The sequence below is a fragment of the Desulfobacter latus genome (assembly GCF_013389365.1).
GTDB classification, from domain to species: domain Bacteria; phylum Desulfobacterota; class Desulfobacteria; order Desulfobacterales; family Desulfobacteraceae; genus Desulfobacter; species Desulfobacter latus.
In genome coordinates this window covers 1-52,419 of sequence record NZ_JACADJ010000023.1, presented here as the reverse complement: position 1 = coordinate 52,419, position 52,419 = coordinate 1, and the positions used below count along the sequence as shown (strand labels likewise).

45 protein-coding genes are annotated in these 52,419 nt (G+C 42.1%); 10 read left to right on the top strand and 35 right to left on the bottom strand.

What is annotated here, in order from left to right; translation table 11 throughout:
* Window positions 1-365: 365 nt before the first annotated feature.
* The 3 genes from HXW94_RS08780 to HXW94_RS08770 form a co-directional block, all read right to left on the bottom strand.
* The gene (locus HXW94_RS08780) at window positions 366-1,805 is read right to left on the bottom strand and encodes a DUF1302 family protein (protein ID WP_178366520.1); all 1,440 of its coding nucleotides are present in this window, start codon (window positions 1,803-1,805) and stop codon (window positions 366-368) included.
* Between the two features lie 62 nt (window positions 1,806-1,867).
* The gene (locus HXW94_RS08775) at window positions 1,868-2,653 is read right to left on the bottom strand and encodes an outer membrane lipoprotein-sorting protein (RefSeq protein ID WP_178366519.1); all 786 of its coding nucleotides are present in this window, start codon (window positions 2,651-2,653) and stop codon (window positions 1,868-1,870) included.
* On the bottom strand, window positions 2,650-4,941 hold the full coding sequence (locus tag HXW94_RS08770) for a tetratricopeptide repeat protein (protein ID WP_178366518.1): 2,292 nt from the start codon (window positions 4,939-4,941) through the stop codon (window positions 2,650-2,652). The genes HXW94_RS08775 and HXW94_RS08770 overlap by 4 nt, the downstream gene beginning before the upstream one ends.
* 184 nt (window positions 4,942-5,125) lie before the next feature.
* Here HXW94_RS08770 and HXW94_RS08765 point away from each other — a divergent pair, with 184 nt between their 5' ends.
* The 8 genes from HXW94_RS08765 (at window position 5,126) to HXW94_RS08730 (ending at window position 16,681) form a co-directional block, all read left to right on the top strand.
* The gene (locus tag HXW94_RS08765) at window positions 5,126-5,911 is read left to right on the top strand and encodes a hypothetical protein (RefSeq protein ID WP_178366517.1); all 786 of its coding nucleotides are present in this window, start codon (window positions 5,126-5,128) and stop codon (window positions 5,909-5,911) included.
* The gene (locus HXW94_RS20120; RefSeq protein WP_218576636.1) at window positions 5,908-8,256 is read left to right on the top strand and encodes a tetratricopeptide repeat protein; all 2,349 of its coding nucleotides are present in this window, start codon (window positions 5,908-5,910) and stop codon (window positions 8,254-8,256) included. The genes HXW94_RS08765 and HXW94_RS20120 overlap by 4 nt, the downstream gene beginning before the upstream one ends.
* A gap of 355 nt (window positions 8,257-8,611) precedes the next feature.
* Window positions 8,612-9,247: an AAA family ATPase gene (locus HXW94_RS08755; RefSeq protein ID WP_178366515.1), complete on the top strand. Its 636-nt coding sequence runs from the start codon at window positions 8,612-8,614 to the stop codon at window positions 9,245-9,247.
* Window positions 9,244-10,530, top strand: coding sequence for an ATP-binding protein (locus HXW94_RS08750; RefSeq protein WP_178366514.1), 1,287 nt, complete (start codon window positions 9,244-9,246; stop codon window positions 10,528-10,530). The genes HXW94_RS08755 and HXW94_RS08750 overlap by 4 nt, the downstream gene beginning before the upstream one ends.
* A gap of 31 nt (window positions 10,531-10,561) precedes the next feature.
* Window positions 10,562-12,094 carry an ATP-binding protein gene (locus HXW94_RS08745; RefSeq protein WP_178366513.1) on the top strand — a complete coding sequence of 511 codons (1,533 nt, stop codon included), beginning with the start codon at window positions 10,562-10,564 and terminating at the stop codon, window positions 12,092-12,094.
* Window positions 12,091-13,626, top strand: coding sequence for an ATP-binding protein (locus HXW94_RS08740; RefSeq protein WP_178366522.1), 1,536 nt, complete (start codon window positions 12,091-12,093; stop codon window positions 13,624-13,626). The genes HXW94_RS08745 and HXW94_RS08740 overlap by 4 nt, the downstream gene beginning before the upstream one ends.
* Window positions 13,623-15,152: an ATP-binding protein gene (locus HXW94_RS08735; protein WP_178366512.1), complete on the top strand. Its 1,530-nt coding sequence runs from the start codon at window positions 13,623-13,625 to the stop codon at window positions 15,150-15,152. The genes HXW94_RS08740 and HXW94_RS08735 overlap by 4 nt, the downstream gene beginning before the upstream one ends.
* Complete coding sequence (locus HXW94_RS08730) at window positions 15,149-16,681, top strand: ATP-binding protein (protein WP_178366511.1); 1,533 nt, start codon at window positions 15,149-15,151, stop codon at window positions 16,679-16,681. The genes HXW94_RS08735 and HXW94_RS08730 overlap by 4 nt, the downstream gene beginning before the upstream one ends.
* A 106-nt stretch (window positions 16,682-16,787) precedes the next feature.
* Here the strand turns inward: HXW94_RS08730 and hepT are convergent, their stop codons facing one another.
* The 5 genes from hepT to HXW94_RS08705 all read right to left on the bottom strand — a co-directional run bounded on the left by hepT (window position 16,788) and on the right by HXW94_RS08705 (window position 21,631).
* A complete protein-coding gene (gene hepT / locus HXW94_RS08725; RefSeq protein WP_178366510.1) occupies window positions 16,788-17,075 on the bottom strand; it encodes a type VII toxin-antitoxin system HepT family RNase toxin in 288 nt (95 codons plus the stop codon).
* A gap of 513 nt (window positions 17,076-17,588) precedes the next feature.
* On the bottom strand, window positions 17,589-18,083 hold the full coding sequence (locus HXW94_RS08720; protein ID WP_218576634.1) for a nucleotidyl transferase AbiEii/AbiGii toxin family protein: 495 nt from the start codon (window positions 18,081-18,083) through the stop codon (window positions 17,589-17,591).
* Window positions 18,076-18,729: a type IV toxin-antitoxin system AbiEi family antitoxin domain-containing protein gene (locus tag HXW94_RS08715; protein ID WP_178366509.1), complete on the bottom strand. Its 654-nt coding sequence runs from the start codon at window positions 18,727-18,729 to the stop codon at window positions 18,076-18,078. Before HXW94_RS08715 ends, HXW94_RS08720 begins: the two co-directional genes overlap by 8 nt.
* 255 nt (window positions 18,730-18,984) lie before the next feature.
* The gene (locus HXW94_RS08710; RefSeq protein ID WP_178366508.1) at window positions 18,985-20,385 is read right to left on the bottom strand and encodes a right-handed parallel beta-helix repeat-containing protein; all 1,401 of its coding nucleotides are present in this window, start codon (window positions 20,383-20,385) and stop codon (window positions 18,985-18,987) included.
* Window positions 20,386-20,563: 178 nt separating this feature from the next.
* Complete coding sequence (locus HXW94_RS08705) at window positions 20,564-21,631, bottom strand: CapA family protein (RefSeq protein WP_178366507.1); 1,068 nt, start codon at window positions 21,629-21,631, stop codon at window positions 20,564-20,566.
* 227 nt (window positions 21,632-21,858) lie between these two features.
* Between HXW94_RS08705 and HXW94_RS08700 the strand changes: the two genes are divergently transcribed.
* On the top strand, window positions 21,859-22,788 hold the full coding sequence (locus tag HXW94_RS08700; protein ID WP_218576633.1) for an endonuclease/exonuclease/phosphatase family protein: 930 nt from the start codon (window positions 21,859-21,861) through the stop codon (window positions 22,786-22,788).
* A 169-nt stretch (window positions 22,789-22,957) separates the two neighbouring features.
* Here HXW94_RS08700 and HXW94_RS08695 read toward each other — a convergent pair whose 3' ends face one another.
* On the bottom strand, window positions 22,958-26,497 hold the full coding sequence (locus HXW94_RS08695; protein ID WP_178366505.1) for a hypothetical protein: 3,540 nt from the start codon (window positions 26,495-26,497) through the stop codon (window positions 22,958-22,960).
* Between the two features lie 101 nt (window positions 26,498-26,598).
* On the opposite strand from HXW94_RS08695, the gene HXW94_RS08690 reads away from it, so the two are divergent.
* Entirely contained in the window at window positions 26,599-27,387 is a 789-nt protein-coding gene (locus tag HXW94_RS08690) for a M55 family metallopeptidase (protein WP_178366504.1), read from the top strand.
* On the opposite strand, the gene HXW94_RS08685 is transcribed toward HXW94_RS08690, so the two are convergent.
* The 26 genes from HXW94_RS08685 to HXW94_RS08565 form a co-directional block, all read right to left on the bottom strand.
* The gene (locus HXW94_RS08685) at window positions 27,384-28,760 is read right to left on the bottom strand and encodes a phenylacetate--CoA ligase family protein (protein WP_178366503.1); all 1,377 of its coding nucleotides are present in this window, start codon (window positions 28,758-28,760) and stop codon (window positions 27,384-27,386) included. The two genes, HXW94_RS08690 and HXW94_RS08685, sit on opposite strands and share 4 nt — an antisense overlap.
* Window positions 28,761-28,866: 106 nt before the next feature.
* Window positions 28,867-29,871, bottom strand: a complete 1,005-nt coding sequence (locus HXW94_RS08680) for a polysaccharide deacetylase family protein (protein WP_178366502.1) — start codon at window positions 29,869-29,871, stop codon at window positions 28,867-28,869.
* Window positions 29,872-29,970: 99 nt separating this feature from the next.
* A complete protein-coding gene (locus HXW94_RS08675) occupies window positions 29,971-30,339 on the bottom strand; it encodes a GxxExxY protein (protein ID WP_178366501.1) in 369 nt (122 codons plus the stop codon).
* 194 nt (window positions 30,340-30,533) lie between these two features.
* Window positions 30,534-31,799, bottom strand: a complete 1,266-nt coding sequence (locus HXW94_RS08670; protein ID WP_178366500.1) for an ATP-grasp domain-containing protein — start codon at window positions 31,797-31,799, stop codon at window positions 30,534-30,536.
* A 135-nt stretch (window positions 31,800-31,934) separates the two neighbouring features.
* Window positions 31,935-32,393 carry a type II toxin-antitoxin system VapC family toxin gene (locus HXW94_RS08665; protein ID WP_178366499.1) on the bottom strand — a complete coding sequence of 153 codons (459 nt, stop codon included), beginning with the start codon at window positions 32,391-32,393 and terminating at the stop codon, window positions 31,935-31,937.
* Window positions 32,383-32,682, bottom strand: coding sequence for a type II toxin-antitoxin system Phd/YefM family antitoxin (locus HXW94_RS08660; RefSeq protein WP_178366498.1), 300 nt, complete (start codon window positions 32,680-32,682; stop codon window positions 32,383-32,385). The genes HXW94_RS08665 and HXW94_RS08660 overlap by 11 nt, the downstream gene beginning before the upstream one ends.
* A gap of 144 nt (window positions 32,683-32,826) precedes the next feature.
* A complete protein-coding gene (locus tag HXW94_RS08655; RefSeq protein WP_246293808.1) occupies window positions 32,827-33,099 on the bottom strand; it encodes a hypothetical protein in 273 nt (90 codons plus the stop codon).
* Between the two features lie 176 nt (window positions 33,100-33,275).
* Window positions 33,276-34,361, bottom strand: a complete 1,086-nt coding sequence (locus tag HXW94_RS08650; RefSeq protein WP_218576632.1) for a FemAB family XrtA/PEP-CTERM system-associated protein — start codon at window positions 34,359-34,361, stop codon at window positions 33,276-33,278.
* The gene (locus tag HXW94_RS08645; protein ID WP_178366497.1) at window positions 34,358-35,509 is read right to left on the bottom strand and encodes a glycosyltransferase; all 1,152 of its coding nucleotides are present in this window, start codon (window positions 35,507-35,509) and stop codon (window positions 34,358-34,360) included. Before HXW94_RS08645 ends, HXW94_RS08650 begins: the two co-directional genes overlap by 4 nt.
* 88 nt (window positions 35,510-35,597) lie before the next feature.
* On the bottom strand, window positions 35,598-36,725 hold the full coding sequence (locus HXW94_RS08640) for a glycosyltransferase (RefSeq protein ID WP_178366496.1): 1,128 nt from the start codon (window positions 36,723-36,725) through the stop codon (window positions 35,598-35,600).
* Window positions 36,726-36,819: 94 nt separating this feature from the next.
* The gene (locus HXW94_RS08635) at window positions 36,820-37,395 is read right to left on the bottom strand and encodes a serine O-acetyltransferase (protein WP_178366495.1); all 576 of its coding nucleotides are present in this window, start codon (window positions 37,393-37,395) and stop codon (window positions 36,820-36,822) included.
* 141 nt (window positions 37,396-37,536) lie between these two features.
* Window positions 37,537-38,475, bottom strand: a complete 939-nt coding sequence (locus tag HXW94_RS08630) for a class I SAM-dependent methyltransferase (RefSeq protein ID WP_178366494.1) — start codon at window positions 38,473-38,475, stop codon at window positions 37,537-37,539.
* A gap of 43 nt (window positions 38,476-38,518) precedes the next feature.
* Complete coding sequence (locus HXW94_RS08625) at window positions 38,519-38,767, bottom strand: tetratricopeptide repeat protein (RefSeq protein ID WP_178366493.1); 249 nt, start codon at window positions 38,765-38,767, stop codon at window positions 38,519-38,521.
* Window positions 38,768-38,984: 217 nt separating this feature from the next.
* Complete coding sequence (locus HXW94_RS20330) at window positions 38,985-39,140, bottom strand: tetratricopeptide repeat protein (RefSeq protein WP_425484216.1); 156 nt, start codon at window positions 39,138-39,140, stop codon at window positions 38,985-38,987.
* A gap of 133 nt (window positions 39,141-39,273) precedes the next feature.
* Window positions 39,274-40,596 (bottom strand): O-antigen ligase family protein, encoded by a 1,323-nt coding sequence (locus HXW94_RS08620; protein WP_178366492.1) that lies wholly within the window; start codon window positions 40,594-40,596, stop codon window positions 39,274-39,276.
* 3 nt (window positions 40,597-40,599) lie between these two features.
* On the bottom strand, window positions 40,600-41,820 hold the full coding sequence (locus tag HXW94_RS08615) for a glycosyltransferase family 4 protein (RefSeq protein ID WP_246293806.1): 1,221 nt from the start codon (window positions 41,818-41,820) through the stop codon (window positions 40,600-40,602).
* 130 nt (window positions 41,821-41,950) lie between these two features.
* Window positions 41,951-43,441 (bottom strand): hypothetical protein, encoded by a 1,491-nt coding sequence (locus HXW94_RS08610; protein ID WP_178366490.1) that lies wholly within the window; start codon window positions 43,439-43,441, stop codon window positions 41,951-41,953.
* 13 nt (window positions 43,442-43,454) lie between these two features.
* A complete protein-coding gene (locus tag HXW94_RS08605; RefSeq protein WP_178366489.1) occupies window positions 43,455-44,441 on the bottom strand; it encodes a glycosyltransferase family 2 protein in 987 nt (328 codons plus the stop codon).
* A 42-nt stretch (window positions 44,442-44,483) separates the two neighbouring features.
* Window positions 44,484-45,617 carry a polysaccharide pyruvyl transferase family protein gene (locus HXW94_RS08600; protein ID WP_178366488.1) on the bottom strand — a complete coding sequence of 378 codons (1,134 nt, stop codon included), beginning with the start codon at window positions 45,615-45,617 and terminating at the stop codon, window positions 44,484-44,486.
* Window positions 45,614-46,846 carry a Coenzyme F420 hydrogenase/dehydrogenase, beta subunit C-terminal domain gene (locus tag HXW94_RS08595; protein ID WP_178366487.1) on the bottom strand — a complete coding sequence of 411 codons (1,233 nt, stop codon included), beginning with the start codon at window positions 46,844-46,846 and terminating at the stop codon, window positions 45,614-45,616. Before HXW94_RS08595 ends, HXW94_RS08600 begins: the two co-directional genes overlap by 4 nt.
* A 66-nt stretch (window positions 46,847-46,912) precedes the next feature.
* Window positions 46,913-48,460 (bottom strand): oligosaccharide flippase family protein, encoded by a 1,548-nt coding sequence (locus tag HXW94_RS08590; protein WP_178366486.1) that lies wholly within the window; start codon window positions 48,458-48,460, stop codon window positions 46,913-46,915.
* A 21-nt stretch (window positions 48,461-48,481) separates the two neighbouring features.
* Complete coding sequence (locus HXW94_RS08585) at window positions 48,482-49,123, bottom strand: tetratricopeptide repeat protein (protein ID WP_178366485.1); 642 nt, start codon at window positions 49,121-49,123, stop codon at window positions 48,482-48,484.
* A 12-nt stretch (window positions 49,124-49,135) separates the two neighbouring features.
* Window positions 49,136-51,181: a hypothetical protein gene (locus HXW94_RS08580; protein WP_178366484.1), complete on the bottom strand. Its 2,046-nt coding sequence runs from the start codon at window positions 51,179-51,181 to the stop codon at window positions 49,136-49,138.
* Window positions 51,182-51,272: 91 nt separating this feature from the next.
* Window positions 51,273-51,494 (bottom strand): PIN domain-containing protein, encoded by a 222-nt coding sequence (locus HXW94_RS08575; RefSeq protein ID WP_178366483.1) that lies wholly within the window; start codon window positions 51,492-51,494, stop codon window positions 51,273-51,275.
* A complete protein-coding gene (locus HXW94_RS08570) occupies window positions 51,481-51,729 on the bottom strand; it encodes a UPF0175 family protein (RefSeq protein ID WP_178366482.1) in 249 nt (82 codons plus the stop codon). The genes HXW94_RS08575 and HXW94_RS08570 overlap by 14 nt, the downstream gene beginning before the upstream one ends.
* A 186-nt stretch (window positions 51,730-51,915) precedes the next feature.
* Window positions 51,916-52,239: a nucleotidyltransferase domain-containing protein gene (locus HXW94_RS08565; RefSeq protein ID WP_178366481.1), complete on the bottom strand. Its 324-nt coding sequence runs from the start codon at window positions 52,237-52,239 to the stop codon at window positions 51,916-51,918.
* Window positions 52,240-52,419: the final 180 nt, after the last annotated feature.

Below are 52,419 nucleotides of genomic sequence, written 5' to 3'. Positions count from 1 at the left end.
CAAAAATATATTAAAATATGATCCTCATTTTGAGGGATTCAATTTTATTTCTCAGTTATATGAAGAGGTCTGCAGCATAGGCTGTATTCATCAGCCTTTAAAAACAGCATAATTGGCGAAGGTATTGTGTAAAAACAGTAAAAATTATTTTTCCGGTTAAAATTTAAGTTGCTTTTCTCGCGCCAAAATATGATTTTATAAAAATCATCCAATATTTTTTTCATTATGTATCGGGTGCTAAATCAATATTTTCCTGATCTTACAGAGCGAATGAGTGGGATTGAAGACTGAAGACCCTTTTGTAAGGAAAATCCTTGAAACCGGACTTAGGATCATCAGATATTGTTGGTTTCGTCGCAAAGGCCCTAAAATAAATATATTATATTGAAATAAAAATAATCATAAGCCGCATAACGCCCAAACAAAGTATTCTCGTCCCCTAAGAAAAATCCGGTTCCCACTTTACACTCAAGGTTGGTCACATACGTGTATTTTAGATATGGGAAGAGGTAATGGGAGTTATTATTTAGAGACACATTGTAACTTACCGCCCCTTGAAGCCAGTCCGATACGAGATCCAGTTTTATTTCCCCCAGCAATGAAAAAGAGTCCTGGTCAAAATAAAGAATGTCGTCTGAATAGTCTTTGATATGTGAATACAGCGCCTGAAAATTGAAATACATGTTTCCGGCGGTGGTATGGTCCGCACCTATAACGGCTGTAATGGTGGGGTGGCGGGAAGAGGTAAGGGACGAGGTCAAGAAGGACTGGTTTTCCATCCATAAGGCTTCTCCCCGGATGCCGTATTTGTCCCAGGTGGTTTCAAATTCAAATCCAGCGGCTTTTGTCTTCCGGTACGCCACGTCAATATCCTCATCCGTAAATACTGCCGAACCAAGGGCGGAGGAAATGGCGTTTCCTGAAAAAGAGCCGTTTACACGGATATTTTTGATTGGAAAATTTTTGTAATCGGGATTATCCTCGGTCATCCAGTGGAATGTAAACCCCAAGTCTATATTTTTAATGGTTGTGTGAAGTCGGACCGCAAACTCTGCCTCGTCGTCAGGGGTACTCTCATGGACAGACAAGTCGTTGATGTACGACCTAAGTGCCGGATCAGATACAGCACCCTGAAGTTCCTTTTTTACATGGCTGAAAACAGACCAGTTGGTACCGAAATAATCCCATTTTGATTCCTCAAAAAAAGGAATAAACACCCCTTCAAGTGTGAAATATTCTGAAAACCATTTGGCATTTGCCATCCATATCGGAATTTTGCATTCTTCGTAATCCGGGATGATAAATTCACGGAAATCCTGGGGATTCAGGGTATCAACCGGGCTGACCTGGTCGGCCTTACCCCACCGGACGATTTGTTTGCCCAGGGACAGTCCGTATTTTTTGCCGGTATATTCCCATTTTGCTTCGTAAAGATCTATATCAAAATCATCTGTTTCATTTTCCTCGGCAAAATAGAGATAATCACAAAGCGCAGAAACCGTAACACTGTTTTTATATTTTCCTTTGAGCAACATTCGGTTCCTGAAACTCCGGTTGTTTTCAACAGCATCATCCTCTTTGGTTTGAAATGTGCCTCGGGCACCAATTTCACCTGATATTGAAAAATCGGACTTGCTTTCCTGTAGTCCTGTATCTTCAAAAATATCATCAGGCAGCGTATCTTCTAATAATGGAACAGTTTCTTTCGAATTTTGTAATTCAGAATAGACCGGACGAGTAAAAAACAGCCATCCAACTGAAAATAAAAAAATGATAAATAAATGATAAACAGTTTTATTTACCATCGTCTCTCTTTGAACCTGGGTATATTACCAAGAAGAGCAATCATGACAGCTATCATACCGGATCAATAGTTTTCAAGGCTTTTCCGCGAGACATCGTCTGTTTTAATATTGGTATTATATGTAATTTTATCCTGCTTGATATAGGTTTTGTGACCTTTTTGATGATCTTCCATGCTAATGATGATTTCCGTCCAGATTCCTTGAACCTGTTCCAGTTTCAGGACATGATACGTTTTGATATGCGTATTTTTTTTATCATAAAATGCTACATGCACCGGTACAAAACCATCCTTTGATATCGTGCTGATGGTTAAGCCATATTGGGATTCAACGCCTTGTTTGGGACGGGATTCAAGGATATGACAGTCCATGTTGCCGACTGTGGTTGAACCGGTAATTTTATATGTATAATCAGAAACAGGGTGCCGTTCCATATCTTCATACGTAAAATCACTGTTAACAAACCGCTGGTTTTTCTGGGAGCTGACGATTCGCCGGGTCCGCTTTAAAGCCGGAAGGTATAGAAACTGTTCGGTTTCCCAGCCCGGTTTTTCAACATTTAAGAATCCTGTGCCATCAATGTCGGCCGGAGCGGTAAATCGCGTCATCTGTGTTTCCAACCCGTTCTCTTCAATCCGCTTGGTTGTAAAATGACGGATTCTCTTTTTGCCGCGTTTACTGACCAATACCATTTGTGCCGTCGAAACAGAATTCTTTCCCCGGTCCCGGTCAAACACCTTCTGGGCCAGTTGCCTTCCGGTTATTTCTTCTGCGCCGGCAATGGAAAAAAGACATATGGCAGATAAAGCCAGCATCCCCCGAACGATATGGACTGAAACTTTTGTCATCCTTTATCCTTTATTTCCTCCAGCAGAACTCCGGCATGCGCTGCACCTGAAAAATCATCCCTCAATTCAAGCGCTTTGGCCAGTTCTCTGGCGGCAAGGGCTTTTTCACCTTTACCATGATAGGCCAGGCCCAGGTGATATCTGACAACCGGATTGTCCGGGATTTTTTCCAGGGAGTCCAGAAACTGGGCAATGGCATTTCCGTACAATCCTTTTTTATAATATGCAAATCCCAAGGTATCCATTATGCTGGGATCTTCCGGATAAAGGGCTTTGGCTTTCCGGGCCAGGGCCAGGGCTTCATCCAATTTATCCGTCCGGGCGGCGAGATGGTAGGAAAGATTGTTGGCAGCCGCCGCATAATTGGGATTTATGTCAAGGGCTTTCCGGTAGTGGTCTTCGGCTGTATCAAAGTCTTTTTCCGCTTCATACAGCACGGCCAGCAGCATATGAGGAGATGCGCTTTTTTTATTTTTGGAAATTATTATTTTATATTGTTCTTTTGCAAGTTCAACATTTTTCCGGGCCAGGTAGATTTTTGCCAATTCACTATAAGGCGCTAAATAATCCGGGAAAATATCAATCGCTTGTTTTAATTCGGATTCGGCGCTGCCCATATTTTTTTCAGCCAGATATATTTTAGCCTTGATCGTATGAATAACCGCAAGAAGCTTATCATTGTCTTTAAACGTTTGCATCTGCCGGGTGCAAAGATCATGTGCTTTTTCAAAGGATTTTTGTGCCACCGCATTTCTGACCCTTAGCGTAAACACATCAAGCAGGTTGTTGTTCAATGAATAGGCCTTTTCAAGCAAAGGATCTGCCTGGTCAAATTGCCTCATACCCGATTTCAGATAAGCCAGGCGGTAATATCCGGTTGGGTTGTCCGGATTAAGTTTAATCATCTGCCTGTAATCATTTTCAGCATCCTTGAATTGTTTCAAGGCGATGTATGCATTTGCCCGGATCAGAAGGGCCCGGGAAAGGTTGGGGTTGAACCTGAGCGCCTCCGTGGTTTGTTCCACGGTAAGTTCATAAGAATGCTGACGGAAATATATTTCCGACAGCAGCATTTTGGCTTTTATATAATCCGGTTTCAGTTCAACGGCCTTATATACAGATGCGGCGGCTTGATTTGGATCTCCAAGACCGATGTAGCATAACCCTTTAAAATATTGGACTCTGTGGGAATTGGGCTCATCTTTTTCAAGCGCGGAAAGAAGTCGTAATGCCGGCTGATACTCTTTTCTGGAAATCAGAATTTCGCTTTTCAACATCCTGGCCGAGGCAAGCCCGGGGCGTTTATTCATGATCTTTTTCAGTTCTTTTTCTGCCTCATCTTTCTTTCCATCCTTGTAAAGAAACCGGGCCAGAATCATGCGCGTATTCATATCGTCAGGATCAATGGCACAAGCGTTTCGGTACAGGTCAAGGGCCTGTTCTTTTTTCCCGGTAAGGTTGTAGAACCCGGCAAGGATAAGCATGGGGCGGCTTTTATCCGGCTGGATTTCAACCGCTTTTTTGTAAGCGGCTTCAGCTTTTTCCATGTTCCTTGTTTTTAAATAAAAATTGCCTAATAGAATCTGGTGTCCGGCATTCTCCGGATGTTCGGCGGCAGAAATATTAAGCTGCTCTTCAGCTTTGTCCAGCTGTTTTCGGACAATATAGAACTGTGCAAGGACAATCCGGGGCTGGGTAGTATCCTCTGCCGATACCACTGCTTTCTGCAGAAGGGCTTCCGCTTCGTCAAACTTTTTTTCTTTTGCTTTTATGCCTGCGATTGCATGAAGACTGCCCACATGAGCATCTTCTATTTCAAGAATTTTCTCAAAGATGGCCCGGGCTTCATCAATCTGATTTCTTCGGGCCAGCACCCTTCCTTTGAGAAACAATGCATCTACGTTTGAGGGATCTTTTTCCAGAATTTTATCTATACGTGTCTGGGTTTCTGAAAGGTTTTTATTAAGGAAATAAAATTTCGCCAGGATCCCCAAGGCGTCAAGATTGTCAGGATCTTTTTTTTCCACTGTTGAAAAAACGGAAAATGCCTGTTTCACCTGGCCGAGCTTCATGAAGGTGTTACCTAATTTCATCAGGGTTGAGATGTCCGTACCGTCTATTTGAAGGGCATTTTTAAATTCTAATTCCGCCTTTTTATATTCCTCGGCTTCAAAATAGTCATTCCCTTTCTGGATATGGGCTGCTTTTTTGTCCGCTTTGCTTGAACAGCCGCAAAGGGAAGTCAGCACGATGAGCAATACCAGGATGATTTTGGAACAGGGATTCATGAAACGATCTCCGCCATTATTAAAAATAAGTGACTATGGCTTTTTAAATTATATTGTGATAACGCTTGAAAGTTCAATTACCTTTAATATTATGGGATACAGATACTTGTCAATTAAAATTTTTTTTCTAAAAATAAGGCGTTTCTGTGTTTTTCCGCTTTTTGTATTTATTTTGGTATGGTGTATGGTACCGACCAACGGATATGGATGGTTTCATCATCCAAAGAGTTCGGATTTAAAAGAAAACAGAGATGGATTGCCGGTATTTAAGGACAAGCGACCGATAACCCATATAACTAAAACCTATAATTTTTTACGGAATCGGACAAAAGAAGAAAACACGCGAATACTTTATTCCGGTCCGACGGAAAAAGCGGTTACAGCCGGGTCAGTCAACATTGACATACCTTTTGATTTGTTGTCAAAAACCGCCATTTTTCCCGAAACCTCCCTTGACCGGCAAATAGCTGCCAATTTAAGGCTGAAACGTATTATCGATGAATACCTATCCCTAAAAGAGAGAAACGCGCAGGTACTCAAAGGGTTGGGTATTCCCTACCTTGAAAAATACGATGACCCTGAGAAAAACCAGCCGGATTCTATGCCTGAGACAATCAAGGCGGAAAAGGAGGCCCGGAAAACCATGGAAAACGTGCTTGTTTTTTCAGAGCATTTCCGGACCGCTCCGATAAATCAGCAGGCGGTTGTATTTCAGGTCGCCGGCCTCCCTAAAAAAGACAGACAAAAAATAACACCTGCGGGAAATATTTCCGGATCCCGGCCAAGCCCGGGATATCCAGAAAAGAGTTCTTATCAAACAGCTTATGGCAGCAACACTGAACTCCCCTGGTTTTTCTCTTTTGCGCTGAAACTGATCAGGTATGCGGTTCATAATAAACTTGAAATTCTTTTATGGACAGCCGTTATGGTAATGTCCGGGCTCATTGGCCTTTTGGTGGTAAAACGGTGAAACGAAAAAAAGTCATTGGCCTTGGCGGGGGCCTTCTCATTTCTGTTATTCTTTCTGCAATGGTTCTGGCAGGTATTCTTTTTTACCAGTATTCGGACCCGTTTGACGCAAAGACAGATTGTTTTGAACAGAAGGGGGATAAAGCATATATGGATAATGCTTATGCCAAAGCCCTGCAATACTGGTTAAATATTCCTGAAGAAGCCAGGAGCGCTGTTCTTTGCGGCAAAATCGGGACTGCGTATCTAAAACTTTCCGATCTTGACCAGGCAACCCTGTTTTTTGACATGGCTTTGAAAAAAAATCCTTTGGACATGGTGGTCCAAAAACAGGTCATACAAATTTCATTGCTCAGAGGGGATTTGGACAAGGCGGAAAAGATGCTGTCCGAATTTAAAGACCGTGCGGCAAGTGAACCGGAAGGGCGAATGCTTTCCGGGGATCTGTTTTTACTTAAAGGCGACCTTGAACGGGCGAAAATGGATTATACCTTGGCCATGGATTTTTCGCCTGGGGAGATTCGTCCAAAAATAAAGCTGGCCATTTGCCTTGTACAACAGCAGCATAAGGGTCAAGCGGAAAAAATTATGACTGATGTACTGTCTCATCCGTTGGAAAAAATTCCTGACCTTATGCTTGCGGCCGATTATTATATCCTTGCAGATGATACGTCAACGGCTGAAGGGTTTATTCAAAAAGCGGTTCAATCCGATCCCGGAAACCTGGATATCAAAATCCGGCTCTGCCGGTTTTACAGGTCGATCGGGATGCCGGACAAGGCAGCGCAGTATTTAAAGATACTGACCGCCCAATATCCAGACAACATCGGGTTCAAATTGATGTCGGCCGACATCTGTCTGTCCCGCCTGGACCTGGGCGGCGCGGAAAAATGGCTGGATAAGGCCAATGAACTGAAAAGAGAGGATACCGGATATGATCTGCTCATGGGAAAATTCTGGATGTTCCGGGGACGATATTCTCATGCGGAATCTTATCTTAAAACGGCTCTGGAGAAAAATAACGGACTTGTGTCAGCCCATTATCTGTTGGGAATTACATATCTTGCAGGCGGCCAGAGTAAACTTGCCGAAACCGCTTTGGTGCGGGCATTGATGATGGACCCGAATAACGTGGATGCCCTTTTGGCCATGGCAGGACGCCACTACAAAAATAAAGACTATGTTCTGGCACTTCAATATATTGATCGGATATTATCTGTGGCCCCATCTGAATCAACCGCCTGGCAGATAAAAGGGCTTTGCCTGATGGAAACGGGTGAGTATAAAACGGCTTCCCAGGCTTTTTCCAGGGCCTGGCACCTGGACGGCAATACATCGGCCCTGTTTTTTCTGGCGCGCAGTTTTGAAGGGCAGAAACGTTACCGGACAGCCCTGGATACCTATGAATCCATCCTTGAAAAGAAGCCGGATATGGTCGAAGCCCTGTATCACTATGCGTGTCTGCTGGCGGATATGGAGAAGGGCGGGCAGGCACTTGAAATAATAGATCTTTGGCTCAAGAAAGGAAAAAATTTGCCAAGCTTGTATTATGCCGGAGCAAAAATCAGTCTGGCACTTAAAAACTATGCCAAATGCAGAATATACATAAACATGGCGATGGCGGATAAGCCGGTTTCCGGGGAATTTTATCTTCTGCAGGCAGATCTGTGCCGGGCCGAAAAAAAATATACTGCTGTTGAAGAGACGCTCTTGGCATGTACCCGGGAACACCCCTTTTTTCTGCAAGGATGGCAGTTTCTGGCCGCATATTATATGGAAAGCCAGGAAATCGAACCAGCCAAAGAGGTACTTGAAAAAGCCCTTAAACATTTCCCGGATGAACCGGAAATGATGGGTAACCTGGCATGGATTCTCCTTGAACAAGGACGTGATCCGGCCCGGGCCCTGGAACTTGCCAGGAAGGCCTATGACCAAATGCCGAATCAAGCCTGGCTCATGGATACACTCGGGTGGGCCTATTATCATAAAAAGGCCTTTGGCCAGGCTGGATGGATGCTGTCACAGGCTGAAGAAAAAGACCCGGACAACGGGATTATTCAATATCACCTGGGCATGACTTTTTATAAACAAGGAAAACTTTTAAAAGCAAAAGAAAAATTTGAAGCAGCCTTGGTCAGTAATGATATAAAAGAATCCGAAAAAGAAAACATAAAAGCCGGCCTTTCAGGATTAAATGCTCATAAAAAAGAAAACGAGAACTTAGATATCATGATTTTTGATCCTGATGAGCAACCCTTTTTGGAATTTCCTGAAAATATAGATCACGAAGAAGATATATTATGGAATACGGAAAATTCGATCCACGAATTTGAACAAATTCCCTAAAAACCTGATCGTAAATTTAGAGTATAGGAATTTCCATTTCCCAGTACCCAGCACCCACTACCTAACAGCCACCAGCCCGCCCAAAGGGCGCTAATTTAATCTGCGTAATCTGCGGATGCGGATACTAAAAATTATAGGCTCATGTCGCGTTTTGGGGTCTTTTAAATTTTAGGGCCTTGATTATCGTTTCGGGCAATGGTAGCCCATGGTAGGTTGGGTTGAGGAACGAAACCCAACAATTACAAAATTTTGGGTTTCACTTCGTTTAACCCAACCTACACGGTGGCCCAAATGATGATCATGGCCAATTTTAGTAACAAAAAGCAAGAATTGATTTGCATTACCGACTGTTATCATGATAGATTTTCATATTGCTATTAACGAGTTACACAGGGAAATCCGAGATGGATTGAGAAATTTTTATTCCGTACTCAAAGCACAGGGCGCCCATCTGCGATTTGTGATGCTGACTGGTGTGTCAAAATTTTCTCCCGTTTATAACCCCTTTGATGTCCTTTTCTATCTGGACAGCCGGCGTTTTAAGCCCTATTGGTTTGAAACGGGAACGCCCTCATTTCTAATCCATCTCATCAGGGAAAAAGCCGTTCCCGCAGCATTCCTGGAAAAAATTAAAATTACAGAGACCTTTATGGGAAGCTTTGACGTTGATTGTATTGAACCGTCCCCTCTTCTCTTTCAAACCGGCTACCTGACCATAAAAAAAGATATACCGTATCCGGGAGGTATTTATTATAAATTGGGATTCCCGAATCATGAGGTCAAATATGCATTCAATGATGCCTTGCTGGCCGATTTGACCCGGGCCGGCCAGGAAAAAGATCAAACCAAATTAAACTTGCTTGATCTTCTGGCATTAAACGATCTTGATGGTCTGAAACAAATATTTCACGCATTTTTCGCCTCCATTCCCTACGACTGGTACCGCAAAAACGACCGCAACATCACCCGCTTTGAATGGGAGAAAGTATGAAAAAACTGCCCATCGGCATAGACAGCTTTAAGGAAATCAGAACGGACGACTACTGTTACGTGGACAAAACCGCTCTCATCCATAAGCTGGTCACCCAAGGGAAAAACTATTTTTTATCCCGCCCGAGAAGATTTGGAAAAAGCCTGCTCATTGACACCATAGCCCATGCATTTCAAGGAGAAAAACACCTGTTCCAAGGGCTGTTCCTTGAAAACAACTGGGACTGGGATATCTCCTATCCTGTTATCCGGATAGACTTTGCCCAAGGCGTTCCGACATCGCGCAAACAACTGGACACCGACATCCTTGAAATGCTCCGTATAAATGCCCAATTGCATGGCATTTCCATTCAAAGGCCTGAAACCCACCTGGCATTTTCAGAGTTAATCCATAATCTCCACCAGCAAACCCAACAGCGGATTGTGGTGCTGGTAGACGAATATGACAAGCCCATTCTCGATAATATTACCGATCCCGAAATCGCCATGGAACTTCGGGAAGGGCTCCGCAATTTCTATTCCGTTCTTAAAGCCCAGGGGGCTTACCTGAAATTTGTAATGCTGACAGGTGTGTCCAAATTTTCAAAGGTTTCTTTATTTTCGGGCCTGAACAATCTTGAAGACATCACATTGGATCCGGGCTACGGAACGCTGTGCGGATACACCCAAAAGGAGCTGGAAGCGGTTTTCCAGGAGTACCTTGAAGACGTGGATCTTGACAGGGTCCGGCAATGGTACGACGGATATAATTTTTTGTCTGAATCTGTCTACAACCCTTTTGATGTGCTGCTTTACTTGAAAAAACGAACATTCATTCCCTATTGGTTTGAAACCGGCACCCCGACTTTCCTGATCCGCCTTCTGGCAGAAAAAAAGATCCTGATCCCGGAACTGGAAGATATGATCGCCGGTGAAGAACTGCTGGGCAGCTTTGACATTGATTTCATAGAGCCGGAAACCCTGCTTTTCCAGACCGGCTATCTTACCATTAAGGAAAAAGAGCATCTGTTTGACCACGAATACGTTTACCACCTGGGCTTTCCCAACCACGAAGTCAAAAAAAGCCTGACCGGATCTATTCTTCATTTGCTCATTAATGACATTCGCCCCCTGAAAACCGGCCAGACAACCCTGCTGAAAATTTTCAAATCAGATCGTCTTGATGAATTAAAAGATTTGTTCCACTCTTTTTTTGCTTCCATCCCTTACGACTGGTACCGTAAAAATGATATGGCAGGATACGAAGGCTACTATTGTTCCGTTATCATTGGTTGCTATAGTTAAAAACCCCATGAAATAGACGATTATAAAAATAATGAAAAAATTACCCATAGGGATAGACAGTTTCAGGGAAATCATAGAAGATAACCATTGCTATGTTGATAAAACCGGTTTAATTCATCAACTAATCAACTATGGAAAATATTATTTTCTGTCCCGCCCCCGGCGTTTCGGTAAAAGCCTGCTCATAGATACCATAGCTGAAGTCTTCCTGGGCAATAAAAAACTGTTTGCCGGACTCTATCTTGAAAAAAACTGGAACTGGAACCAAAAATATCCGGTAATCCGGATTGATTTTGCACAAGGAATCCTGAGATCACAACAACAGCTGGACGCCAGCATCATGGATATGCTCCATGTCAATGCAGAACCCAATGAGATTTCTCTTAACAAAACAGAAACACATCTGGCATTTTCCGAACTGATTCGAAAGCTGCACCAGCAGACCGGACAACGGGTTGTCGTTCTGATTGATGAATACGATAAACCGATTCTTGATAATATTACTGATCCGAAAACCGGACTGGTGCTCAGGGACGGCTTAAGAAATTTTTATTCCGTTCTCAAGGCCCAGGGGGCGCATTTAAAGTTTGCCATGCTCACCGGCGTATCAAAATTTTCAAAGGTTTCCTTGTTTTCCGGCCTGAACAACCTCAAAGACATCTCCCTGGATATGCGGTATGGAACCGTTTGCGGCTATACTCAGCAGGAACTGGAATCAACCTTTCATGAATACCTGAAAGAACTGAACCTTGAAAAAATAAAAAAGTGGTACAATGGTTATAATTTTTTGGCTGAACCGGTATACAATCCTTTTGATGTTCTGCTTTACCTTGATGAAAAACAATTCCGGCCCTACTGGTTTGAAACCGGCACCCCGAACTTTCTGCTCAATCTTTTACGGGAGAAAAACTTTCCTGCCGGTACCATTGACGGCATGACGCTCAGTCATAATTTTCTCGGCAGTTTTGACATAGATAATATACATCCCCAGCCGTTGTTGTTCCAAACCGGTTATTTAACCATCAAAAATACAAAAGACCTTCCCGGAGGAACCTATTACACCCTGGGATTTCCAAATCATGAGGTACGATCTGCATTTAATGATGCCCTCCTGATGGAGCTGGCGCGCTCAAACTCAGAAAATAAAACCAAACTTGAACTTTTTGACGCCTTGAAGTCAAACGACCTTGATGGTATGAAAAGGCTGTTCCACGCTTTTTTTGCCTCCATTCCCCACGATTGGTATCGTAAAAACGACCTGGCCGGATATGAAGGCTATTACTGTTCCATCGTCTATTGCTACTTCACGGCCCTAGGATTGGACGTGAGAGCAGAAGAAACAACCAATCACGGCCAACTGGACATGGCGGTTCTTTTTAATGAAAATGCATACATCTTTGAATTCAAGGTAAACGAATTGACAGATCCCTCCCGGGCTTTGGCCCAGATCAAAGAAAAAAAGTACCATGAAAAATACACCGGCACAGACATCTATCTTATCGGAGTGGAATTCAGCAAGCAAGACCGGAACATCACCCGGTTTGAGTGGGAAAAAATAAAATGAAGAAGCTGCCCATAGGCATAGACAATTTTAAAGAAATGATAACTGAAAACCACTGTTATGTAGACAAAACAGACTTAATCCACCAAATAATAAGCCAGGGAAAATACTATTTTCTGTCCCGCCCCCGGCGCTTTGGCAAAAGCCTGCTCATTGATACAATTGCTGAAGCTTTCCAGGGTAAAAAAGAGCTGTTTAGCGGCCTTTTCATAGAAAACAGCTGGGACTGGGATGAAAAATACCCTGTCATCCACATTGATTTGGCTGAAAGTGTGATAAAATCGCCGGACCGGCTGGACCAAAGACTTCATCGTATTCTTGCCATAAAAGCTGAACAAGCCGGCTTTACCCTGACCTGTTCCCATGTGGATGACTGCTTTGAAGAATTAATTCAAAAATTGTATCATAAAAATAACAGAAGGGTGGTCGTTCTTGTAGACGAATACGACAAGCCCATCCTGGACAATATAACCGACCCGGAAACAGCCTGTGAGCTTCGGGACGGATTACGCAACTTTTATTCAGTGCTTAAAGCCCAGGGCGCTTATTTAAAATTTGTCATGCTCACCGGTGTGTCAAAGTTCTCCAAGGTTTCCCTCTTCTCCGGCCTGAACAACCTTGAAGACATTACCCTTGATCCGCAGTTTGGAACCCTTTGCGGCTATACCCATAAAGAACTTGAAACCGTTTTTCAAGAACACATCAAAGGGCTGGACCTTGATAAGATCCGGCAATGGTACGACGGATATAATTTTTTATCTGAATCTGTCTATAACCCTTTTGATGTTCTGCTTTATTTGAAAAAACGAATATTCATGCCTTACTGGTTTGAAACCGGCACCCCAACATTTCTGATCCGCCTGCTGGCAGAAAAAAAATTATTTATCCCTGATCTGGAGCACCTTATTGCCGGAGAAGAACTCTTGGGCAGCTTTGACATTGATTTTATAGAACCGGCACCCCTGCTTTTCCAGACCGGCTATCTTACCATTAAGGAAAAAGAGCATCTGTTTGACCACGAATACGTTTACCACCTGGGCTTTCCCAACCACGAAGTCAAAAAAAGCCTGACCGGATCTATTCTTCATTTACTCATTAATGACATTCGCCCCCTGAAAACCGGCCAGACAACCCTGCTGAAAATTTTCAAATCAGATCGTCTTGATGAATTAAAAGAGCTGTTCCACTCTTTTTTTGCCTCCATCCCCCACGACTGGTACCGTAAAAAAGACATGGCCGGATACGAAGGCTACTATTGTTCCATTGTATACTGCTACTTCACAGCCTTAGGCTTAGATGTCCGGGCAGAGGAAACAACCAACCACGGCCAACTTGACATGGCGGTTCTTTTTAATGAAAATGCATACATATTTGAATTCAAGGTAAACGAACTAACCCAGCCTTCCCGGGCACTGGACCAGATCAAAGAAAAAAAATACCATGAAAAGTACACCGGCAGAGACATCTATCTTATCGGCATAGAATTCAGCAAGAACGACCGCAACATCACCTGCTTTGAATGGGAGAAAGTATGAAAAAGCTACCCATTGGGATACAAACATTTTCCAATATTATAGAAAACAACTATTGCTACGTGGATAAAACCCCTTTGATCGCTAAACTCATCGACCAAGGGGAATACTATTTCCTATCCCGCCCCCGGCGCTTTGGAAAAAGCCTGCTGATCGATACCATTGCCGAAGCCTTTCAGGGCAGAAAAGAGCTGTTCCAGGGGCTTTACCTGGAAAACAACCGGGACTGGGACAAAAAACATCCCGTTGTCCGCATTGACTTTGCCGAAGGCGTTATAACTTCATCGGACCGGCTGGAGCAAAGGCTTCACCGTATCCTTGCCATACATGCAGAACGGGCGGGACTCACCCTTACTTGTTCCCATGTGGATGACTGTTTTGAAGAGCTGATCTACAAACTTCATCACCAGCTAAAGCAAAAAGTGGTCGTTCTTGTGGACGAATACGATAAGCCCATATTAGACAATATTACAGACACCGGAACCGCCGGTCAGCTTAGAGATGGCCTGCGCAACTTTTATTCCGTTCTCAAGGCCCAGGGAGCTCACCTGAAATTTGTCATGCTCACCGGCGTATCAAAATTTTCAAAAGTATCTCTTTTTTCCGGCCTGAACAATCTTGAAGACATCACCCTTGATCCGCAGTTTGGGACCCTTTGCGGCTATACTCATAAGGAACTTGAAACCGTTTTTAAAGACCACCTTAAAGGGTTGAATCTTGAAAAAATACAGCAATGGTACAATGGGTACAACTTTCTGTCTGAACCCGTGTATAATCCCTTTGACGTTCTACTTTACCTGAAAAAACGGGTATTCATGCCCTACTGGTTCGAAACCGGCACCCCGACGTTCCTGCTCAACCTCTTACAGGAAAGACATTTTTGCGCCGGCGCCATTGACGGCCTTATCATCAGCCATAACTTTCTAAACAGTTTTGATGTAGATAAGGTCAATCCCCAGCCCCTGCTGTTTCAGACGGGCTATCTAACGATTAAAGGAATAAAAAATTTACCCGGAGGAATCTATTACACCCTGGGATTTCCAAATCATGAAGTAAAATATGCATTTAACGATGCTCTCCTGATGGAATTAACAAAGTCAGATTCAGAAAGCAGCATCAAACTGGCACTTTATGATATCCTGGAATCCAACAATCTTAACAAAATGAAAAAAATTTTCCATGCGTTCTTTGCCTCCATCCCCCACGACTGGTACCGCAAAAACGACATGGCCGGATACGAAGGCTACTACTGTTCCATTGTCTACTGTTACTTTACGGCCTTAGGATTGGATGTCCGGGCAGAGGAAACAACCAACCACGGCCAACTTGACATGGCGGTTCTTTTTAATGAAAATGCCTACATCTTTGAATTCAAGGTCAATGAATTGACAAACCCGGCCCGGGCCCTGGCCCAGATCAAAGAAAAAAAATACCATGAAAAATACACCGGCAGAGAAATCTATCTTATCGGAGTGGAATTCAGCAAGCAGGACCGCAACATCACCCGGTTTGAATGGGAGAAAGTATGAAAAAACTGCCCATCGGCATAGACAGTTTCAAAGAAATCATAACAGACAACCACTGCTATGTTGATAAAACAGAACTGATCCACCAATTGGTAGACCAAGGGAAATATTATTTTCTTTCCCGCCCCCGGCGCTTTGGGAAAAGCCTGCTCATAGATACCATATCCCATGCATTTCAAGGCAACAAAGATCTCTTTAAAGGCTTGTTCCTTGAAAACAACTGGGATTGGAATAAAAGTCATCCCATCATCCATATTGACCTTGCCGAAAGCGTAATGAAGTCACCGGAACGGCTGGAACAAAGGCTTCATCGTATTCTTAAAATGCACGCAGAGAAAGCAGGTCTGGTCCTGGACTGCTCTTATATAGACGACTGTTTTGAAGAATTAATCCAGAAACGCCACGATCAAAGCCGCCACAGGGTCGTCGTTCTAGTCGATGAATATGATAAACCCATATTAGACAACATCAACGCCCCTGAAACAGCCCGGGAAATGAGGGATGGACTGCGCAACTTTTATTCCGTACTTAAAGCCCAGAGAGACCATTTGCGCTTTGTTGTACTCACCGGCGTGTCAAAATTTTCAAAAGTCTCTTTATTTTCAGGACTGAACAACCTTGAAGATATCACCCTTGATCACAAGTACGCGACCCTTTGCGGCTATACACACCAGGAACTTAAAACCGTTTTCCGAGATTACCTGAAAAATACTGATATAACTCAAATCCAAAAATGGTACAATGGCTACAATTTCCTGGGAGAACCTGTATACAATCCCTTTGACGTATTACTTTATTTTCAAAAAAGACGCTTTAAACCCTATTGGTTTGAATCAGGAACCCCCACATTTTTAATTCATCTCATCAGGGAAAAAGCCGTCCCCGCAGCATTCCTGGAAAAAATTAAAATTACAGACACCTTTATGGGAAGCTTTGACGTTGATTGTATTGAACCGTCCCCCCTCCTGTTTCAAACCGGATACCTGACCATAAAAGAGAGCATCCCTTATCCGGGAGGCATTTATTACAAATTGGGATTCCCGAATCATGAGGTCAAATATGCATTCAATGATGCGCTGCTGGCCGAGTTAACCCAGGCCGGTCAGGAAAAAGATCAAACTAAATTGAACATGCTTGATCTCCTGACATTAAACGACCTTGATGGCCTGAAACAAATCTTTCATGCGTTTTTTGCATCAATTCCCAATGATTGGTACCGCAAAAACGACCTGGCCGGATATGAAGGCTATTACTGCTCCATTGTCTATTGCTACTTTACGGCATTAGGATTGGATGTGAGGGCTGAAGAAACAACCAATCACGGTCGACTGGACATGGCCGTTCTTTTTAATGAAAATGCCTACATCTTTGAATTCAAGGTAAACGAACTGACAAAGCCGGTCCGGGCCCTGGATCAGATTAAAGAAAAAAAATACCATGAGAAATACACCGGCAGAGAAATCTATCTTATCGGCATAGAATTCAGCAAAAAAGATCGAAATATCACCCGGTTTGAATGGGAAAGAATCTAAGATGATGAAGATTGGATTTTTATTAAAGACTGTTTAAAATGGATACGAGCAGGTTTTCAGCCAGTCCGAAAGAGGACAGATAATGCCGCCTGATTAATTTCGGTCATTATTTCAGATTGCAACTTTCCTGAATTTGCCGGATATAGCTACGTATATCGGTCAGGCCGGCAAGTATTTTGGTACAGATAATACCGGAATCAATGGTCTCATAATCATGGGCAAGAAAATTACGGAATCCGGCAATTTTTGCAAAAGAATATGCAAACTCAGGGTCAAGCACCCCGCTGTCCCCCAGTATATCAAAGGCCTCTGCATATGATTGGGGGATTCTCAAGTTCTTTTTTTTTATAACCATCTCAGCAAGTGCTATGCAGGTGTCTGTCAATAAATACAAATAATATTTCCATGGCCCTAAAGCCCTTTGTGCCTTAGGGGCGCATTCCCATTTTTCCGGCCGACTTAATAACTCTTTAAGCAGGAATTAAATACTTAAAAATCAAGCAGTTAAAGCACACTTAGCATTGTATATTTTTAACGAAAGGCTTCCACTATGCCCTAAGCAGATAAAAACTTTAACATAAATTGTCTGAGAGTCTTGATTTTCATAGCTTCTGAGTACCGGGAAAATGGGATTACAGGGTCTATTTTTTGATACAACTTATTGTTTTTATATGTATTATTAAACAATTACAATATTTTCAGCATTTACGAATAATCTGCCTACGGTAACCGGGAAAATGGGAATGCGCCCTGCCTTAGTGTCTTTGTGAGAAATTCAAAAAAAATTCTCTAAGAAACCTTGAACAGTTCTAATTTATGCTCGAAATATTTTTTACTCCATAGGGTTAAGCTTTCCTGCTCCACAGGTCTTATAAACGCTCTGACATCGTCTGCCGCTTCTTTCCAGTTAATTGCATCCACCTTTCTTTTCAATATAAGTATAGTTAAACAAGGAGTGCTCCGGTGGGTTAACATCAATTTCAAATTTAATTTTTTGTATTTTTTGTAACCGTTCCCTTGCAAATGTAAGGTTAAGCTGCAAGCCGGTAGAATCATTTTTCAGTAAAGCCTTTTTGATTCGCTGATCCATCCGGCTTTTATCCAGAATTTCCACGGTTAACCCGAACGTTTCAAAGCAAGCCGTCATACCATTCAAATAGGCTGACCATTCAAAGCCGGGATCAGGCTGCTTTAAGATAAAATCAAGGTCTTCAGAGAACCTGGGCATTCCATACAAAATTCGCAGGCTGCTACCCCCCTGAAACGCGGCATACTCAAAAAAGCCGGTTTTCCAGAGGCCGAAAAGCGCGATTTCCTGAAGGATCTCTTTTACCGCATACTGTTTTTGTACAGGATCTTGAGTCCCATATTCTTCCAGCCTCTCTTTTATCAGATCAATCAAGGTTCAGCTCCCTGTTCATGGCATCTAAGAAATGTTGCACCCGCTGATGTTTGTACACAAATTTCAGTACGCTGATATCTTCCGGACTAACTGCCGATAACTGATCAAGACCAATTCTAAGCCCTTGTGTGAGCCAGTCCAGGCCTGTCCATGACACCTTTCGCAAACAGACCAGATCCATTAATGCCCGAAGCGGCCCGGCAATGAGCATGGTCTGTCCATTTTCCTGATATCTGTTCACCTGCTCCAGAAAGTGAAGCCGTTGAACAGGAAGGGGATGAAAGGTAAACATCCCGTTCTTTTTATCCTGAAATTGTTTTGATTTCCTCCCTGGCACCACACTTTTTGTTATCAAAACTGATTCCGGAATCCAGCCGTGATAGGCCAGGGCTGTCTCAAATGAAATATAGCTTCCCGGAATAACGGCCTGGGCAAGGTGGAACGGATGGCAGGGAAAGCTCCTGAAACGATCGTTGAGCAGGTATAACCCGCGGTGAAGCCTGATCAATTCCTGCTTTTTTATTGCACGGTTCACCAGGTTGTACCGGCTCTGTTCTGTGCCGTTCAACAGACGTCTCAACTGGGAAACGCGGATTACCCTGTCTGCAAGCTTGTTATTAATGATAATTTGAACAAGATTCTTCATGGTCAATAAAATACCAAAAACTTTCAAAAAGTGAAAGTTTGTGGTATTTTATTATAAGATATACAATCACAAGAGGATATGTTAAGAGATTAGTTGAGCATGGACACGAGCAGGGGCCTTGATCATGGCTTCGCCCACTTTGTGAGTTTTAATTAAATGAAATCACATAACTATTTGATTATAAATGCTATTATTATTAATAATAAATCAGAAAGCAATGCTTTGGGCATCAAGGCCGATTAAATCAATATTTGACTATATTTTTGCTAACAGTTGAGAATCCTCTTTTTCTTTTTTTCTTGCTCGCCGGGTCATCACGACTAAAAAACTAACACCCAAAAGCCCCCCTATTATCGCCGTCTGCATAGGGAAACGGCCGGCTTTTTGGATCGGCTCAATCCATTTTACTTCAGGAAGGCTTATCTCTTCAAAATCAGTACCATGGTCCCATGGGGTATATGCCCCGGGTCCGACATTCTTCAATTTGTCTGACCTTGCCCCGATCCTCATTTCAGCCGTTCCAAAATCAAGCAAGTCGGGATATACATCATATATTCCGCCAACTTCCATCGTAGGCAGATCAGGTTTCTTTTCTGATTGAAACCGATACCAGGCATTTCCCGAAAAAGAAAAGGTTTCCGGCAGGGTATTGGGCCCGATGTTAAAAAAAGTCCGGACGCGTTCATCGGTAACCACCATGTTGGCCTCAAAAAAACCTTTCTGGCATGAGATAAATTGACTATTCTTTGTTTCCTGAAGAATACGGCCCACCCATTTTCCCGGGAGGTAAAAAATATTATGATGTACATGAGAATTTCGGCTGGTTACCCATGCGATATGCGCCTCTCCGCCAATAAATTTGTTTCCTGCGACAATTATGTTTTCCGCTTCATAATCTGCACCTTGTGGCCTAAAATAAGGCTTTCCGGTACTTCCACCCAGATTAATGGTCCGCTCCCCACAATTTATAAATGCATTATTCTCAACCAGGACTCGGCTGGAGCCTCCTTTAATCTGCATGGCGTTTTTGGTACGATATCCGGGCACCCCTTCAAATCTGCACCCCTGTACCACCCCGTTATGACAGCCTACAAAGTCAATGCCTGAACCGCCCCATCCCTGTATTCTGCAATTTCTGATAACAAAATGATCTACGCCTGACATCTTGATGGCATCGACATTACCTTTTTTCCCTATCTCACTTACTTGGACATTTTCCAGAATGATATGATGAGACGGTTGCCCAGGATCCCCCCCGTCGTCAATATTGATTCCATTGCCGGACCGTTTTTCGATCCTGATATTTTTTATCTTTACATATCCGATTCGGCTCATCTTCACGGCTTCGCCCCGACCTTGGAACACGGGAGGAAACTCAGGATCTTTTCCGGCAATTACAATGGGCCGCTCTTTTGTTCCCTGGGTGTTTCCAAGCCTGAAACCACCATTATAAATCCCCGGGGTAATTAAAATCCGGTCACCCGGCCCTGCTTTAGAAAGGGCAGACCTGAGAGACTTTAAATCAGAGACCTGGACGATTTGAGGCACGCTTTTAGAGTTTTGATCACTGCCGTTAGATTCATTAGCACACACAATCGAAACCGTCCCTAAGAATAAAAGAAAAATCATCCCTCCCCAGAAAAAGAAAGTTTTCATAGTTTCTCCTTGGTTTAGAGCCTGTTTGATAATTGATGAATCGGCTGCAATTCCATGAAAATGGCCCCAATTCCCCCAAATTTTATGCCAATAGTCCAGCTATTAACAGAAAATTTGTGAAAATTGGTTCTCATTTTCATGAAATTTCGTTTCGATCCCCTAATTATCAAACAGGCTCTTACGATACCAGTTTTTTATAGACCTTAATAAAATGTCTGGGTCGAATTTTTTTCAACCCCTGCCAGCTCAAATGGGAAAACACCGGCTTGATCCTGTTCACCCGGAATGCCTCACGGTCATATGCTTTCTGTGTCACCCCCGAAGCCAGAAGACGGTTGACTTTAGCAATACATTTTTCTCCCCAACCGGTTTTATCAATCTCAATACAAACACCGTCATCATACACGGGAATCTGTTCCACGCCGAGTACACTGTCTTTGCTGAACTCACACTTAAACATACAGCCAACCCGCTCAAATTTGTTCCAGTTCAGATAGTCGCCGCTGTCCCAGTAGACATGGCTGGACATAAAATTTCCTAAAGAGTACACCGCCGGCATATTTCCGATCATCTCCATGCCCTGAACCACATGGGGATGATGTCCAAGCACCAATGATGCGCCTGCATCGACAAAAGCCCTGGCCTGATCCATTTGGCCCGGTGAAGGAATCCGGAACCGCTCCATGCCCCAATGGGGAGAAACAATGACATGATCCACCGTCTGTTTCAATTCCCTTATCCGGCTGCACACCCTGTCTGTTTCAAGGGGGGCCACGCCGCTGTTTTTTTCTCCTGCAAACCGGTATATACCGCTGGACTGGTCTACAACGCCCAAAATGGCCAGTCGTATTCCCTGAATATCGTACAGAATCGGTTCCATTGCCTCCTGAATATTCAATCCTGCCCCGCACCAACGGATGCCGATGCCGGACAGCATTTCTTTCAAACGTATGAAACCCTGATCATAATAGTCAAAGGCATGATTGTTTCCCAGGGATACACAATCAATTCCGTACTGTCCAAGAGAGAGAATCTGGGTTTCCGTTGTCAGCAGCCGGGGTTCTGTGGGAACCTTTTCATCCCCTTCAAGGGTACATTCCAGGTTGGCAAAAACCAGGTCACATGATTTAAAAAGAGATTGAATTTCATCAGACAACGCCTCAAGCCCCCGGCCAGGCCGGTCACTATACCGGGCCGTCAACAGAAGATCCCCAATAGCGGCAAATTGTATTGTTTTGTTTCCCATCTATCCTCGCATTTCGACATTTTTCAAGCAAAAATTTCGTTACAATATTCGAATGTGATCAACCGATCATTACGATCCCTTGTTATTGCAATTGTTTGATGATATACACAAAACTTGTAGTCAATGGGTCTGCCAAATAAAATAATTTCTAATAAAAAATGGTCCTCATGTTACCGCCACTGATTCAACATAGTATTCGCCTTGGAATTATCTTATATGGAATCGGTATGTTGGTGATTTATGGTATCATGTATTGGGGGGGAGATAAATGGTGGTTTGCAACCGTTCTGCTTTATGGGCCTCGCTGGATTTACCTTCTTCCCATGTGTGTTCTTTTTCCGCTCTCTCTTTTTGGGGTGAGACAGAGTCTTTTTTTTCTGCTATTCGTTGGTGTGTTTATCGTATGGAAAGTGCTCGGTTTCAATTTTGCTCTTTCTAACTCCGTGGATTCAGACGCAACAGGATTGTTACGTGTCTTGACCTACAATGTCAACCGTTGGGCAGTGAATGCGGAAGAAGTCTCAGAACTTATTGAGCTGGTTCAACCCGATCTGGTCGCTATTCAAGAATGCGCCTCTCCAAGAAGCCTCAAGATATCCTCGGATTGGTACGTTAAAGAATCAGGCAGTTCAATTGTCGTTTCCAGGTACCCTATACTTGAATCCAGAGTCTTGAAAAGAGTTTATTATCCAAGCGGACTGTATTGTATTATTGATACTCCGAAAGGGGAAATCGGATTTTGCTGTGTTGATTTGCTGACACCTAGAAGGGCATTAACTATCGTCTTGGATTCAAAAAAAATTTTTAATCTGGATCAAGTGAAGGCAGCAGAGGACAAAATTGCTTTCAGATGGATTGAGTCTGAAAAATTATTCAAATGGGTAAAAGGGTTTGGTGATGCAAAAATTCTTGCCGGTGATTTCAATCTTACAATTGACAGTACGATTTATAGAACATACTGGCGAAATTATGACAACTCATTTCTAAAAAAAGGGATTGGCTTCGGGCATACCAAGAAAACGAAAATTAACATCTTCAAGTACACATCAAAAATCGATCATATCCTATCCACTTCTGACTTTCGACCTGTCAGAACTTGGATAGGCCCTGACTTCGGTTCTGATCATTTGCCTTTGATCGCAGAATTTGAATATTAAATTCTAAATGGAAGTTGTTTTATTCCAGCAATGGGAACCCAACTGATTCAATCCTCTATTTACGATTTATGAGCATAAGAGCATTCTATTCAAGTTCTTGTACAACAGAATTTGCATTCAATAGTTGCTTTAAAGCCGATAAAATTGAAACTCAGCAGATACTAACGTATTATCGGTTTTTTTGCCAGACAGTTGAAAAAGACCGCCTTTTATTTAATAAGTCAGATTTATCAACAGCGATTGCGTAAAAACTATGAATGTCATTTTTAGGCGTTACAAGCCATTCGTAAGGAGGAGTTTGTATTGTTGACAAACCTTTGCCATCCATAAATAATTGCACATAATTCAAACCGGAACGATCCTTTGAATTTACGGTAATTTTCAACTGATTATTTTCAGTTAAAAGAGGAGATGCGACCTCAACAAAAGGGGGAAAGGTGTCTAAACTATCTTCCGTTGTGACTTCCAAACAACACTCTTTATTGAATTCGACCTCAATACCATTTTCATCAGCTATTTTTTCCCTGATAAAAAATCTTTCACCATTTTCAGTCGTCATTACTGCTTTTTTTATCTTTGGCCCCCACCATTTCAATTTAATAACAACATTATCTCTACTTTCTGAAACAAATTTATAATGGTTAGCATTTACTTTCTTTGCATATATTTTTGAATCTGAAACATTTTGAGCCAATAGGCAAGAGTCGTCTCTTATCGCCCCAAAGCTTTGAAGTCTGGGTTCAAGCCTTAATCGTCCGGCATCAATTGTTCCTCCAGAAGACAGAACAGGTGACCACCCATTAAAAGACAATGTTAAACTTGCTTTTGCTGACTGCTTAGAAAAACTGGCTATTGCCCAAAAAAGACCCAAATCTTTTACCGGTAACAATGTTGCCGCCCAATCTTTTGGAAGATTTGTAATCCGGATTTTATTTGCATCTGATCTCATCTGATTTAAATCAGATGTATTAGCATTAGGTTTTAAAACAGCTGCTATTTCTACAATGAGATCCCCCTCATTTATCTTTTTCCGCAAAGGAGAAGCGTAAACCACGTCAATTTTGTCACGATAAGACTCTGTCCGCGCCCAATTTGGACCAATTCTCCGGGTACCAGAAAGAATCTCCTCTCCTCCTGTAAACACTAAGCCCAATTTGTTATCCAGGCACCACCAGTTGCTTTTAGCGTCATTTAAAAAACGAATCTGTTCCTTTCCATTTTCATAAGTTATTAATCGGGAATCTACAAAATTGTCACGCTGGTAAAATGATACAGGAAGGCCGGAATAGGTTATAAACGCATCTTTTTTACCCCACACTTTTAGGAAAGTTATTGAAGGACCTTTATCAAAACAAAAAAAAGCCTGCTGTTTTGTTGCTACTTTAGAGCTAATTTGCCCAAAAGTGAAAAAGCCATCATCAGACAATTCTTTTTCCATCCGTTCAATTTTTGGTATATTAAATCTGCCAAATGATAATATTGCTACGACCATTGCAGAAAAAATAAAAATTCCTGAAAAAAAAATCGAGTTCATGATAATTAGTTTTTTATTGAAAGAATAACCAATGATTATGCCGCTCGATAAGACAATAACGCTCACGATCCCGGCAAATTGGATCCTTTGGATATTTCTTATTGAAACAAGACGCAAATAAAATGGTTCCAACGTTTGGCTATGAAGTTGTAGCAGCGCATTTAAAACTAAAAAAAGAAATACAAGAAAGAAAGCAATTCTTAAAAAAATGCGGTTTTGGGGTTTATTGAACAACATAAAAAGACTTGAGATGATAACTATGATAAATACCCATACCGCACTGAAAAGTGATCGAAAATTTAAAAATTCAATCCAAGGGGTCCTCATCATAAGAAAGATGGAGACAGGTATGATTAACAAAGAAAACATAAAACTGTTTGTCACCTGAGTTATAGACACTCCATGTACTGGACTTATTTTTTCACGTTGCCATATGAAAATAATTCCACACAAAATCCATAAAATGCCCCAAAATGCCAAAATAAATCTAGGTATGACCGTTCTTGGAACTTGCAATGGTAAAGTGAAAAAGAAATCAACTGCACCAATGAACAATAGTGACTGCAAAAACATAAAACATAAAAATATAAAAATACGAGGCTGAAAGTTTTTTTTCATGGTGAGATAAGAGGCAATCGCACAGCCAATAGAACAGGCTAATAATACCGAATAAATAGAGAACGGGCGATGTTCTAAAATAGAACCGCTCAATGAATCAGATGTATTATAAATCAAAGGGCTTTCTAACCTAAGCGGCATAATCTGTCCGCCCGCCCCCGAGGATGCGGGTTCTCCATGATCACTTCCCCAAACAAAACTGGTCCAAGAATTGTGGCTACGAAAAATGATTGCACGAAGTTTTTCGAAGTAGTGACTGCCATTCAAATTTTCAGCAATGCCTTCTTCAACTTTTTTGGGTGGATGTAATTCATGCATAAGAAATGCCATAGCCGCTTTCGCCCATGAACCGCGATGATAATCATACTGACCAATAGCCTTAGTGTGCCCTGCCAGGATACCGGCTGCATTTTTCTCCAGCTCTATTGACGTAGAATCGTTCTTTAATACGGCTCCATAACAAAAAGCCAATAATCCGGCACCATAAGAGCTGTCATATTCCGGACTTCGTAGATGGTTGATCACGCCGGCCTTAGTCGATAAAATCATGGCATATTTATGAACCCCATCAAACCCGTTGCCATTGTATGTATATGTTTCAGGCACATCCAATTCGGTTAGTTTTGACAGAATTTCAACATAGGATCGTCCTTCAAAAATTAGATCAATTCCGTACCATACACTTGGATGGTTATGATGGAAGCTTGAATAGTCAGAGTTCAAATTGGCACCGGCTGCTATGGATTTAAGCATCTTATTTTCAACAATTTCATGGGAAACGAAATCATTGACAGTGCTGACCATATCAATTCCGGCACCAGTAACAAACTCCCAATATTTATCATGATCCGGATGTTCAGTAAGAAGAAATGCAGCCCCAATGGTACTGCTTAAATCTTGCTTAACCTGGTCATGATTACCGTTCCCTTTTTGTGTTGTGCGTATCAATCTTCCTTTAATCCCGGTACCGGCGAACACTTTGCCGAGCAGGCTTCTGATTTCTTCCGTTAAATCCGGCCAAACCAACGCTGCACCCACACTGAGATAGCCTAACAAATCCTGACGAAGCCCCCATTTTCTGTGCCATTGCTCTCCATCACGAATATCATCCCTTGCTTCAGGAAGATATGGAAGTGACTTCGGAACATAAGAACTGCTCAAACAGATCCACCGAATTGTTTTCACAAGGTGGTCAAAAATTATTTTTCTGCTGTAGTGGCCTTGTCCAAAAAACTCTTTATGAGAATATTTCAAGAGAACGGCATAGGTCAAAATAACCTGGCCATTGCCGGGAATGATACAAAGTGTATGATAGGATTCATTCCTTGGGTGAGTCCAATTGCCATAGTCCCTGAGGTCAAAAAAACCCGTATTCGACGTCGAAGAATTTTCTTTATAGAATGGTTCAAAGCAATCCACCCCATTTTCTAGAATCTCAAGATACTTATTTTTTAGTTCATTTTCTGATGGAATAGCTTCTGTTGTATTTATAAAAGACAATAAAATTATAAGGAGTACAATAAAAGTGCCGTTTCTATAACTTAATATTCTACCCATATTATAAACTCCATTACCAAATGGTTTACATTCTCGTAATTATATGCAATTCAATGCCAAACTAAACTTGAAATGCTATTTATAGTTCAAGGAATTACCTAATGAAATTCATCATATCTGTTGACTGCGAGGGGCCGGCCTGCGTTGTCGGGACTTCAGGCAAAGCCCTAAGCGCGTCACGGGACTACGCTTTTGCCTGCCGGGAAGCCACCCTTGAAGCAAATGCTGCAGCCCGGGCTCTTTTTGATTCGGGCGCAGAAGAGGTCTGGGTTTGGGACAGTCACGGTCAGGGTCTTAATCTTTGTATTGATCAGCTTGACAAAAGGTGCAGGCTGATTTTGGGAAAAGGATTTACCCGCCGGTTTCCCGGGCTGGACAACCGGTTTTCAGGGGTCATAATGATCGGTTACCACGCTATGGAAGGGACAAAAAATGCCATACTGGCACATACATACAGTTCAGACGCTTATAAAAGCATACGCGCTAATGGCAAGACTGTCGGGGAGATTGCACTGGATGGTGCTGTGGCAGGGGAGTTTGATGTGCCGGTAATCTTTATTTCCAGCGACGATAAAGGATGCCGGGAGGCCTTAACCTTCATGCCGTGGATAAAAACAGTCATCACCAAACAGGGGATGGGAAGAAACTGCGCCCTGAGCAAACACCCCCATATGGTTCAGGAAGAAATTTATTCAGGTATCTGCCGGGCAGTAAAAGATATACAGCAGATGAAACCACTGAAATTTCAGCCGCCGGTTCACCTTGAAATTGACTTCAAAGCTGTTCTCCAGACTGTTAAAGCGCTTTTATACAGGCGTCGGGGATGGCGGCCCATTGGCCCAAAAACAATAGCCAAAGAACTTGGCAGCATGCTGGAATGGAATTGTTAAGAAAAAGACCGTTCTTTATAAAGCTCTTCAGCCACTTTACTGATGACCGGCCGGTATTTTCCCGAAGGGGCCGGTTCAATATCGTCGACTATTTCCACAAGGATTTTGTCGTCACTGTTTAAGCGGGTTCGGGCCAGTTCCCTGACCTGGTCTTTACCGTCTTCAGGGAATCTGTTGTCCACAGCAAGACGGATTCGAATTTCACCCAGTTCTTCCTGCACGACCTGGAACTTAACAATGCCTTTTACCATTCTGGCGATATAGATAAAAGAATAGCCAACCACCCATTTTCCTGTTTTGGTTACAATAAATTCCACGGCCCTGCCGCCGCTGATCTCAATTGAGGACAGCTTTCTGCCGCATGCGCACTTTTTTTGTGAAAGCGTAACAATATCACCTGTCCTGTAACGGATTACAGGAAACGCCTTGCCTACGATATTCGTGACTACCAGTTCCCCATGCCCGTCAGTGGGTTCAAGGGACTCGGGATCAATGGTTTCAAGAATCACCTGCTCATCCATGCAATGCATGGTTCCCTGTTGGCATTCGTGCCCGATGAGCCCGCCTTCCCGCAATCCGTAAGAATCGAACACCGGCACGCCGAATGCCTGGCGGATCAAATCGCGGTCCACATCCGAAAGCATCTCAGATGTGGTAATAATTACATGAAGACCCTGATCTTTCAAATCACCAAGATCAATCCCCATGTCCCGGCACATGGAAACCGTCAACACAAAAGTGGAAGGATATCCAAACAGGCATTTGGGCTTCCATGCCATCCACTGGGAGACATACTGACGGACCCGGTCCTTATTTAGTTCAAAACCGTTGGACAGCCCGTCATTAATAAGAAAATCCCTGAATCGCTTGATTTTATCCTGTTTGCTCAATTCCACAGGAGAGCCCCAGTAATACATCTCTTTTTCTCCCCTGCGAACGCCAACCCATTCATGGCCCCGCATGCGAGCCGCATTGATATGGGCTTCCCGGCTGGAAGACGTATAAAATTCCAGGGCCTCATTCGTAGATCCACTAGTCCGAACCAACTGCACCCGTTTTCCCTCTTCCCTCCAGACCATCTGCTCACGCTTTTCACGCAGCGTATCTTTTTCCAGTAAAGGAAATTGCTGCAGGTCCTCTACCGTTCGGATATCCGCCGGTTTGATCTGCAGAGAATCCATGAGCTCTTTCCAATAAGGCGTATGGGAATATGCCGTATGAATCAGCACATTTAATCGATCCAGCCTCAGCTTTTCAAGCCGGTCCCTTGACCACCACTGACTTTTATTCAGTTCATTCAGGATCTGAAAACTGGGACGTCCCAGTAAAAGCTCCTGAAAACGAAATATATTTCTGGCAATAACGGGTATCATTATGCAACTTCTTTCATCCGCAGATTACGCAGATTTCCACAGATTATTAAAAAAGCCTTTTATTAACTATATACATATCTGCGTTCATCTGCGTAATCTGCGGATTTTAAAAATAATAAAAATTATTCAATCCTTGGACAACTTTTCGGGTCAATGCCCGGATCGGCTTGTTGATCAGGCAGGGCGCGACTGATTTAGGGGAATACCCATCTTCCTTGACCATTTTTCCCAATTGGGAAAACGTCCGGTCCGGATACTTGTCCCTGTTATCAGCCAGCCATTTACAGAACTTTTCAAACCGCCGGGTGACAATCCGGTTAAGTTTGCCGCCGTTATACTGTATGTCCTTTACCTTAAACAGGCTGAAACTGTGCAGAATCAACACAGCATCCGCCCCGGCATCACAGATCATCCTCACAGCATCCCGGCACTCTTCAAAGGAAGACCCCATCAGGTCCACAGGCTTGCTGGGATAAAGGCCTGGCCAGTCCGGCTGACGAAATCCGGACAAGGCCACTTCAAGAACATCGCCATACCATTTTGCACCATTGTATCTTTCTTTATCTTTAAACAGGCACTGCCCCCTTACATAGGGAAACGTATAACTGCTGTCTATCCATATTCCGGTATCCGGCAAAATTTTAAGAGTCTCATCAGATGCCCCCATATTCCCGGCCCTGAAGGCAATGGGTTTCCGGCCTGTCCATGCGGTAAGCTTGTCTGCCCCGTCTGAGATAATCTGCTGCTGAAGTCGCAGGGGCAGTTCTGCAATCTGATCCGTCATCTTGAACGACTTTCCCTGACGCTGAAGACCGTAATGGTAATGGCCGGGATGAACATGAAGCTGCACGTCCTGACCATGTTCCATCAAATACTCACAAACCGGCTCTGTCTCTCCCGGATATCCAAGCTCTTCATTAAACGGCTCCAGAAAAAACGTGGCCTTAACATCATATCGATTCAAAATTTCACAAATCAGCGGAATACCAAACTGCCTGGCGCCGTATTGCCCCATCATGCCCCTGCACGGCGGAATCGGCTCAAGATCCGTTCCCCAGGCTCCGCCCATACTGCACTCCACATCAAATGTAAATAATATACCTGGTTTCATTACCTAAATCTTTCATCCATCCGCAGATTACGCAGATATCTGTTTAGCAGATAAAACGCTTTTTATCTGCGGACATCTGCGTAATCTGCGGATCGGATACTATAAATTATAAACCAGTCTTTTGTACTGAAGTTGCCTGCTACCAAAATTAATCAGCAGACTTTTGTTTAACCCGGAAGCTTTCATATAATTTATCACCTGTGCTTCCTCAGTACCGGTCAATTGCTGCAATGCTTTCAACTCCACTATCACAGAGCCGTAGCAAACAAAATCCGCCTTATAATAAGCTGTCAACTGATTTCCCCGATAGTAGACAGGCAATGTTTTTTCCCGCTCATACGGTAAATCCCTGAATTGAAACTCATGCTCCAATGCCTCCTGATAAACCGCTTCCAGAAATCCATTGCCAAGTTCATTGTGAACGCTCATAGCCGCACCAATGATGGCATATGTTTCTTGATCACGCATACATTTATCGTTTAAATATTTTTATCCGCAGATTACGCAGATTTCCACAGATAAAAAAATTTTTTGGGAGTCGTAAGTTCTAATTGCAATTACAGACTATTTTTCCGTCAAAGAATTCATAACTGACAAGAGTTATCTTCTTCTGTCACATATTATTCATCTGCGTTTATCTGCGTAATCTGCGGATAATATAATCAATGCTTAGCATCCTGAGATTCCGGGTTACCAATGATATCATGCCCCTGAGCCCCCAGTTTTTTAGCCATCTGCATAAAATCAACCATAAAAGGCTTAGGATCTCGAAGCATAAAAGCATCATCCTTTGTCCAGGGAAAGCAATTCCACAAAAACCGTAAAACCGTCTCTACCTTACCAAGACGCTTCTGCCCCGGAGGCAACTGATCCCCCCGGATCATACCAATCATCCAGTTCGCATCACCACCAAGTATCCTGGATCTCAATCCCAAACGATACTTTGTCTTTTTCATTTTTTCAGGCTCAAAATGACTCTGCCATAAAAGAAAGGAGGTATTAAACCCGGCCATAATCAAAGTAGGCGTTCCCCCGATAAACCTGGGATTAATCTCAAGAAATATATATTTATCGGTTTCAGGATCATAATGATATTGAACGCCGCCTAATCCCTCATACCCAATCGCCTTAAACAGCTTGACAGCATCATCAATCAAAGGCTGATGCCGGCAACTGATCCGTTGGGTGGTCACCCCACCGGCCAGGGGCATATGGTGTTCACCAATATAATCCCCAACCATAAACGGTTCGCCTTTATACATCATCACCTGAACATGATCTTCTGCCCCGGGACAATATTCCTGAACAATAATATTATCTGCAAAATCCCGGACCTGATCATAAACTTTCTCAAGCTGGACCTCATCTTCTGCATAAGCCGCTTTCCAGGGCGCCTGCCCCCCTTGAATGTTCTGCCTCCTGGTCCTGAAAACCAAGGGAAATTCCAAGCTGCCTTTATCCAACATAAACTCATCCAAACGCATACCTTTGGCCACAGGAACACCCAATTCCTGACATAACCCCTGCATATAATCTTTGTCAGTCGCTTTATCAAAAACATCCCGGGCAGGAGAGAAGATATGCACATCCGGCTCAAACTGATCCCGAACATCTATGAGAACATTATGATAGCCTTCTGCAACAGGCATAATGGACCCCACATCCAACAGCTTGACCAGTTCCTTAATTTCATCAATAAAGCCTGGACTGTAAGCCGGGGATTCCATGACCCATGCACTGCTGGAGTACCGGCTGTTGGCCGGCTGCCCATACTTTGATTTAACAATGGAATGAACCGTCAGGCCGTTCATGGCAAGATTCCTCACCACCCAGAGCCCCACCTGGGTATCGCCAACAATGGCAAGAACTTTTCGCCTTCTGTCCTCTTCCTTGATTTTTTTTTTAATGAACGGCTTTACCGCATACATATTCAGCATCCTTATCAGCTTACCCTGCTATGTAAATTTTACAATTAACCTATCCAATGACATGGTTTTACTTTTGGTGCATAGCAGCCTTTTCACGAACAGCGCAAAAAAGGTTAAGTTAACTTATCTGAATTTTTAAAGATCAGTCTCGTAGTCAGTTAAGCCGACTACATATCCAAAGCGTAATATTTTTGCAATATGCCTTTTGTCGTTCGTTATAAATACAGCCTTATTGATAATAGCCAAGGCATGATATAGACAGTCGGTCAACTCAGGATATCCACTTTTATTGTTTCCTGTTCTTGCCAATTCAATTGCCTTCATTCGGACACTGCAATTGGGTACAATAATGTTTAACACACCGGAGTGCGCCATTTTTTCAATGTATTTCAAGTGGCACTCAACATCTATCAAGTTGTCCATATTGCCACAAAGTACTTCTGTAATTTCATCTAAAAGAAGGCTTGGAACAATAATTTGAATTCGTTCCAAAATTGCATCTTCAAGGATTTTTTTCGCTTTACCTTGCAGTGGGCGGTTGAAAATAATCTCAAGAAATACATTAGCATCAAGTACGTAACGCCTATTTATCATGTTGTTTAACTACAGACTTAATTCTTTTTTGTTTTCGCATTGATCGCAATATTTCGACTGGATCTTTATCAATGCCAACATTAGGCAAGCTATTCAATTCCTGCAACAATTCTTTTTGCTGCAGTGACAACGATTTTTTTTCTTCAGTCCGGGTGTTTTCAAGAGGAACAATTTTTGCTAAAGCCTTACCTTTTCTTGCTATAGTGAAAATACTCCCTTTATGAAAAACCTCGTCGAGAATGGTTCCAAATTTCCTTCGCGCTGAAGTAACATCAACTATTTTTTCCATAATTTTAGTCTCCAATAAGGGATGGGGGCCTTAACTCAACCATATCAACTATATGGGTTCCGGGCAAAAATGTCAAATTCCCCTTTAACATCGCGCAGATGACGCAGATTCCCGCTTATTATAAACAAATTTTTTGGCACATGTTCACATATCTGCGCGCATCTGTGTAATCTGCGGATAATATAAATGCACATCCGGCTCAAACTGATCCCGAACATCTGTGAGAACATTATGATAGGCTTCCGCAACAGGCATAATGGAACCCACATCCAACAACTTGCTCAGTTCCTTAATTTCATCAATAAAACCTGTACTGTAAGTCGTGGATTCCATGATCCAGGCACTTCTGGAGTACCGGCTTTGGGCCGGCTGCCCATACCTTGATTTAACAATGGAATGAACCGTCAGGCCGTTCATGGCAAGATTCCTCACCACCCAGAGCCCCAACCTGGGTATCGCCAACAATGGCAAGACCTCTCCGCCTTTTATCCTTTTCCTTGATTTTTTCTTTAATGAATTGCTTTACCGCATACATATTCTGCTTCCTTATTAGCACATCTATAACACTACCTGTCTTCTCTCATGAATATACTTTACAAGTTTATATTCCCACGGATACTAGGGCCTATTATCTTTGTCACTGTTATGGGTAATTTCTTCCACACGTTTATTGCTGTTTTATACTTGGGCTTCTCGACGTTCATATCGGAAAATCGCTGTTTTCCCATCGGTATGTGGTACCAGGACAGAGGATGAGGGCAGGCTCCCCATTTCTCTTTAAACACATAGGTTCCTCCATTTGGTGACGATCGACCGAAATCAAAGCATTTAACACCATTTTTACAGGCATAGTCTAACAAACACCAATATTGGAGTGTATTCGCTCTTAAGTTACTAAAACATTTTAACGAGGAAGCCCAAGGGTTAAATATCACTTTTTTGAACTTTATCACAAAAATTCCCGATATAGGCAACTTGTCGTGATATACCACCCCAATCTTCACCATACCGGGAAATTCATTGCAAATATTTTCAAACAATTGTTTTGAATGAACAGGAGAACCAAGATCCCGCATATTTACAGCAAAGACTTTATAAAAATCTTCTATTAACTCACTTGAACCAATTATGCATTTTAGGCCTGATTTAATCGGTTTTTTTATTTTGTTTCTGAATTTTGAATTAAAACTTTTCATAAGAGTGTCAGATGATTCCGGCAATTGAAGTAGCATTCTGACTTTATGGCCTTCCAGTTCTGTTACAGGAATGCATTCATCCTTATTACTATGGAATTTCCCTTTATCTAAAAAGTTTAGTTTTTTGGATTGACGCAACTCTATAGATTTAACTCGTAGTTGTCTTCCTAAATCCAACGCAGAATCAATCAACATTGATTCGACGTTCTCATCATTCGATAGGATGCCGCTGATGTCTACAAAAGGCAGAGAGACAAGGGCATTACCAAAAAGAATGTGTTTTAAATGTACAAGAGGTAATATTCCTACTATTTTTTCGTTTGAATCAGTAGCTGCCAAATAATAAGTTTTATGACCATATGTTTTCTCAATAACATTTTTCCATCCTGACAGATGATATACATTGGAATCAGGATGAGACAAAACATAATTATCCCAATCTCTAAAAGGAAAAGATTTAATATGTTTAATTTTTATTTTCATTCTCCAACTACCTCTTTAAACACCATCTGAACTTCATAAGCTACCTGCTCCCATGACCGGACCCTGCTATTTTCAAGCACAGATTCAGGATTCCATTTTGTTGACAAAACCTTTTTAATGCCTTCCTTCAATGGCTCAACCTGTTTTCGAGGTACAATATAACCGGCACCGGGAACAGGCAAAATATCGCGCACAGCACCCACATCTGTTGCGACCACCGGTGTGCCGCAGGCAAGGCTCTCCAGTACGGCATTAGGGCAGCCTTCCCTGTAGGAGGCCAAGACACTGGCATCAGCCGCACTGAAATACCGGGCCACCCGGTCATATGGTTGAGGCCCTGCAAGGATAACCCGCTTCTTGACACCTGATTTTTCTGCTTCTGCCATGATGGTTTCATGGGTTCCCCCTTGAGCCGGACCGCCCACAAGGACCAGGCAAACATCTTCGGCTAAACCGGCAATCGCCCTGATTACTTCATGGTGTCCTTTGCGATGCCCCAGATGAGCCACCGTAACCAATATTTTTTTATCCTCAGGTAGGCCCAGGAATTTTCTGCAGGCTTTTTTATCTTTGATATTAAAATTTTCGGCATCCACGCCATTGGGAATGACTCTAATCCTGGCAGGATCTGCTCCCAATTCTATGGCCGCCTCAGCAAGACCGCTGGAAACACTTATCACCGCAGATGCACCTTTCAGGGCTTCAGCACACTGCCGGACCTGGGAAGGTTTTTTCATGCATTCAAACAGCTTACCCCGCAACGTAATCACATACGGAACCCCAAGATCTTTTGCTATCAGGGAGACACCGACCCCGTCCGGCCAAATAAAATGTGCGTCCAATATATCAGGCTGCCAGGTACGGCATAATTTTTTAACCCAAGGCAAAATTCCCCTGGCGTAAAATCGGGCGTCGTTATTCTTAAAAATCTTAGGTGTATAAAAAAACCGGGGCCTTGAAATCTCAAGCCCCTTCCAATTTCCATGAACAATCTTTCCACCAGGTACCAAAAAGGGAAACCACGGAACCGGGGAACAAACCTGTAAATCAATAAACTTTGACAGCGCCTTAAGCCGTTGAAAAACGAAAATTCCCCAGTTGGGATTGGTTTCATTTGGAAAACAATATGAAAATGAAAGAACGTTCACAATTTATTAAAACTCATAGCACCCCGCACCAAACTGTTGCGATGGCTTCTTTTTAAGATTTAAATCATGCTCAGAACAGCCTATTTCCTTAATGGCGCCTGTATAACTGTTGGTAGGCTGCCATCATGCCATCATAGCTGTATCTATTCAAGACACGTTGGCGGCCCGCCTGCCCAAGGGACGTTAGGACTTCTGGGTGTTTTGCCAGATGCAGCAGTGCCTCAACCAAGGCTCCTTCGTTCTCGGGAGGGATCAGGCTACCTGCCCTTCCATTGTCCAGAACGTTCGGGTGCTCCGCCATTGCCGTCGCGACTACGGGAACCTCACAGGCCATCGCTTCGAGCACGGCAAGGGATAGCCCCTCGCCAGAGATGGAGTTGGACACAAATACGTCTAGAGAATTCAGGAATCGGCAAGTCTGGTTGATGTTACCCAGGAAATGCACCTTATCCGTAATTCCCAGCGATTCGGATAGTGTTTCCAGTTGGTCGCGCAAAGGTCCGCTACCGGCCAATGCTAAGTGCGCATCAATCCCTGCCTCGTGCAGCTTGGGCAGGGCTTGCAAGACCCCGGCATGGTTTTTAAAAGGCACGAACCGAGCCACCATTCCGATGAGGAATCCAATACCGGAAAGGCCAAATTCATCACGCAAGTTGCGTCTCGGGACGTCCAGGCGTCGAAATTGTTCGAGGTCGACGCCGTTGGGGATAACACGGATCTTCTCCCTAGGATAGTTGACGATGTTCGTCATCCTGTCCGCCACCGCGCCCGAGCAAGCAACGACTTGATTCACCATTCCCCATCCCACGCGTTGGGCGATGATGCGCCTGCGTCGCCGGTCTGTTGTACTGTGCTCTGTGTGGATTACTGCCGGTACACCTGCCAGCTTGGCAGCAAAGATGCCTTCCAGCAGCGTGCCCCACGCATGCGAGTGCAGGACGTCAACCTGCCGGCGCCGCAACAGCCGTGCGAGTCTGAAGGGAACCGTGGGATCGTTACCGCAATACTGCCGAATACATAGTAAGTCCACGAGGTCTGAGTCTACGCGACTTTCCATAGCGCCTCCCGGTTTGAAAACGCATATGGATGCCGAAAATTGATCTTGTGGAAGATGATTGCAAATGTCGATAGCAAGCTTCTCCAGACCTCCCATGCCCAAGTCCCAGACAAGCTGCATAACGTTGATGCGACCACTTGAAAACCGTCTAGGTTTCATTACGAACCTCCCAAATTTCGGATAGATATTAAATTTAGATAGATATTAACAACCACGGGAAGACCTATGAAGTACATAGAAAGCAAAGATGGGCTCAGTCCGTTTCGGCATCAGCTTCCTCCGGACACATGCCCGCGATGCGGACCACCTTGCCCGGGACTCCGACGACAGTGGCGTTGTCGGGAACATCGTGGAGCACAACTGCGTTCGCACCGATGCGAACATTGTTTCCAATACGAATGGCACCCAGCACCTTGGCACCGACGCCGATGAAGACATCGTCCCCAATCGTGGGGCACCCCAGTTCACCCTCGTGGCCGATCCGGTTGCCGATGGTCACCTGGTGCTCAAGGGTCATTCCGCGACCGATCACGGCACCGCTGGCGATCACGATTCCGTCCCCGTGGTAGATACGCAGGCCGGGACCGATGGCGAGGGTGTTGATCTCAACATAGGCTTTAAGACGGAAGTTGGCGATCCACATCAGGGGGAGGTTGCGCAATCCCTTGCGATTACTCCATTGATAGTGGCGGAGGACCAGGATGCGGAAGAAAAGCGGTTCCTTCCACGCTAAACGGAAAACCTGAAACCAAAGCTGCCTGCGTCCGGGCGCAGTCGCCTGGCCGTGCATGCGGCGGACATCTTCCCGAATGGTATCTAAGTCAATCATGGAGTTCCTCAAATTTCAGAAGAGCGTATATAGTCCGGTGAGGTGGATGATAAGAACTTGCTTTATAAGCCCGTCCACATTGCCACTTGCCGAATTGTGCCCTCCCGGTTTGTAAACGTAACATGTTATATCTGCCTGAATCTACCGTGAAGAAGAAGTACCTACAATTCGAGATCTCCAAACTAACAGATCATCTGATGAATAAGATTGGAATTCCTTTGCAATAGGTAAATTGGAAATATCATCAAGATTCCCTCTTCTATTCATTTCATCAACGACTGAAAAACCACATTCTTCATATATACTTCTGTAATCAGAGACCCTGAGCCGGTTATGATAGTGAAAACTATTATTATATTTAGTCCACTCTTCATTGGAAAATTTTAAAAAATTAAATACGCCTATAGAACCATCAAAGTCAGCGTAATGGTCTGCAAGATCAATCAAGTGACACATGATCCCATTTTGTGATGTGATTCTTTTAAACCTTTTAAATATTTTTTTTAACATCTCAGGTTCTATATGTTCAAGTACACAATTTGATACAAAAAAATCTATTTTATCTTCTGGAATGAACACATTGGATGCATCCCCAACAATTACACGAATATCAAATTTACCCAAGACAGAAACATCTATTACCCCCTTGCAATTATTTATTATTTCTCTCATTTTTTTTATTTTTTCTTCTCGTGCAAATGGTAATAGAATCTTTAAACGTCCATTTTCAGCATATCTGTCAAAAAATTTAAGAGTGTCTTGCACTTCTCTATCAGAAATTAAAGGCTGTATATCGACAGAATATACATGAGACGCGCCACATAACCATAGCCCAATAGGAACGATGGGATGCCATCCTGTCCCAAGTTCTAATGCAGTAAACGGTTCTTTAAAAATTAGAGAATTCTTCTGGGATAAACTGATATGATCTGTACATTGCTTCAATTTAGTTTGAAACCTTTTATCATTTAATATTAATCTTTTTGTGATTCGCTTTTGCAAAAATCTATTTAATTCCTTCCCGTAAGGAATGTACGACAATATTGATTGCATTAATGCTTTAAATTCCCACTTTTTCATGGCAGCGACCTTTTCTGAGTTCGAAATTTTTTAGATTAGTTTTTTAATTTGAGAACGGTGTATGTGAAATAATTGGCTTACCGGTAATAATCTTTTCCCTAAGACTCATCAGTCTCTTAGACCAGTGAGATCCGGTGGATAGTCCTTTTTGAGCAGCGTCAAGAGCGGCTTTTGTGTTTCCAGCTAAGGCAAGGACTTCCACCAAATAAGACCAAACTTTGCCATCAGTTGGATGGCCCTTTAAAAAATGCATGTAATCTTTGGCCGCTTTTTCATATTGACCAATTGCCATCAAACAATCAGCTCTGAATCGAATGGCATGGGGAAACCCATTACGGGGGACAAGCCGACTGAACCTCAGCGTTGCATAAAAAAGTTAGTAAATGAGCCTATGAGCATTGCCAATCAAGCGGTTCCAAGTTTTTTGAGCAATTTTCAGGAATGCACTTTTGGTGAGGTCCTGAATTATTCTGAAAAAATGGTTTCCCATAATGACATCAACCATCTTCCTATTCAATGGTGCTTATTTTATGCAACGTTAAGGTGAACTCTTTAATCGCTTTTCCGTAGTTACCTGCACGTCCAATGATAAAAGCTCGATTATAATACAAATCACTTCGCTTGGGCTGGATTCTAATCGCTTTGTTTATATACTGAAACGCCATTGAATAAGTTGCCTTTCTTGCTTTCATACGAAGCTTGCTTAACAAGTTTGTCAACACATTCCCCCAGCAGATTGACCAAAAACAACGCTTCCTGGATAGAAAAACAAATACGCTCCACAATAGAATGACCCTCTTACATTTCACCGTTCTGAATATTTTGTTTATGATCAAGCAAAGCATTTTCAAGAGTCCGTCTGAGGCAAACCGGCAAGATCAACAATATCCAAACGGTTTCTGTATAAATCATGGTGATGGTCAGACCGCAGGTAAGAATGATTGCAATCGAAACAAATATGCCAAAAGCAAACAATTTCAAATCGTTCTGAATATCCAATGGTAAATAATCAGCATCTCGGTTTATTCGTCTGATTTCAATCAGACTAAAAAAAATCATAAATGCAAAAATTAAAAAACCCAATATTCCCATTTCTGCAATGCACTTCACATATGTATTGTGGGAATCCAATCCTGCATGCTCAGGAAGATAGCTGCCAATGGTTTGATACCAGTTGCCAACACCGATGCCAAACGGTCGATCAATTACCATCTGCAGTCCCGCAGCCCACAGGTGAAACCGGTTTTCAGCAGACGCATCCCTTTCCTGGTCTTCGGAAACAATAATGGTTGAAATTCTTTCAAGAAATTGCTGATCTGCCACATAAAGGCCGCCCATTGCCCCAAGGATAAGTCCAATGGCGATTTTTTTCCGAAATCGTTTTGGGGCCATAACCACAGCGGCCATACCACCCATTACAATTCCAACCAAAGCGCCTCGGCTCCTGCACAGGACAACGGCATTCGCTGTAAACGCAGCGGATATGATACAAAGAATACGAAGTGACCAGTTCTTACTTCTTAAAAGCTGTACACCAATAAGCGGAAGCATGGCAGCCATAAACGCTGCAAAAAAATTCGCCTCGGCAAAATCAGCCCCGCCAATACCCTCCAAACGACCGCTGACATACGCCCGTCTAGGCAACTCCCATGATTTAAGTCCCAATGACAGAGCGCAAAGGATAAATACCCACAAAAGCCCTGAAAGTTTTTTACGGTCTGTTATGATATGGGTCATCAGCAACACGAAAAGAACTATTTTTGTAAACTTTTCAGTTGGATGATCTACGGTTGTATACCTGCCCATGGTCTCATTACTACCAAAGTACGACATCCACATGAGCAACAGAAACAATAGGCAGAGTGCCTCATGAATTGTAATAATTGAGAAGCCGAACCTAAGTTTATGTCTTTGTAAAACAAAACCACCTATGGTTGCCAAAGCAAGGGTAAAAGAATAACGAATGCCAAGGCCTGAGAATGGTGCTTCCCACCATTGTTCGGATGTCCCGATACAATAATCGGCTAGATATCCGTAAATCCCAAGATGGGGCAGAAAAATGGCTCCAGCAGTGCAGATTAAAAATATGGAAATAAAAGCTAAAGATTTGATGGGAAACATATCTTATCTGCCCAAGGGCCGAATTACTTTTTCCAGTTCCTTAACTTCTGCTTTCATTCGCTCCTCCCATGTCCAGAAAGACGCTGACAGCCTTTTTTGACTATCTTTCATTTTTTCTTTCATTTTTTCGTTCCTACAAATTTGACATAAATATTGCCCTAAAGCAGTTGGATTTTCCTTGTCCGCAAGCAACGCATTTTCTCCATGAATAAGCAAATCAGAAGTTGACGGATCTTTAACAGAGACAACCGGTAGAGTGGCCCATGCAGCTTCATAGAGAGGGTTGCACCGGTTGGTAACATCATTGGTGATCGTGAATACATCTGATACATTCAGTAGCCCCCAAATATCATCGTGATCCACAGCGCCTAACCATACAATAGAGTCTTCAATATGTGATTTTTTAGCAATATTTTGTAAATTTTCTTTTTCTGGGCCATCTCCTGCTATAATCAGTTGACAATCAACACCTTCTTTTTTACAAACAACGAGAGCATTCAGCATTCTATCAATTCTTTTCCAATAGCTTAATCTTGAACAGGAAACAATCCACTTGCTGTTAATATTGAGTTTTGGATTTCTTGTTAAAAAATCCTCACGAGTCATCTTCGGCGGACTTGACGGCGGCTCAACACCATTTTGCCAGAATCGGAAACGTTTTTGGGAAATCCTAAATTTTCTTGCCACTTCATCTCCTCTGGTACCGTCATTCGTGCAAATAAGCAGTGACGATGGAACGAGGTATCCTGCGGCGGCAGTAGGATAGCGAAGTGAAACAAAGGGTTTTGCCATGAGATCGGCAAGAAATGTCCCATATAGTCTAGTCACATTTGGAACCTTCCAGAGCTTCCCCAATAGAAAACCGGCTAACGCTGAATATTGATTATGGGCATAGATGAGATCTGGTTTAAATGCATCCTTCTTACATACTTTAAACGCTTTTAACAAAAAAGTTACAGTTAAAAAAAACAGTATAGACATATTTATTAACCATCTGAAGGGAGAAGGGAGAGAGTTGCTTTCTCTCATTTTCCTAATGTGCCTTCTAAAGCGTTTTAAAGGCAATAGCCAAGAGCATTTGGCTATTTCTATGCCATACTTGCTTCCTCGAACACCCGGTATCGGTGACAAATCATCGGAAAACAAATCGTATTCGGGGGCGATAAATATTATTTCATGCTTTTCCCTCAAATGTCCATTGAGTGTTTCTCTGAGTGACGGCATTCCGCCTCTACCATTCATTGACCAGATGGGCAGCGCTGATATATGTAGGATCTTCATATTAATTAATGTTGTTACAAGCTATTTTCGTTTAATAAGGGAACAGAGTTTCATTTGATACAAAAAACTTCCATCAGCTATTTGAACACTCCATATTCAACTCTTGATATAATCCAATTTTATACTTTTCCCTCAAAGCATGATTAGCCCATTGGAAAATAAGATGATTAGCTGTAATTTTTTGCCAAGGGCGCGAGCCCTTTGGTATGCTTAATTTTTTAAACGTATTCTTATAAATTAAAGCATCAACATAAGAAATTATACCTAAAAATTTTACCAAGGGAATTGACGGAGAAAACACATTTTCTTTTAACAAATATTCGGCAAAGCTTTTTTTTGAAGCTTCGGAGAGCGGCCACCAAAATGTTTTTTCTAATGATGTGTTTTTATTCAGCATACCGAATTTATTTCTTTCCACCCCGGCCTCTTCAACAATGCGTCTGGCAATAGGCTTATCATAGTCTTTATTCATATACCAGGGTTCCATTTCCTTACTTTCAGTTATCTTGCGTAATTCCTTAGAGTGACGAACACCCCAAAAAGGCAAGGGACATTGAAAAACACCCTTGAAAAGACGAAACTCACAAAATCCCAGTGAAGAAGTATCCCTGCGAACAAAAGGATCTGGATGATCGTGATTCACCCTATCCCATAACTTTTCGCCGTGACACCCTGTAAAAAACAAACAAAGGGGTTCTAAGTACTCAAATTGTGTCCAGTTCATTATTCCAGGCCTCCCTTCAGCAGCCCAGATGGCTTCTTCCAATGGATAGGAATCTGAACTAAGCGGATACTCTTTACAGGTCATCCCTAAAACAGTTGCGATCTCTTTGCCGGAGTCACTACCCCGCCAAAAACTGCTGGAATCCTTAATTGTGACGGTATCTTCACAGCCTGCGTAACGGGATATAACCGCAGCAACCGATGAATCATATCCGCTGGAAATGCTTGAAAGCATTTTAATTTGGTGCTTACGTGAACTGGAGCTTGCGTTATTTCCCAATTGCTTTGAGCTGTATTCTATAAAATCCTTATAATCATTATAGCAATCAAAATCTGGTGCAGTATCCGGCTTATCTGTTTCCAAAACAGATTGGCCGTCAAAAATGAGATTATTATAAAAAACAGACACTATTGTTTCGCCATCGGTTACAATATTCTCATTTCTCTCCTTAAGGCCTTTGGTGATACTCCTTACATCTTTAGAATAGGATAAATAATCAGTCCTTAAATGCAGCCCTGTTAACGCAAGCAATGCAGGTAACGAGTTTGAAAAATACCAGATTTGATTCTTTTCACAATAAAGGATTCTATCAAATACGGATCCGGAACTGACAAAAACTGCTTTATCCTGACGAACGCGAATGCCAGAACCGAAAATTAAATCCGTTTGATCAAAATTTCCTTTAGAGTAATCTTCAGCCCACACGCCTTCAACAATCCATTTTGGCTGTATTTCGACCTTTGGGCCGTGCAAAACAAATAGTTCTTCCGATCCAACTTCCAATTTTGCAACCCAAGTAAGTTTGGGCCAACTTTCGATTAATTTAGTTTTCAATATCATTTTTTCTTCTTTTTTATAAAAATGGTATTAGATTTTTGACATTTTTATCGACTTGAAATGATTGGATATAATTTTGAAGGGCACTCTTAAAACATGATTGCTTAAGTTTGTAATTAGCATAACTTTTAAAACAGTTAGCTAAATATTTTTTAAAAATTGCTTTTTTGTTATCTCCTGTCAAAACCGAATAGAGCTGAGCATTTTCAAGTGCCTGTAAAAGCATAGCTTCATATTTTTTGGATTGGGAAACTGGCAGTGAGTTTTCCTTAACATACGATTTATTAGTCAATAATACCTTAAATCCTGCTTGATAAATTTGAAATGCTAGATCTCTCCACTCCATAAAATCACATCTGAACGAAACCTTCCCAAAAACAGAGCTTTTTATCAAAGTATTGCAACTTGCAAATAATCTATGTGGGAAAAATTCTATATCGATCCAATCTTTTTTTTGGCCTTGATCATCGTTTGGTCCAACCTTTAGATTGTGTTGAACGGAATTAGGATCAACGTGCTGGATTTGTTTACATTTTCCCTTAAACAAAGCATACAGTTTGGCATAGTGGGCGAAACGATGATCAAGGCCTTTTTTTTGTTTACTTTCAATCCAATAAGATGAAACACCACTAATAAGAACATCATAATCCATATTATTGGATTTGTAATCATTTAACACATTAATATGGCTGGATAATTTTTCAGGATAATATTCATCGTCATCGTCCAGGAATGCGATATATTCACCATTGGATAGCTCCACCCCGATATTTCTTGAAATGGCACATCCTTCATTTTTGACATTACGATAGTAGACTATATTATTACATTCCTTGGTACATTCAAAAACACGTTGTTCAGTTTTGTCTTGAGAACAATCATCTATAACAATAATTTCTGTATTTTTATAGTTTTGGTTTAAGACGCTATAAATAGCTCTTTTAATGCAATGTTCTCTATTGTATGTCGGAATAATAACACTAACTAACGATTCTTGGCTCATGGCGAATAATTCTCTCTTTTTATCTTAGCTGCAGTTTTGTGTTCAATAGCTAAGGGCTGTTTGAAGGAAACGCTGTCCTTTCTCACGGAATATAGCCAACCGGTTATCCACCCGTTGCCAATCAACATCATTATCACAGAGGACGTCAATCTGTTCTGCGTCAAAATCACTTATCGCTCGATCCAACAATCCCGCAACATTTAAAATAGATTTTATCCTGCTATTCAATCCTTCTCCCCCCTCGCCACGAAGAACAACAATGAAGGGCCGATGAAACAAAAGACTGAGCATTACCCCATGGAATGAATTCGTAATGACAAAATCAGCATGATACAGCTTGTTTACCCACTCATTCGGCGTTGGAATCCGTCCCACTAACAGTGATCGAAATGGGGTATAATTGGGAGCGCACTCCCAGATATCCAATCCTCGTATTTTACGTATTGCCTTTCTGCATTGATCATACAATACACTATTATCATTACCTGCTTTAATAATATATGAAAACAAATAGCGGTCATTTCTGCGCGTCAAATTAGTGACAAAAGGATCATACCCGTCCGGCTGCAAGAGAAGCGTTGGATCGGGAACCCACTGTGCGTCTTGACGCCCCAAATTACTCATTATCTCAATCCCATTCTCTTCACGCACGCTTACAGCATATAGCCCACTGGCATACTCCTTCCACTTTTGGATTAATGATTCAGGGACATGGGTTCTGCCGAAACTGCCAGCATAAGAGATTTTACGCTGTTCTTGTCCAAAGCACAGCCAGGCAATTGGCTGACTCAAGTTAGAAACATAACGTGGATTCCAGATTTGATCGCTTCCGCAAATATACGCCTCGGCTTGAGGTGGATTGGCAAATAAAGAATCGGCCGTCGGATATTCTTCTTTACTGCTTATTAGATATTGATCCGTAAATGCCTTGAACGTCCTTCTTAAAACCCTTCCATAAATTTTTTGAACAGGCTTTCTTAAATGATAAGGGATAGAGATAGATCTTTTTCTAACAGTTTGAGACGGTCCATTTTGAGACGGTTCATTCTCATAGCGGTTCCAACGGATAAAAAAGGGTTGATGTCCGAGACTTTTCAAATAAGTCTGTAGGGCAAAGGCCTGCAGCACAGCCCCGTAATTGGGTGAGGCTTGGAAGGTTACAATACCGATTTTCATGAAAATCCTCTCTCTTTGAAATTAAGATTCTGTAAAATCCTTCGCAAAAATCTTTTAACTTTTCGTTTAGCCTCTGTAAACATTTTTTCCTTTCGTGTCGGTGCACGAAGCTTATATTTCCTGATTAAAGCCGGAAAAGTCAGTATCTCAAGATCGCGGTAAAAATGATTTCGTTTTGGTGGCCGGGAGCTGGGGTTATACAAATTTGGATTACGCCCCATGGCCGTTTCTATATCTGCTGTTCCAAGGAAAAGATGATCGTGACAACTTTCTAACGAAGTTTGTCCTGCCGCGGTATTCACCAGAATCAGGGAGGTTCCTTTATCATCCGTATCATACTCTGGATATTTGCGATGGACGCCCCAGAAATCTGCCAACGTAAGATCACCAACCCGCTGTGTAGTGGTGAATCGGCAATTGTAGCAGGATGGCCGAAGTGAAAAATTCCGGAAAAATGAGACTGTATAGGGATCTTCAAAATAACTGTACAGGCCAACGGTCTTGCCGCCACCCTGATACAACCTCACACTGGGCAGCTTCCACCCATAAGATTTGTCACGAAATGATATGTCTGTGAGCCGATCACCTGTGGACTCACGATACGCTTTATATCTAGTCAACAGGATAGGTGAAGGAACACCATGACAAACCAAATCACAACAAATCAGACCGGCTTTTGGTTCGCCCAAAAAACTCCTAAGCCCGGCGATCTGGCAGGGAGTCCCGGAAAAGAGTACTCTTCGTCCCTCATTCAACCGGTCTAAAATTGTTGGATAAAGATCAGGAGAAATTTCACTCTGAACATATTTTGATCCTCGAAGACGATATAAATCTTCCTGAGAATCTACAAAAATATGTTTAAGAGATAGATTATCATCGAAAGCCGCCCCAACAACAATTCCCTTCTTATCAAGGATAGATTCTGCAAGGGCGGTAAAAACACCACCGGAAGAACTTTGTTTTCGAATGCTCTCATCTTTATGCCACGCGGCGAATACAGACAGATTTTCCTTCTCCAGAAGATTGTCAACATTATTCTCTGCAACAGGACAGACTTTAAGACATAAACCGCAATCTATGCATTCATCTATCTGAATCTGGGGATTAAGAAACCCCTCTTGGTCCGGGATCATATGGATACACTGCTTGGGACAAGTGGCAGCGCAGGAAGAACAGCCGGTGCAATCATTCTGATGTTCTGCTAGTGGATGCTGAACATTTGAGTTCATCAAGCCTCCATATTGTCTGTTTTTATCTGATAGAAGTTGTTTTGAAATAATTTAGAAAAATATTATTCAAGATCGTACTTTAAATAAAAAACGTTTTTTAAAAAAAGTTTTTGCTTTCACTATAATTTCCACTGGGATCAACAGATAACTGGCGATAATGAACCACATTGTGCATGCCAATATTATATGTACAATAAAAATCATCCAAGTCGAAGGGAACCAAAGTGTTTGCAATAAATAACATGTTATTGAGAACAGTCCAATACTTATAATTCCAGGTATCAAAGCCTTTTTAGCATACGAGACAAAGTTAATTTTCCATTCTTTTAACAAATATTTAGGTATTATAATAGAAACGCATAATCTTGATAATAAGGTGCCAAAAGCAACTCCAACGATTCCTGAGTGTAATACGGTAACGAAAAATATCGAAAAAATGAGGTTGATTACAGCTTCCATAAGGGTAATTTTGGCATAGTAATTGACTTGGCCAGATGAGGCGAGCGCAAATTTACATGGGGCAATGTATAATGTAATAATCTTTGATATAGAAAGTATCGTCATAATCTTGGCTGCAGAGGCCACAGATTCAAGGCCGAACCCTTCCTGAAACATCCATAAATGAATAAATGATTTCGAAAAAAAGGCAAATCCAACAAACATTAGAATCCCAAAACATAAACTTGTTTGCAATTGACGATAAAAAATATGTTTGGCTTCACCTAATTTCCCCTTTGCGACTGTTCTTTGCATTTCGGGAAAAAAAGTACGGCCAATAATCACAATAAAAGTGGTTGAATAGTATATCAACATCGCTCCTACGTTGTACTCTCTGACATCAGAGACGCTTAAAAGTATTCCAATAATAACCAAATCACTTTGGCCGATTATTTTTACCGACGCATTTGAAATAAAAGCTGGAACGCCATAACCTATAAGCTCGCTAAACCGCTTTTTTGAATAAAGTAATGGAAAGGTTTTAAGACCATCATAAACACGTGTTGCAAATATTTTATTACCAATTAGGGCAAATATATTCCCTACAAGAATTGCTATTGTTAAACCCCAAAGCCCCCAACCCACCTCTAACACCCAGACAGTCAAAATCGTTCGCACTATTAAGACAAATAAGTCTACGATTCGGGCAATATCAAACCGGTCATGGGCGGCAAGTACGCTGGAATAAATTGAAGAAATAATGGAAATCCAAATATTAACCGACAGAATTGGAAGAAGTAGGCGGACGACAGCATAATTCCCCCCCCCGACTCCTTTGAAGATAAGCGGGAAAATCCACCCTAGAATAATTCCAGATAATAAAATCAATCCACCAATCAGGGTAAAAAAACCAAATCCAGCCCTGATTGTTTCGTCAACCCCCTGATGATCTCCTTTCCCTAAATAAAGAGCCACATGTCTGCCGACACTGGCCCGAACACCAAGGTCGAATATTCCCATATATCCAGTTAATACATTAAGCAAACTCCAGATGCCATATGTTGCTGCATCCAGCTTACCTACTATATATGGTGATAGGAAAAACATCACCAAAAGGGTCGCAACATGGCCTCCCCAATTGAAAGCCAGATTTCGTATATGGACTCGGGCGCTCATGAATGTAAAAATGATATATTTTTAATTTGAAAGAGGTTTATGAGGGACAATTTTTTTACCAAGCAATATTTTTTTCTGTAAAATTTTCATTTTTTCACACCAATGGGATCCAGTTTTACAACCATTTTTTATAGCACTCAATGCAGCGTTCTTTTCACCCATTACTGCGTAAGTCTCGGCTAAGTAGCACCATATCTTTCCGCTTTTTGGACTTCTTTTTAGTATAATTAAATAGTCCTTAACTGCGCGTTTATAAATTCCTAATCCAAGAAAACAATCCGCTCTAAATTTTCTTGCTGCAGGGAACTTCGATTTTTTATTTTTTTCATTTTTTTGAATCACCAAAGAAAAATTCTTAATAGCGCCTATATAATTTTCCATACGACCCAAAACAACACCTCGGGAATAATAACCTGCCAAATTATTTGGCTTCAAATTTATAGCTTCATTGCATAAATTCAGAGCCAAATTCAGAGCCATTTGGTTATTACCTTTATTCTTGATTAAATAATCTACTTTAGATAATAGAGTTTGTACCTTTTGATCAACAGTTAAGGCCTTTGTTTCAGACACATTAACTATGATAGAAACAATCAGCAAAACTATGTTTAAAAATATCAGTTTCTGTATGTACTTCATTTTCCAAAAACACAATTCGTCCATAAAAGGAACCCTTCAGTGCAAATCGATATATGTCATATATTTATTCCCGTAAGGATCCTTAACCTCTAATTGCCATTTCTGGTTAACTACCTCTTTCTTGTTCCCCAAAAAAACATAAGGTATTCCCTCAAAAGACTCACATAAAGCCACTTTGCCACTGGAAGAAGTGGCCTTAAGCTGGGCGGCTTCAGGCGATGCGGAGAATGAATGAAGTTTAACTTTAAGCCAGACTTCCTGGGCGTTGTCTGCCCCTTTTTTAGTTATTATATGAACATCCCTATTTTGTTCAAATTCAGGTGTAGTCGTGTCTTTAGATCCAGACAGAGGCCAGCTATACAAAGGATCTCCTATAAAAGTTGTGATCCATCCCAGGTGGGCCTGATTCATGAGAAGAACTTCCCCAACTGTGCACCCTTTTAAAAAAAAAGGATAAAAAATTTCATCATCCCACCAACTTTTGTTATGAATGTGTGGGGCTCCGTTGTATACTTTAGCAACACCGGCCGTAACTGTGACTCCCATGGCTATATCTCTTATCATTTCCCTTTTGTTCCAGCCGTTATGGGACGTAACCGTGCCGGCTATCCCTCCTGGCAGATAAACCGGCTCACGGTTAAAAAAGCCCTCCATTGGTGAAAAACGAAGAAACGCCAACAGATCTCTGCCTGCACCGCCGTAGTAAAGATGATATATTCCCTTTTCCCAGAGCCATTGTCCGGCACTCGTCCACTCCAAGTGTCCAACCCTATCCACAGTTTTCTCGTTAACCATTCCATCCATCTCACCCATGGCCAGACCACCATATCTTGAAGCGTAAACGGCCCGGTCAATGAGCCCACGCGCCGCCATGGGTGTCGGGGCATCAACTCGCATCACAAAAAACAATTGCCTTTTTTTAAAACGCTTTCGTTCTTCTGAAGAAAACGAAACAGGTGCCTGTATCTTATCAAGGGCGCTGTCTTTTTTCTGATAGACCAATGGGTGCATAAATGGATTGGCCTTTTTACCAAAAAGCGGCTTTGCCTGTGGTGTTCGGAAATAAAATGCAGTAAAAGGGCTCTTGCCCCGAAAACGCTGGGGCTGAGGTTTAGAACCCATGATTGCTTCAAGATCGTAATACATAAGCTGAAGCCGTTGTTCAAGACTGATGATACTGCCATAATTGTTTATATGGTCTGTAATCCCGCGGGCAATGCCATACGGCGCAACAACGGTCCTCGGCAGTCCATAGCACACGACCATGAACAGAATGTGATCTTTCAGCAGTGTCCCATCAGCCCTGATGTTTTCAGGGGCCTCCAGGAATTTTTTGACCTGATCTTCGATATATAAAAGGTACATCCGGTCGTCACGTTTACGGTCAGGACCGGTTTCACTGAATTCAACATCCTGGAAATCCGTAAACTTTGCCTCCCATTTATGCAGTTTTCCAGAGGCGTCCTTGCAGCTTGCATGCGCAGAAAAAGAGCCGGTAAGGAAGCTGCGGGCATTGGTCCGAAGATTCCATGGTCCATCAGTCCGGACCTGCACACGATTGCCATGCCGGCTTTTCCCATTATCTACCAGCAGTACCGCATTTTTAAGATTCTTTTTAAGCTGGATCTTCAGGGAGTCAAACAACCATTTTTCACCTTTTTTCCGGGGCAGGGTGAATTCGAGTAACCGGCTGTCACGCATATCATCTTTGGCAAATTTTAATATTTTCCCATTTTTTCTAAGGACAACGCCGGAGGCATTGTCGTGGCTCCTTTCAGAGAGATGATGCTCATTGAGAGAACTGCCTTTTAAGTGCTTTGGTGCATTTGCACAACTAAGCCCTAAAACATAAGGCTTTTCACCGGTTTTGGGGTCCGTGTGCATAAAAATATAATGATCTGCAATCTCTTTGGAATCCTGCCCAGGATCAGTAAGGGGATCATCCGCTTTCCAATCTGCATTGTAAAGCACGAGCACCTGGGATGGGGTTACAGCATGTGCGTTACCAATCAGTTGATTGAGGAAGATCACGACCACACAGGCGAATACAAATATTTGTATGAGTTTGAGTTGTTGCATCATGCCTTACAGTGCAGTACCATCAGTTGTTTTCGGTTTTTTTAAACATTTTAGGTGTTCGTTTGTTCGTGCGTCAGCATTGACAATACCGGATTTATTTACCTGCTTCAGAAAGAAGAAGCTGAATTACAGACTCAGACAAATAAAGTCCAGCATCACGAAAACGATCAATTCTTCTCTTTACAGATTTAATAACTCCTCTTCGCTTTGCAAGTATCAAAAGCCCACCTGTTCCGATAGTTTGAATACCAAATGTTTTTGCACAACGGCGAGCAGCAAGATCATCTACAACTGCCCAGTGGTCAATCTCCATCATAGTCTCTTATTTGTTCCGGTGTAATCTGTAATGGAGAAACCATTGAGACTGATAACACATCAATGAATTCCGCCCTGGAAATTCCTGCTATTTCAGCACCTTTATTTTGTGATATTTTCCCAAGCTCATACCATTTTATAGCAGCTGCGATACGCATTTGCCTGATAAATTCGTCAGGATCAGCATGAAGAGCTGAAAATACTGTTTGTGGTAATTCGATTGTTAAAGTTGTCATAAAAATTTCCTTTACAACTGTGGCAAAAGGGTTATTTTGTCTTTCAAGATAGGAACACTGCTCCCGCTTTTAGTGCTTTTTCAACTGACTGATGCACATTTTAAGTACATGGGTTAAAAAGCATGTTTTTTAAGCACATTAGCGGAATCAAAATTCTCTTTAGAATATCTCAACCATAACTTTGTTTCACCTTTCAAAAATGACATCCCCATCTTTTATATGGTCTAAAAAACCGCCTGCTGCATCAGGATTAATCGGAATTACATCAAATGGAATAGTTGCTATCAAAGTTCTTAACAGTTTTCTGTACTTCATTGATAAACTCAAATAACCACCTTTGCTGTTTTGGAATACGGCTATGTCGATGTCATTTGGGGTATCAGATTTTATGAAAGAACCGAAAATCAAAATTTTTTGGACTTCTTGTTCATTGGACAGGATGTCTCTAATCTGTCTTTTGATGATTTCTTTTTGTTGTTTGGATATATTTTTTTTTAAGTGTTCTATCATGACCCTCGGTTCGATAGTTTTTTATTAAATAAATTCAATTACTTATTAAATTTGGTGTAAATTTTGAAAACAAATGCCAGATTCAGATCAAGTCTATTTAAGGTTATCTATTTGATTTTATTGATAAAATCAAATAGATAATTATTTCAAATATTTATAAGTAACCATTTGAAATAATTA

Excerpts from the sequence above, each read along its gene's own strand:
- HXW94_RS08780 (WP_178366520.1), bottom strand. The coding sequence starts at position 1,805 with ATGGTAAATAAAACTGTTTATCATTTATTTATCATTTTTTTATTTTCA.
- HXW94_RS08775 (WP_178366519.1), bottom strand. The coding sequence starts at position 2,653 with ATGACAAAAGTTTCAGTCCATATCGTTCGGGGGATGCTGGCTTTATCT.
- HXW94_RS08770 (WP_178366518.1), bottom strand. The coding sequence starts at position 4,941 with ATGAATCCCTGTTCCAAAATCATCCTGGTATTGCTCATCGTGCTGACT.
- HXW94_RS08765 (WP_178366517.1), top strand. The coding sequence starts at position 5,126 with ATGGTACCGACCAACGGATATGGATGGTTTCATCATCCAAAGAGTTCG.
- HXW94_RS08755 (WP_178366515.1), top strand. The coding sequence starts at position 8,612 with ATGATAGATTTTCATATTGCTATTAACGAGTTACACAGGGAAATCCGA.
- HXW94_RS08750 (WP_178366514.1), top strand. The coding sequence starts at position 9,244 with ATGAAAAAACTGCCCATCGGCATAGACAGCTTTAAGGAAATCAGAACG.
- HXW94_RS08745 (WP_178366513.1), top strand. The coding sequence starts at position 10,562 with ATGAAAAAATTACCCATAGGGATAGACAGTTTCAGGGAAATCATAGAA.
- HXW94_RS08740 (WP_178366522.1), top strand. The coding sequence starts at position 12,091 with ATGAAGAAGCTGCCCATAGGCATAGACAATTTTAAAGAAATGATAACT.
- HXW94_RS08735 (WP_178366512.1), top strand. The coding sequence starts at position 13,623 with ATGAAAAAGCTACCCATTGGGATACAAACATTTTCCAATATTATAGAA.
- HXW94_RS08730 (WP_178366511.1), top strand. The coding sequence starts at position 15,149 with ATGAAAAAACTGCCCATCGGCATAGACAGTTTCAAAGAAATCATAACA.
- HXW94_RS08715 (WP_178366509.1), bottom strand. The coding sequence starts at position 18,729 with ATGAAGAATCTTGTTCAAATTATCATTAATAACAAGCTTGCAGACAGG.
- HXW94_RS08710 (WP_178366508.1), bottom strand. The coding sequence starts at position 20,385 with ATGAAAACTTTCTTTTTCTGGGGAGGGATGATTTTTCTTTTATTCTTA.
- HXW94_RS08705 (WP_178366507.1), bottom strand. The coding sequence starts at position 21,631 with ATGGGAAACAAAACAATACAATTTGCCGCTATTGGGGATCTTCTGTTG.
- HXW94_RS08700 (WP_218576633.1), top strand. The coding sequence starts at position 21,859 with ATGTTGGTGATTTATGGTATCATGTATTGGGGGGGAGATAAATGGTGG.
- HXW94_RS08695 (WP_178366505.1), bottom strand. The coding sequence starts at position 26,497 with ATGGGTAGAATATTAAGTTATAGAAACGGCACTTTTATTGTACTCCTT.
- HXW94_RS08690 (WP_178366504.1), top strand. The coding sequence starts at position 26,599 with ATGAAATTCATCATATCTGTTGACTGCGAGGGGCCGGCCTGCGTTGTC.
- HXW94_RS08685 (WP_178366503.1), bottom strand. The coding sequence starts at position 28,760 with ATGATACCCGTTATTGCCAGAAATATATTTCGTTTTCAGGAGCTTTTA.
- HXW94_RS08680 (WP_178366502.1), bottom strand. The coding sequence starts at position 29,871 with ATGAAACCAGGTATATTATTTACATTTGATGTGGAGTGCAGTATGGGC.
- HXW94_RS08675 (WP_178366501.1), bottom strand. The coding sequence starts at position 30,339 with ATGCGTGATCAAGAAACATATGCCATCATTGGTGCGGCTATGAGCGTT.
- HXW94_RS08670 (WP_178366500.1), bottom strand. The coding sequence starts at position 31,799 with ATGTATGCGGTAAAGCCGTTCATTAAAAAAAAAATCAAGGAAGAGGAC.
- HXW94_RS08665 (WP_178366499.1), bottom strand. The coding sequence starts at position 32,393 with ATGATAAATAGGCGTTACGTACTTGATGCTAATGTATTTCTTGAGATT.
- HXW94_RS08660 (WP_178366498.1), bottom strand. The coding sequence starts at position 32,682 with ATGGAAAAAATAGTTGATGTTACTTCAGCGCGAAGGAAATTTGGAACC.
- HXW94_RS08655 (WP_246293808.1), bottom strand. The coding sequence starts at position 33,099 with ATGAACGGCCTGACGGTTCATTCCATTGTTAAATCAAGGTATGGGCAG.
- HXW94_RS08650 (WP_218576632.1), bottom strand. The coding sequence starts at position 34,361 with ATGAAAATAAAAATTAAACATATTAAATCTTTTCCTTTTAGAGATTGG.
- HXW94_RS08640 (WP_178366496.1), bottom strand. The coding sequence starts at position 36,725 with ATGAAACCTAGACGGTTTTCAAGTGGTCGCATCAACGTTATGCAGCTT.
- HXW94_RS08635 (WP_178366495.1), bottom strand. The coding sequence starts at position 37,395 with ATGATTGACTTAGATACCATTCGGGAAGATGTCCGCCGCATGCACGGC.
- HXW94_RS08630 (WP_178366494.1), bottom strand. The coding sequence starts at position 38,475 with ATGAAAAAGTGGGAATTTAAAGCATTAATGCAATCAATATTGTCGTAC.
- HXW94_RS08625 (WP_178366493.1), bottom strand. The coding sequence starts at position 38,767 with ATGGCAATTGGTCAATATGAAAAAGCGGCCAAAGATTACATGCATTTT.
- HXW94_RS20330 (WP_425484216.1), bottom strand. The coding sequence starts at position 39,140 with ATGGCGTTTCAGTATATAAACAAAGCGATTAGAATCCAGCCCAAGCGA.
- HXW94_RS08620 (WP_178366492.1), bottom strand. The coding sequence starts at position 40,596 with ATGTTTCCCATCAAATCTTTAGCTTTTATTTCCATATTTTTAATCTGC.
- HXW94_RS08615 (WP_246293806.1), bottom strand. The coding sequence starts at position 41,820 with ATGCCGTCACTCAGAGAAACACTCAATGGACATTTGAGGGAAAAGCAT.
- HXW94_RS08610 (WP_178366490.1), bottom strand. The coding sequence starts at position 43,441 with ATGATATTGAAAACTAAATTAATCGAAAGTTGGCCCAAACTTACTTGG.
- HXW94_RS08605 (WP_178366489.1), bottom strand. The coding sequence starts at position 44,441 with ATGAGCCAAGAATCGTTAGTTAGTGTTATTATTCCGACATACAATAGA.
- HXW94_RS08600 (WP_178366488.1), bottom strand. The coding sequence starts at position 45,617 with ATGAAAATCGGTATTGTAACCTTCCAAGCCTCACCCAATTACGGGGCT.
- HXW94_RS08595 (WP_178366487.1), bottom strand. The coding sequence starts at position 46,846 with ATGAACTCAAATGTTCAGCATCCACTAGCAGAACATCAGAATGATTGC.
- HXW94_RS08590 (WP_178366486.1), bottom strand. The coding sequence starts at position 48,460 with ATGAGCGCCCGAGTCCATATACGAAATCTGGCTTTCAATTGGGGAGGC.
- HXW94_RS08585 (WP_178366485.1), bottom strand. The coding sequence starts at position 49,123 with ATGGACGAATTGTGTTTTTGGAAAATGAAGTACATACAGAAACTGATA.
- HXW94_RS08580 (WP_178366484.1), bottom strand. The coding sequence starts at position 51,181 with ATGATGCAACAACTCAAACTCATACAAATATTTGTATTCGCCTGTGTG.
- HXW94_RS08575 (WP_178366483.1), bottom strand. The coding sequence starts at position 51,494 with ATGATGGAGATTGACCACTGGGCAGTTGTAGATGATCTTGCTGCTCGC.
- HXW94_RS08570 (WP_178366482.1), bottom strand. The coding sequence starts at position 51,729 with ATGACAACTTTAACAATCGAATTACCACAAACAGTATTTTCAGCTCTT.
- HXW94_RS08565 (WP_178366481.1), bottom strand. The coding sequence starts at position 52,239 with ATGATAGAACACTTAAAAAAAAATATATCCAAACAACAAAAAGAAATC.